53 protein-coding genes (2 of these 53 cut by a window edge) are annotated in these 55,886 nt (G+C 69.2%); 25 read left to right on the top strand and 28 right to left on the bottom strand.

Features of this window, described 5'->3' with window-relative positions:
- A protein-coding gene (locus ACWCOV_RS05890; protein WP_449828084.1) for a TetR/AcrR family transcriptional regulator crosses the window boundary here: on the top strand, positions 1-620 show its 3' portion. 22 nt of this gene lie to the left of the window's left edge; 620 of the gene's 642 nt are visible here — the last part of the coding sequence; its start codon lies off the left edge, out of view; its stop codon occupies positions 618-620.
- Here ACWCOV_RS05890 and ACWCOV_RS05885 read toward each other — a convergent pair.
- A complete protein-coding gene (locus tag ACWCOV_RS05885; protein WP_449828083.1) occupies positions 605-1,393 on the bottom strand; it encodes a putative protein N(5)-glutamine methyltransferase in 789 nt (262 codons plus the stop codon). The genes ACWCOV_RS05890 and ACWCOV_RS05885 overlap by 16 nt on opposite strands.
- A 134-nt stretch (positions 1,394-1,527) precedes the next feature.
- A complete protein-coding gene (locus ACWCOV_RS05880; RefSeq protein ID WP_449828082.1) occupies positions 1,528-2,418 on the bottom strand; it encodes a LysR family transcriptional regulator in 891 nt (296 codons plus the stop codon).
- Positions 2,419-2,533: 115 nt separating this feature from the next.
- On the opposite strand from ACWCOV_RS05880, the gene ACWCOV_RS05875 reads away from it, so the two are divergent.
- The 8 genes from ACWCOV_RS05875 to ACWCOV_RS05840 all read left to right on the top strand — a co-directional run bounded on the left by ACWCOV_RS05875 (position 2,534) and on the right by ACWCOV_RS05840 (position 9,540).
- On the top strand, positions 2,534-3,559 hold the full coding sequence (locus ACWCOV_RS05875) for a hydroxyacid dehydrogenase (protein WP_449828081.1): 1,026 nt from the start codon (positions 2,534-2,536) through the stop codon (positions 3,557-3,559).
- 13 nt (positions 3,560-3,572) lie between these two features.
- Complete coding sequence (locus ACWCOV_RS05870) at positions 3,573-4,715, top strand: mandelate racemase/muconate lactonizing enzyme family protein (protein ID WP_449828080.1); 1,143 nt, start codon at positions 3,573-3,575, stop codon at positions 4,713-4,715.
- Between the two features lie 9 nt (positions 4,716-4,724).
- Positions 4,725-6,035: an ABC transporter substrate-binding protein gene (locus ACWCOV_RS05865; RefSeq protein WP_449828079.1), complete on the top strand. Its 1,311-nt coding sequence runs from the start codon at positions 4,725-4,727 to the stop codon at positions 6,033-6,035.
- Between the two features lie 6 nt (positions 6,036-6,041).
- The gene (locus ACWCOV_RS05860; protein WP_449828078.1) at positions 6,042-6,986 is read left to right on the top strand and encodes a carbohydrate ABC transporter permease; all 945 of its coding nucleotides are present in this window, start codon (positions 6,042-6,044) and stop codon (positions 6,984-6,986) included.
- Positions 6,976-7,800, top strand: a complete 825-nt coding sequence (locus tag ACWCOV_RS05855) for a carbohydrate ABC transporter permease (protein ID WP_449828077.1) — start codon at positions 6,976-6,978, stop codon at positions 7,798-7,800. The genes ACWCOV_RS05860 and ACWCOV_RS05855 overlap by 11 nt, the downstream gene beginning before the upstream one ends.
- 2 nt (positions 7,801-7,802) lie before the next feature.
- Positions 7,803-8,621, top strand: coding sequence for a sugar phosphate isomerase/epimerase family protein (locus ACWCOV_RS05850; protein ID WP_449828076.1), 819 nt, complete (start codon positions 7,803-7,805; stop codon positions 8,619-8,621).
- 33 nt (positions 8,622-8,654) lie between these two features.
- On the top strand, positions 8,655-9,110 hold the full coding sequence (locus ACWCOV_RS05845; protein ID WP_449828075.1) for a carboxymuconolactone decarboxylase family protein: 456 nt from the start codon (positions 8,655-8,657) through the stop codon (positions 9,108-9,110).
- A 79-nt stretch (positions 9,111-9,189) separates the two neighbouring features.
- A complete protein-coding gene (locus tag ACWCOV_RS05840) occupies positions 9,190-9,540 on the top strand; it encodes a YciI family protein (protein WP_449828074.1) in 351 nt (116 codons plus the stop codon).
- A gap of 879 nt (positions 9,541-10,419) precedes the next feature.
- Here ACWCOV_RS05840 and ACWCOV_RS05835 read toward each other — a convergent pair.
- Both ACWCOV_RS05835 and ACWCOV_RS05830 read right to left on the bottom strand, forming a co-directional pair.
- Positions 10,420-11,469: a LacI family DNA-binding transcriptional regulator gene (locus ACWCOV_RS05835; RefSeq protein WP_449828073.1), complete on the bottom strand. Its 1,050-nt coding sequence runs from the start codon at positions 11,467-11,469 to the stop codon at positions 10,420-10,422.
- Positions 11,470-11,505: 36 nt separating this feature from the next.
- Entirely contained in the window at positions 11,506-12,216 is a 711-nt protein-coding gene (locus tag ACWCOV_RS05830) for an SDR family NAD(P)-dependent oxidoreductase (protein ID WP_449828072.1), read from the bottom strand.
- Between the two features lie 54 nt (positions 12,217-12,270).
- On the opposite strand from ACWCOV_RS05830, the gene ACWCOV_RS05825 reads away from it, so the two are divergent.
- Positions 12,271-12,825: a MarR family winged helix-turn-helix transcriptional regulator gene (locus ACWCOV_RS05825; protein ID WP_449828071.1), complete on the top strand. Its 555-nt coding sequence runs from the start codon at positions 12,271-12,273 to the stop codon at positions 12,823-12,825.
- A 71-nt stretch (positions 12,826-12,896) separates the two neighbouring features.
- Positions 12,897-15,191, top strand: coding sequence for an ATP-binding cassette domain-containing protein (locus tag ACWCOV_RS05820; RefSeq protein WP_449828070.1), 2,295 nt, complete (start codon positions 12,897-12,899; stop codon positions 15,189-15,191).
- Here the strand turns inward: ACWCOV_RS05820 and ACWCOV_RS05815 are convergent.
- From ACWCOV_RS05815 to ACWCOV_RS05765, 11 genes are all read right to left on the bottom strand, one after another.
- On the bottom strand, positions 15,165-15,998 hold the full coding sequence (locus ACWCOV_RS05815; RefSeq protein WP_449828069.1) for an SRPBCC family protein: 834 nt from the start codon (positions 15,996-15,998) through the stop codon (positions 15,165-15,167). The genes ACWCOV_RS05820 and ACWCOV_RS05815 overlap by 27 nt on opposite strands.
- A 32-nt stretch (positions 15,999-16,030) precedes the next feature.
- Entirely contained in the window at positions 16,031-17,047 is a 1,017-nt protein-coding gene (locus ACWCOV_RS05810; protein WP_449828068.1) for a winged helix DNA-binding domain-containing protein, read from the bottom strand.
- Between the two features lie 92 nt (positions 17,048-17,139).
- Positions 17,140-17,928, bottom strand: coding sequence for an SGNH/GDSL hydrolase family protein (locus ACWCOV_RS05805; protein ID WP_449828067.1), 789 nt, complete (start codon positions 17,926-17,928; stop codon positions 17,140-17,142).
- A 134-nt stretch (positions 17,929-18,062) separates the two neighbouring features.
- A complete protein-coding gene (locus tag ACWCOV_RS05800; protein ID WP_449828066.1) occupies positions 18,063-19,106 on the bottom strand; it encodes a mandelate racemase/muconate lactonizing enzyme family protein in 1,044 nt (347 codons plus the stop codon).
- Between the two features lie 2 nt (positions 19,107-19,108).
- On the bottom strand, positions 19,109-20,392 hold the full coding sequence (locus ACWCOV_RS05795; protein ID WP_449828065.1) for an ABC transporter substrate-binding protein: 1,284 nt from the start codon (positions 20,390-20,392) through the stop codon (positions 19,109-19,111).
- 55 nt (positions 20,393-20,447) lie between these two features.
- Entirely contained in the window at positions 20,448-21,530 is a 1,083-nt protein-coding gene (locus ACWCOV_RS05790; protein ID WP_449828064.1) for a mandelate racemase/muconate lactonizing enzyme family protein, read from the bottom strand.
- A gap of 2 nt (positions 21,531-21,532) precedes the next feature.
- The gene (locus tag ACWCOV_RS05785; protein WP_449828063.1) at positions 21,533-22,384 is read right to left on the bottom strand and encodes a carbohydrate ABC transporter permease; all 852 of its coding nucleotides are present in this window, start codon (positions 22,382-22,384) and stop codon (positions 21,533-21,535) included.
- Positions 22,374-23,327 (bottom strand): carbohydrate ABC transporter permease, encoded by a 954-nt coding sequence (locus ACWCOV_RS05780; protein ID WP_449828062.1) that lies wholly within the window; start codon positions 23,325-23,327, stop codon positions 22,374-22,376. The genes ACWCOV_RS05785 and ACWCOV_RS05780 overlap by 11 nt, the downstream gene beginning before the upstream one ends.
- A gap of 4 nt (positions 23,328-23,331) precedes the next feature.
- Positions 23,332-24,759: an NAD-dependent succinate-semialdehyde dehydrogenase gene (locus tag ACWCOV_RS05775; protein ID WP_449828061.1), complete on the bottom strand. Its 1,428-nt coding sequence runs from the start codon at positions 24,757-24,759 to the stop codon at positions 23,332-23,334.
- A 22-nt stretch (positions 24,760-24,781) separates the two neighbouring features.
- Positions 24,782-26,011 carry an iron-containing alcohol dehydrogenase gene (locus tag ACWCOV_RS05770; protein ID WP_449828060.1) on the bottom strand — a complete coding sequence of 410 codons (1,230 nt, stop codon included), beginning with the start codon at positions 26,009-26,011 and terminating at the stop codon, positions 24,782-24,784.
- 31 nt (positions 26,012-26,042) lie between these two features.
- A complete protein-coding gene (locus tag ACWCOV_RS05765) occupies positions 26,043-27,056 on the bottom strand; it encodes an Ldh family oxidoreductase (RefSeq protein ID WP_449828059.1) in 1,014 nt (337 codons plus the stop codon).
- A gap of 137 nt (positions 27,057-27,193) precedes the next feature.
- On the opposite strand from ACWCOV_RS05765, the gene ACWCOV_RS05760 reads away from it, so the two are divergent.
- The gene (locus ACWCOV_RS05760; RefSeq protein ID WP_449828058.1) at positions 27,194-27,877 is read left to right on the top strand and encodes a GntR family transcriptional regulator; all 684 of its coding nucleotides are present in this window, start codon (positions 27,194-27,196) and stop codon (positions 27,875-27,877) included.
- Here the strand turns inward: ACWCOV_RS05760 and ACWCOV_RS05755 are convergent, their stop codons facing one another.
- From ACWCOV_RS05755 to ACWCOV_RS05740, 4 genes are read right to left on the bottom strand one after another with little or no spacing between them, the layout of a single operon-like run.
- Entirely contained in the window at positions 27,878-28,648 is a 771-nt protein-coding gene (locus ACWCOV_RS05755; RefSeq protein ID WP_449828057.1) for an energy-coupling factor ABC transporter ATP-binding protein, read from the bottom strand. It abuts the gene before it with no gap.
- Positions 28,645-29,376, bottom strand: coding sequence for a cobalt ECF transporter T component CbiQ (cbiQ, locus tag ACWCOV_RS05750; protein WP_449828056.1), 732 nt, complete (start codon positions 29,374-29,376; stop codon positions 28,645-28,647). Before cbiQ ends, ACWCOV_RS05755 begins: the two co-directional genes overlap by 4 nt.
- A gap of 23 nt (positions 29,377-29,399) precedes the next feature.
- On the bottom strand, positions 29,400-30,419 hold the full coding sequence (locus tag ACWCOV_RS05745; RefSeq protein WP_449828055.1) for an energy-coupling factor ABC transporter permease: 1,020 nt from the start codon (positions 30,417-30,419) through the stop codon (positions 29,400-29,402).
- A gap of 43 nt (positions 30,420-30,462) precedes the next feature.
- The gene (locus tag ACWCOV_RS05740; protein ID WP_449828054.1) at positions 30,463-31,821 is read right to left on the bottom strand and encodes a dihydrolipoyl dehydrogenase family protein; all 1,359 of its coding nucleotides are present in this window, start codon (positions 31,819-31,821) and stop codon (positions 30,463-30,465) included.
- A 111-nt stretch (positions 31,822-31,932) separates the two neighbouring features.
- Between ACWCOV_RS05740 and ACWCOV_RS05735 the strand changes: the two genes are divergently transcribed.
- Genes ACWCOV_RS05735 through ACWCOV_RS05720 form a run of 4 tightly spaced genes read left to right on the top strand, consistent with a single transcriptional unit; the run spans position 31,933 to position 36,067 of the window.
- Complete coding sequence (locus tag ACWCOV_RS05735; RefSeq protein ID WP_449828053.1) at positions 31,933-33,435, top strand: PstS family phosphate ABC transporter substrate-binding protein; 1,503 nt, start codon at positions 31,933-31,935, stop codon at positions 33,433-33,435.
- Between the two features lie 9 nt (positions 33,436-33,444).
- Positions 33,445-34,200 (top strand): metallophosphoesterase, encoded by a 756-nt coding sequence (locus ACWCOV_RS05730; protein ID WP_449828052.1) that lies wholly within the window; start codon positions 33,445-33,447, stop codon positions 34,198-34,200.
- On the top strand, positions 34,200-34,604 hold the full coding sequence (gene tsaA, locus ACWCOV_RS05725) for a tRNA (N6-threonylcarbamoyladenosine(37)-N6)-methyltransferase TrmO (RefSeq protein ID WP_449828051.1): 405 nt from the start codon (positions 34,200-34,202) through the stop codon (positions 34,602-34,604). Before ACWCOV_RS05730 ends, tsaA begins: the two co-directional genes overlap by 1 nt.
- Before the next feature lie 38 nt (positions 34,605-34,642).
- Positions 34,643-36,067 carry an MFS transporter gene (locus ACWCOV_RS05720; RefSeq protein ID WP_449828050.1) on the top strand — a complete coding sequence of 475 codons (1,425 nt, stop codon included), beginning with the start codon at positions 34,643-34,645 and terminating at the stop codon, positions 36,065-36,067.
- Here the strand turns inward: ACWCOV_RS05720 and ACWCOV_RS05715 are convergent.
- Both ACWCOV_RS05715 and ACWCOV_RS05710 read right to left on the bottom strand, forming a co-directional pair.
- Positions 36,023-36,760, bottom strand: coding sequence for a class I SAM-dependent methyltransferase (locus ACWCOV_RS05715; protein ID WP_449828049.1), 738 nt, complete (start codon positions 36,758-36,760; stop codon positions 36,023-36,025). The two genes, ACWCOV_RS05720 and ACWCOV_RS05715, sit on opposite strands and share 45 nt — an antisense overlap.
- Before the next feature lie 45 nt (positions 36,761-36,805).
- A complete protein-coding gene (locus ACWCOV_RS05710; protein ID WP_449828048.1) occupies positions 36,806-38,932 on the bottom strand; it encodes a peptidoglycan DD-metalloendopeptidase family protein in 2,127 nt (708 codons plus the stop codon).
- A 157-nt stretch (positions 38,933-39,089) separates the two neighbouring features.
- Here ACWCOV_RS05710 and lpdA point away from each other — a divergent pair, with 157 nt between their 5' ends.
- Entirely contained in the window at positions 39,090-40,487 is a 1,398-nt protein-coding gene (lpdA, locus tag ACWCOV_RS05705; RefSeq protein ID WP_449828047.1) for a dihydrolipoyl dehydrogenase, read from the top strand.
- 102 nt (positions 40,488-40,589) lie between these two features.
- The gene (locus tag ACWCOV_RS05700) at positions 40,590-41,054 is read left to right on the top strand and encodes a PGPGW domain-containing protein (protein WP_449828046.1); all 465 of its coding nucleotides are present in this window, start codon (positions 40,590-40,592) and stop codon (positions 41,052-41,054) included.
- Here the strand turns inward: ACWCOV_RS05700 and ACWCOV_RS05695 are convergent.
- Complete coding sequence (locus tag ACWCOV_RS05695; protein ID WP_449828045.1) at positions 40,967-42,208, bottom strand: FAD-dependent monooxygenase; 1,242 nt, start codon at positions 42,206-42,208, stop codon at positions 40,967-40,969. The genes ACWCOV_RS05700 and ACWCOV_RS05695 overlap by 88 nt on opposite strands.
- Positions 42,209-42,294: 86 nt before the next feature.
- On the opposite strand from ACWCOV_RS05695, the gene ACWCOV_RS05690 reads away from it, so the two are divergent.
- Positions 42,295-42,981, top strand: coding sequence for a TetR/AcrR family transcriptional regulator (locus ACWCOV_RS05690; RefSeq protein ID WP_449828044.1), 687 nt, complete (start codon positions 42,295-42,297; stop codon positions 42,979-42,981).
- Here ACWCOV_RS05690 and ACWCOV_RS05685 read toward each other — a convergent pair.
- A complete protein-coding gene (locus ACWCOV_RS05685; protein ID WP_449828043.1) occupies positions 42,962-43,858 on the bottom strand; it encodes a helix-turn-helix domain-containing protein in 897 nt (298 codons plus the stop codon). The genes ACWCOV_RS05690 and ACWCOV_RS05685 overlap by 20 nt on opposite strands.
- A gap of 182 nt (positions 43,859-44,040) precedes the next feature.
- Between ACWCOV_RS05685 and ACWCOV_RS05680 the strand changes: the two genes are divergently transcribed.
- The 4 genes from ACWCOV_RS05680 to ACWCOV_RS05665 all read left to right on the top strand — a co-directional run bounded on the left by ACWCOV_RS05680 (position 44,041) and on the right by ACWCOV_RS05665 (position 50,118).
- Positions 44,041-46,827: a family 78 glycoside hydrolase catalytic domain gene (locus ACWCOV_RS05680; RefSeq protein ID WP_449828042.1), complete on the top strand. Its 2,787-nt coding sequence runs from the start codon at positions 44,041-44,043 to the stop codon at positions 46,825-46,827.
- Between the two features lie 62 nt (positions 46,828-46,889).
- Positions 46,890-48,218: an ABC transporter substrate-binding protein gene (locus tag ACWCOV_RS05675; RefSeq protein WP_449828041.1), complete on the top strand. Its 1,329-nt coding sequence runs from the start codon at positions 46,890-46,892 to the stop codon at positions 48,216-48,218.
- 125 nt (positions 48,219-48,343) lie between these two features.
- A complete protein-coding gene (locus tag ACWCOV_RS05670) occupies positions 48,344-49,270 on the top strand; it encodes a carbohydrate ABC transporter permease (protein WP_449828040.1) in 927 nt (308 codons plus the stop codon).
- The gene (locus tag ACWCOV_RS05665) at positions 49,267-50,118 is read left to right on the top strand and encodes a carbohydrate ABC transporter permease (RefSeq protein ID WP_449828039.1); all 852 of its coding nucleotides are present in this window, start codon (positions 49,267-49,269) and stop codon (positions 50,116-50,118) included. The genes ACWCOV_RS05670 and ACWCOV_RS05665 overlap by 4 nt, the downstream gene beginning before the upstream one ends.
- Before the next feature lie 181 nt (positions 50,119-50,299).
- Here the strand turns inward: ACWCOV_RS05665 and ACWCOV_RS05660 are convergent, their stop codons facing one another.
- Positions 50,300-51,430, bottom strand: coding sequence for an aminotransferase class V-fold PLP-dependent enzyme (locus ACWCOV_RS05660; RefSeq protein ID WP_449828038.1), 1,131 nt, complete (start codon positions 51,428-51,430; stop codon positions 50,300-50,302).
- Positions 51,431-51,456: 26 nt separating this feature from the next.
- On the opposite strand from ACWCOV_RS05660, the gene ACWCOV_RS05655 reads away from it, so the two are divergent.
- Entirely contained in the window at positions 51,457-52,209 is a 753-nt protein-coding gene (locus ACWCOV_RS05655) for a glycerophosphodiester phosphodiesterase (RefSeq protein ID WP_449828037.1), read from the top strand.
- Between the two features lie 65 nt (positions 52,210-52,274).
- The gene (locus tag ACWCOV_RS05650; RefSeq protein WP_449828036.1) at positions 52,275-53,648 is read left to right on the top strand and encodes an MFS transporter; all 1,374 of its coding nucleotides are present in this window, start codon (positions 52,275-52,277) and stop codon (positions 53,646-53,648) included.
- Here the strand turns inward: ACWCOV_RS05650 and ACWCOV_RS05645 are convergent.
- The 4 genes in view from ACWCOV_RS05645 to ACWCOV_RS05630 are tightly spaced (at most 20 nt apart) and all read right to left on the bottom strand, a layout consistent with a single transcriptional unit that may run on beyond the window.
- Positions 53,641-54,030, bottom strand: a complete 390-nt coding sequence (locus tag ACWCOV_RS05645; RefSeq protein ID WP_449828035.1) for a VOC family protein — start codon at positions 54,028-54,030, stop codon at positions 53,641-53,643. The two genes, ACWCOV_RS05650 and ACWCOV_RS05645, sit on opposite strands and share 8 nt — an antisense overlap.
- Before the next feature lie 20 nt (positions 54,031-54,050).
- Entirely contained in the window at positions 54,051-54,587 is a 537-nt protein-coding gene (locus tag ACWCOV_RS05640; protein WP_449828034.1) for a hypothetical protein, read from the bottom strand.
- Positions 54,588-54,600: 13 nt separating this feature from the next.
- Positions 54,601-55,830: an ABC transporter permease gene (locus tag ACWCOV_RS05635; protein WP_449828033.1), complete on the bottom strand. Its 1,230-nt coding sequence runs from the start codon at positions 55,828-55,830 to the stop codon at positions 54,601-54,603.
- Positions 55,830-55,886: the end of an ABC transporter ATP-binding protein gene (locus ACWCOV_RS05630; RefSeq protein WP_449828032.1), read on the bottom strand. Its footprint extends 636 nt past the window's final position; the window shows 57 of its 693 coding nt (coding positions 637-693); the start codon falls outside the window, past its right edge — the gene reads right to left on this strand; it ends in the stop codon at positions 55,830-55,832. The genes ACWCOV_RS05635 and ACWCOV_RS05630 overlap by 1 nt, the downstream gene beginning before the upstream one ends.

Here is a 55,886-nt window from a genome sequence, read left to right as displayed (position 1 = left end):
CCGGTCTGCGGGAGATCAAGAAGCAGGAGACGCGGCAGCTGATCTCCGACCAGGCGACCCGGCTGTTCATCGCCAACGGGTTCGAGCAGACCACGATCGCCGAGATCGCCGACGCCGCCCGGGTCGCGAAGAAGACCGTGACCAACTACTTCGCCCGCAAGGAGGACCTGGCCCTCGACCACCAGGACGCGTTCGTCGGGTCGCTGGCCGACGCCGTCGCGTCCCGCCGTGCCGGAGAGTCCGCCCTGGCCGCGCTCCGGCGCGACTTCGAGGCGGCCGTCGCGAGCCAGGATCCGGTGGCCGGGTTCGCCGGCCCGGAGTTCGCCCGGATGATCGCCGACAGCCCGACGTTGACGGTGTGCCTGCGCGGTCTGCACGACCAGCGTGAGCAGGCGCTCGCCGCGGTGCTCGCCGAGACCACCGGCGAGCACCCCGACGACATCACCGTCTCAACGGCCGCGGCGCTGCTCGGCGCGGTCCATCGGACCCTCTTCCAGCGAATCCAGACCCTGACACTCGCCGGTCAGTCCAACGACGCCATCGCCGCGACCATCGCCGCGGAAGCCGCCGCGGCGTTCGACCTGCTGACGCCGGCCCTCGGTGACTACGCGACCGCTTGAGTGCCTACGACAACATTTGCGCCGAGCTCGTCGTCAGTGCTTATGCGAGCGGTGAGCCCGGCCTGCTCGAGCACGGACCTCGCCAGCGGCGCCTGATGTTCGCTCATCTCGACGAAGAGGTGGCCGCCGGCGGCGAGCCACTTCGGTGCACCAGCGGCGACCCGGCGCAAGGTGGCGAGGCCATCCGGTCCGCCGTCCAAGGTGACGTGCGGTTCGTAGAGCCGGGCCTCCGGCGGCAGCAGCCGGATCTCGTTCGTCGGAACATAAGGGACATTGGCGAGCAGTACGTCGACCCGGCCCTTCAGCTCCCCAGGAAGCGCCGCGAAGAGGTCGCCCTGGTACACCGCCCCTCCCCACGGCACCAGGTTGCGCCGCGCACACGCGACCGCGGCCAGCTCGATGTCGGCGGCGTACAACTCGACCTTTCGCTCGGCCGCGACCGCAGCACCGAGTGCGCCCGAACCACACCCCAGATCGACGACGACAGCACCCGGCGCCGTCACCCGCAACGCCTCCTCGACCAAGAACTCGGTACGGCGACGCGGGATGAACACCCCCGGATCGACAGCGATCCGCACGCCGCGGAACGACGCCCAGCCGAGCACGTACTCCAGCGGAAGCCCAGCGATCCGGCGATCGACCATCACCGACGCCTCCGCCTGGTCGCGGGCGGTCGAGGCGATCAGCGCGGCCTCGTCCTCGGCGAACACGCAGCCGGCCGCCCGCAGCCGCGCGACAGCGTCGGAGATCTCAAAAGAAGAAGAAACAGACACGGAAACCCTTCGACTACGAGGCTCCCGCAGTCAGCGCACGGCGCCGACCACTCGAGGCGGGAGCAACCAACCTGCCTTACCGGTAATCGGTCCCACCCCCTCAGTCCGTAGTTGCGACAACCTTACCCCGAAGCTCAGCCGTCCAGGTGCGGGTTTTCGCGGAGGGACTCGGCGACGCGCTGGAGGGCCGGATTGGGGCTGTCGGGATTCCAGCACGCGTGGAGGGTGACGGAGTGGGCGTCGGCGGCGTCGAGCTCGCGGTAACGGACGCCTTCGACCTGCATGGCCATGATCGATCGCGGGATGAGGGCGCAGCCCAGGCCGGCCCGGACCAGGGCCAGCATCGTGGGGACCTGCGACGCCAGCTGGCTGACGGCGTAGCGGTCCATGCCGATCATCGCGGCGCAGATGTCGTGCAGGTACTGCGATCCTTCTGGGCTGTAGCCGATGTAGTCGTCGGTCACGTCGGCCAGCGCCACCGGCGACTCCCCCACCGCCAGCGCATGCTCAGCCGGAACGGCGAGGACCAGGTCCTCCGAGTGCACCAGCAGCGACTCGAAGCCGGCCGGGATCGGCGGCCGGACCAGGCCGATGTCGATCTCCATGTTCGCCAGCGCCTCGAACTGCTCCGGGCTCACCAGCTCGATCAGCTCCGCGGTCACCGCCGGCGTCCGCTTCCCGACCATCGTGAGGAAGTCCGCCAGGACGGCGTACGCCCCGATCGCGGTGAACGCGATCCGCAGCGTCCCGGTCTGACCATCGGCCGCCCGCCGCGTCGCCTCGGGCGCCACCTCGAGCAGTGCGAGCACTCGCCGCGCATGCTCCAGGAAAACATCCCCGGCCGCGGTCAGCCGCACTCCGCGGCCGGTGCGGTCGAACAGCCGCACGCCGAGCGACCGCTCCACACCCTGGATCTGGCGGGTCAGCGGCGGCTGGGTGATGTTCAGCCGCTGCGCGGCCCGGCCGTAGTGCAGCTCCTCGGCGACGGCGACGAAACCCCGGAGCTGCTGCAGGGAGAGATCCATAGCGGGCACCGTACCCATACCCGTACGGTATCGGTCAATACGAAATCGGGCTTGGACCTGCATAACGGAAAGCGCCTACCGTCGAGGCAACAGCCACCCAGAAGGAGCCTCCACGGTGCCCAAGCTCGCTGCCCTGTTCACCCCCGAACGCGCCGCCGACGTGGTCGACCCGCAGACCCGCCGGCTGCTCGAGGACCGGTTCGAGGTCGTCTGGGCCGGGGCCGAGCACGCCGCCGGACCGGGGTCGCCCGGCCGCCCGCCGGCCCTCGACCCGGCCGCCGTCGCCGGCCTCGCCACCGGCGCCGACGTCCTGCTGACCAGCTGGGGCACACCGCGCCTCGGCAAGGAACTGTGGGCCGACGGCAACGGTCCCAAGGTGGTCGCGCACGCGGCCGGCTCGGTCAAGAACCTGGTCGACCCGGTCATCCTCGACCAGGGCGTCGCCGTCTTCTCCGCCGGACCGCGGATCGCCTGGTCGGTCGGCGAGTACTGCCTGGCCGCGATGCTCACGCTGGCCCGCCGGCTCCCCCGCTTCGACCACGCGGTCCGGCAAGGCGGCTGGAAGCAGACCGACTTCCGCGGTCACGAACTGGCCGGCGCGAAGGTCGGCATCATCGGCGCGAGCAGCACTGCGCGAGCGCTCATCACGCTGCTGAAGCCGTTCGGCTGCGACCTCGTCGTCTACGACCCCTACCTGAGCGCCGAACGCGCCGCGCAGCTCGGCGTCCGCACCGCGACGCTGGACGAAGCCGCGCAGAGCCCGTTCCTCACCATCCACGTCCCGAACGTGCCCGAGACGAAGGGCATGATCACGCGCGAACTGATCGAGCGGCTCCCCGACGGGGCCGTCGTGGTCAACTCGTCCCGCGGCCCGGCGATCGACCAGCCGGCCCTGCTCGACCACGTGCTCGACGGACGCCTGTACGCCGCGCTCGACGTCTACGACCCAGAGCCTCCGACCTTCGACAGCACGGTCCTCGAAGCACCCAACCTGCTGCTCAGCCCGCACATCGCGGGCGACGCGGAAGAGGGTCACCTCGCCCTCGCCGGCTACGTGCTGGCCGACGTGCTCCGCTACCTCGAGGACGGCAGCCGCGGGCCGAGCTTCGTCGACCCGGCCGTGTGGTCGATCGCGGCCTGAGAGGACGACGCCCATGTCCCGGATCACGAAGGTCGAGGTCTTCCCGGTCGCGGTCCCGTTCGCGCGCCGGTTCGTCCTCGGCAGCGGAGCGGTCGGCTCGCCCGGCGAACGGCCGGACCAGGCCACCGCGGTCGTCTTCGTCAAGCTGACCACCGAGGACGGCGTGGTCGGCTGGGGTGAGCAGCGCGCGTTGCCGAGCTGGAGCTACGAGACCGCCGAGACGATGGCCGTGGTGATCAAGCGGCACCTCGCGCCGATCCTGCTCGAGCTCACGCCGTTCGACGTCGAACTGTTCCACCAACGCGCCGCCAAGCGCCTCAGTCCGGCGGTGTCGAACGGCTTCCCGTTCGCCCGCGCCGCCGTGGACGTCGCGATGCACGACGCGGCCGGCAAGCTGGCCGGCCTCCCCGTGCACGCGCTGCTCGGCGGCAAGGTGTACGACGAGATCCCACTCTGCTCCGCGATCGGCGTCGGCGACTCCGACGCGGTCCGCGAGCATGCGATCCAGTCGTCGGACTACTCGGCGTACAAGGTCAAGATCGGTGGCGACCTGGACGCGGACACCGCGGCGATCGAGACCGTCGCCGAAGTGGCCGGCGGCAAGCCGCTGTGGCTCGACGCGAACCAGTCCTACCGTCCCAGCCTGCTGAAGCAACTCCGCGACCGTACGGCGGGGATCCGCACGATCCACTGCGTCGAGCAGCCGGTGCCGAGCACCGACACACTGGCGATGCAGCGGGTGCGCGGACTGATCGACCTGCCGATCGCGATCGACGAGGGCAGCTTCTCCGCCCAGGACCTGGCCCGGGCGATCCGGCTGGAGGCCGCCGACCTGGTCGTCGTCAAGGTCTGCAAGTCCGGCGGCCTGCGCAACGCCCTGAAAACCGCCCAGACCGCCCAGGCCGGCGGTCTCGAGATCCTGGCCAGCGGCCTCACCGACTGCGGCGTCGCCTTCGCGGCCGCGCTGCACGTGTTCAGCCAGCTCGACCTCGCCCTGCCCGCCGAGCTGAACGGGCCGGAACTGCTGTCCGGCCTGTACGTCGAGGGGCTGACCATCACCAAGGCCGTCGCCACGGTCCCCACCGCCCCCGGGTTGGGCGTCCAGGTCGACGAGGACCGCATCCGCGCCGAGTCGATCGACCTCGAATACAGCTGAGGAGAAGCCATGCAGAAGAGGCTGTCCCGCCGCAGCTTCCTCGAACTCACCGGCCTGGCCGGAGTGGGCGCGGTGCTGGCCGGCTGCTCGTCCGGGCCGCCGGCCGGCGCCGCGACCTGGGCGATGTGGTCGAGCAGCGCCGCGGAGAAGAAGGTCTGGGAGGACTTCAGCAAGTACGTCGAGCAGCAGCTGAAGGTGAAGTCCGTCCCGACCCTGACCCCGTCCAACGGGTACCCGACCAAACTCGACCTGCAGCTTGTCAGTGGCACGGCCGGCCTGGTGACCGCGATCAACGGCACGCTGATCCCGACGTACGCCGCCCGCGGCGCGCACCGGCCGCTCGACGACCTGATCGACGCCGATCCGGACTTCGACCTGGACGACTTCTACCAGCCGAGCCGCCGGATCTCGAGCTTCAACGGCAAGACCTACGCGATCGGCTTCGACGTCGCGCCGACGGTGATGTACTACAACAAGACCCTGCTGCGGAAGGCCGGCGTCGACCTGCCGTCGCGCACCGAGCCGATGTCGTGGGCAACGTTCCGCGAGCTCGCGATCGAGCTGACCAAGCCGCCGGACCAGTACGGGTTCACCTGCGCGCCGGCCATCGACGACCTGGTGTCGTGGATCTACTGCGCCGGCGGCAACGTGATGAACGACCAGGCGACCCGCAGCACGCTCGGCGACCCGGAGGCGATGGAGGCGCTGCAGTTCGTCATCGATCTGTTCGTCAAGGACAAGGTCACGCCGCCGATCAAGAACCTGGTCACCGAGAGCTCGTTGTCCAACTTCATGGAGGGCAACGTCGCGTTCATGCAGAACGGGCCGTGGCAGGTGGTCAACGTGCGCAAGGCCAAGTTCGACTGGGACATCGTCCCGTTCCCGGCCGGCGCGGTCGGCAGCACGCCGCGGGTGTCCGGGTCCAGCTTCGCGATTCCATCGGGGGTGCGCGAAGGTGCCGACCTGGACCTGGCCTGGAAGTTGCTGAAGACACTGACCAGCACCGGCGCGCTGGACATCTACGCCAAGGCCGGCCGGAACAACCCGGCCCGGCTCAGCGCCGGCAGCGCGTTCCAGCCGCCGCCGGACAACCTCGGCATCGTCCAGCAGATCCTGGCCGGCAAGGTCGCCGGCGGCCACGCGTTCGACGTCACGACGAACTGGAACCAGGTCAAGCAACTGCTCGGCCAGGACCTGCCCAGGACGTTCCTCGGCCAAGTCACGGTCGCGGACGCGATCAATGGATTGACGCCGCGTCTCGACGTACTGATGCGGCAGCACCAGGACAACATCCGCCAAGCCACAGCCAGGAAGGGGTGATCACGAATGGCTGTCGATACTGTGCCTGCCCCGGCAGCGACCGCACCGCCGCGTCCGACCTCGAAACCGACACTGCGCTGGCGAAACCGGGAGTCGCTGACCGCCTGGCTGTTCATCCTGCCCAGCCTGATCGGCTTCCTCGTCTTCACGGCCGGGCCGGTCGTCGCGGCCGGGGTCATCTCGCTGCTCGATTGGAACCTGTTCAGCGCGCCGAGCTGGGCCGGGTTGAGCAACTTCGCCCGGCTCGGCCCCGACCCGACGTTCTGGTCCGCGCTCGGCAACACGGTGTACTTCACCTTCCTGAGCGTGCCGCTGACGATCCTGGTCAGCCTCCTGCTCGCGCTGCTGCTCAACCAGGGGCTGCGCCGGGTCGCGGTCTTCCGGTCGCTCCTGCTGTTGCCGTACGCAACCATCACGGTGGCGGTGGCGTTCGTCTGGATCTGGCTCTACATCCCGCACGACGGCCTGGTGAACGCCGTGCTCGGGTGGGTCGGGATCAACGGACCGGCCTGGCTGATCTCGGACACCTGGGCGATGCCGGCGCTGGTCGCGATGAGCGTGTGGAAGAGCTTCGGCTTCGGCATGGTCGTGTTCCTGGCCGGACTGCAGGCCATCCCGCAGCAGCTCTACGAGGCGGCCCGGGTGGACGGGAGCTCGACCTGGCAGGGCTTCCGCAACGTGACGCTGCCGATGCTGTCCCCGGCGCTGTTCTTCGTGATCGTGACCTCGGTGATCGGGTCGTTCCAGGTCTTCGACCAGGCCCTCATCATGACCAACGGCGGTCCGGGCACCCGGACGACGACGCTCGTCATGTACATCTACCGCACCGGCTTCGAGAACTACGACCAGGGGTACGCCGCCGCGCAGTCGCTGGTCCTGTTCGCGTTCATCGTCCTGATCACCGCCACCCAGTTCGTCTTCCAGCGGAGGCTGGTGCACTATGACAACTGACATCCGCCGCCGGTTGGTGGTGTTCACCTGCTTCCTGGTCACCGCGATCACGCTGATCCCGGTCGTGATGATGGTGCTGGTCGGGTTCCAGTCCGACGGCGAGTCGATGGCCGCGAAGCCGTCGTTCTGGCCGAGCAGCTGGCATCCGGAGAACCTCACCCGGGCCTTCGACCTGGTGCCGCTCGGCAAGTACCTGCTCAACACCGTCTACTTCGCCGCGGGCACGACTCTGCTCGAGACGGTCACCGCGGCGCTGGCGGCGTACGCGTTCGCCCGGCTGAACTTCCCGGGCCGGAGCTGGCTTTTCGGCATCTACCTGGCCACCTTGATGATCCCGTCGCAGGTCACGTTGATCCCACAGTTCGTGCTGGTCGCGAAGCTGCACGGGATCGACACCTGGCCGGGGATGATCCTGCCGCACGCATTCACCGCGATCGGCGTGTTCCTGCTCCGGCAGTTCTTCCTGGGCATCCCGCGCGACTACGAGGAGGCCGCCCGGCTGGACGGCGCGAACCGTTGGCAGGCGTTCGTCCGGATCATCGTGCCGCTGGCCGTGCCGGCGATCGCGACGCTGGCAGTGTTCAAGTTCATCGGCCAGTGGAACAACCTGCTCTGGCCGCTGATCATCTCCAACAGCGACGCGACTCGTACGGCGTCGGTCGGGCTGCAGGTGTTCCAGGACACCAACGGCACCCAGTGGAACCTGTTGCTGATGGCAGCCACCGTCACCACCGTCCCGTTGATCATCATCTTCTTCCTGACCCAACGCTGGTTCGTCCGAGGCATCACCATGAGCGGGCTGGGAGGCCGCTGACCATGTCCAATACCTTCCCCGCCCCACCGCCCCGGTCGCCCTACACCTGGTCCGTCTTCACCAAGCCGTGGTCCGGTCTGCCCGGTGACGAGCTCGGCCGGCTGGTCGCCGGGCTCGGCTTCACCGGCGCCGAGATCCCGGTCCGCGACACCGCCTACGTCACCCCGGCCACGGCCGAGGCCGAGCTGCCGAAGTTCACCGAACAGTTACGGGCCGAAGGCATCGAACCGATCAGCGTGGCGAGCGAGCTGACCGAACGCGTCTTCGCCGCGTGCGCGCAGGCCGGCGTACCGATGATCCGGATCATGGCCGAGCTCGGCCCCGACGGCTACGCGGCCTCGGTACGCCGGACCCGCGGACTCCTCGGGGACGCCGCCGTACTGGCCGCGCAGTACGACGTCCAGGTCGGGGTCCAGCCGCATCACGGGCGGTTCGTGCCGTCGACGCTCGGCGTGCTGCAACTGCTCGACGGACTGCCCGAGCAGTTCAAGCTGGTGTGGGACGCGGCCCACGACGCGCTCGCCGGCGACGACCCCGCGGTGACTCTCGAGCTCGGGCTCGACCGGCTCGGCATCGTGAACCTGAAGAACGCCAAGTACGTCCGGACCGAGGACGGCTGGAAGACGTACTTCGTGCAGGCCGACGAAGGGATGTCCGACTGGTCGGTCGTCTTCGCCACGCTGCAGCGACTCGGCTGGTCCGGGCCGGTCTGCCTGACCGGGCAGTACTCCGATCCCGCCGTACGCGTGGAGGAACGGCTCGAGAAAGATCTGCTGACCGCTCGTGTCACATCTTCCGGCCGGGCTCCGTCAGGAGGGTGAAGGCAACAAAACCTCACTGATGGAGACCCTCCCATGACTGCACGGATGACGAACCCTGCCATGCTGCTGCCGGACGCGACCAAGGGCGTCCAGAACATCTTCAAGGCCGTCCACAAGGGCGGTGTCCCCGCCGCGACGCTCGAGCTCGTGCACCTGCGGGCCAGCCAGATCAACGGCTGTGGGCCGTGCGTGTTCGGCGGTGTGAAGTCGGCGGTGAAGAACGGCGAAACCGACGAACGGCTGCACCAGGTCGTCGCGTGGCGTGAGTGCGACCTGTTCACCGACGCCGAGCGGGCCGCGCTCGCCCTGGCCGAGGCGGCGACCCGGATCGCGGACCGGCCGGACGCGGTCACCGACGAGATCTGGGCCGAGGCGGCCAAGCACTTCGACGAGACCCAGCTGGCCGCCATCATCCTGATGATCGCGCTCACCAACATGTTCAACCGGATCAACACCACCACCCGGGAGCCTGCCGGCGCGACCTGGTGACTGAGTAGGTTGGAAGCGCCCGTGTCGAGGGCGGCACGGGCGCTCCGACGTACCCAGGGAACCAGAACCGGAGGTACTGATGAAGTACATGCTCTTGATCTACGGCAACACCGAGACCTGGGACGCGCTGCACGGGCTGGGCATCGACGGGGTGCTCGACCAGCACCGCAAGCTCACCGAGGAGCTCAAGGCGAACGGCGAGTTCATCGACGGACTCGGACTGACCACCGCGAACGCCCGGGTGGTGCGGGTCAGCGACGGGGTGCCGGCCGTCACCGACGGGCCCTTCACCGAGGCCAAGGAAGTACTGGCCGGCTACTACCTGGTCGACTGCAGTCCGGAGCGGGCGGTGGAGATCGCGGCCCGGCTGCCGGAGGCGCCGTACTCGCCGATCGAGATCCGCTCGTTCACCGACCCGATGGAGCAGTAGGGCTGCTCCAGGGACTTGCCGGCCTCAGCTGGGCGTTGACACCTGAGACCGGCGAGTCACTGACTCAGCCCTTCACGGGGCCCCTTGTCTTCAGCGGGGATCGCCCGACGCGAGGATGACCCCACCTGAGGCGGGCTGATCACCCATGCCCCGGCCACCCCGCACGAACACGGTGGCGCCCTGCTCCGGAGCCGGGGCGCCTTGACCGAGTCGCAGCGTGGTGGTCATTCCGTTGCTCAACCTGAGCACCGCCACGCGTCGCGGTTCCACCGACGGGATCGACGAGCTCACCTCGTGGATGCCGGTGCACACCGCCGGTTGGATCGAAGCCCGTCCGAGCCCCGCGTTGCCGTGACTCCTCACATCACGGCACTGCTCGGCGAGCCTTGTCATCGCTGACACACTTCCCCCTTCTTCTCATCGTTCTCCCCGAGTGACGGTTGGCGCGACTGCCGTGACACGACGCCGGCACCACGCTGAAAACAACGCAGGTACGGCGCAGCAGTCGCACACTCCCCCGTCCTTCCCGCACCCGGAAACGACGCGGAAGTGATCAGGGAAGCCTTGCTGAGAGTGACGACGTTTTCAAGGGATCGTGACAGGAATCCCGCGTACCGGGACCCGTGTCCAGCTTTGATCGTTCACCGAAACTTTCGGCAGCAAGCGCCCACTTAAAGCAGTGGTCCCATTGACTCCGGCGCCGGAAGAAAAGGAAGACGACGACCACCGCTAATGCGGGCTCAGGTCCGGGAGCGTGGCCATTCTGGACACGCTCCCGGGATTTTCACCATGCTTGTGACCTTGTTTGATCGCGCGCCGACTGATTCCCCGGCCGACGGTGGAATCCGGGCCCTCGGCAACAATCTGCGTAATGGCCGGTCAACGGGCGGTGCTGGTGCGTTCGATGATCCGGTGCGGGATGATCACTCGCCGTGGCGCCGCGTCCTTGTCCGCCATCCGCTCGGCGAGCAGGTCCAGCGCCGACCGGACGAACTCCCGCCGGTCGAAGTCCACCGTCGTCAGCGGCGGAATCATGAACTGGCTCTCCAGGATGTTGTCGAACCCGGCGACCAGCGTCTGCCTGGGCACGTCGATCCCGGCGGTCCACAGCGCCGACAGCGTGCCGGACGCGACCGTGTCGGTGAAGCAGAAGAACGCGTCCGGCAGCTCGTGCTCGGTCAGGTACTTCCCGACCACCGTCGCAGCACCCTCCGGACGCCACCGGTCCAGGTTGATCTCGAGCGCCGGATCGTTCGGTACGCCGGCCTCCTCGAGCGCCTGGCGGTATCCCGCCGTACGCAACCGGGAAGCCGCCGTGCCGGGTGCGTCCGCCGTGCCCCCGAGCACGCCCACGCCACTCGATCCCCGCGGGACCTCCGGCACGCCGACCGCGGCGATCCGGCGGCAGCCCTGCGCCAGCAGGTGGTTCGTCATGTCGCGCGCCGCGGTCACGTTGTCGATCGCGACCTGGCTGACCACGTCCTGGTCGACGTCCCCGATCAGGACGACGGGCGGCAGCGGACCGGCGGTCATCACGGCGCTGTCGTCGACGTTGACCGGGTTCAGGATCAGGCCGTCGACCAGGTGCGCGCGGCCCTTGGACAGCAGCTCGAACTCACGCTTCGGCTCGGCAGCGGTCTGCTCGATCTGCACACCCCAGCCGCGCTCGTGGGCGAGCTCGACGACCAGGTGCGTGATCTCCGCGGAGTACGGCCGCAACAGGTCGGGCAGGGCGAGCGCGATCATCCCGGAGCGGCCGTTGCGCAGGCCGCGAGCGCTCATGTTCGGAACGTAGTCGAGCTCGGTCAGCGCCTGCTCGACCCGGGCCCGGGTCTCCGGACGGACGAACACCACGCCGTTGATGACGTTCGACACCGTCTTCGGGGACACCCCGGCCAGCTTGGCGACATCTTTGACGGTGGCACGCATGCGGCCATTGTCACACTTGGCTACGTTGTCACGAACTCAGCGCGTCGGCAGGGCGCCGCCGTTGACGTGGAGCACCTGGCCGGTCAGGTGCCGGGCGGCCGGTGAGGCGAGGAAGCGGATCGTCCCGGCAATGTCGGCCACCGTCCCCTCCCGCTTCGTCATCGTTGCCTCCAGCAACCGGGTACGGCGCTCATCGGTCAGCGTCCCCTGGAAGAACTCGGTGTCCGCGGTGAACCCGGGCGCGACCACGTTCGACGTGACGCCGCGCGGACCGAGCTCGGCGGCGACGTCGAGGCTGTACATCGCCAGCGCGGCCTTGGAAGCGCCGTACGACCCCGGCCCGCGGGCGCCGGCGATCGAGCCGAGGTGCACGACCGCGGTGGTGAGTCGCGGCGCGAGCGCCGTGGTCGTGAGCACCGCACTCAGCAGGTTCGCCTCCAGGTTGGCGAGCCAGTTCGTCTTCAGCTGGGCCAGTCCGCCGTCCGGCCGGCTGAGGTCCGTGTTCCCACCCGCGTTGTTCACCAGTACGTCGACCTGCTCGGGCAACTCGCCGAGCAGTCGCTCGACCTGCTCCGGGTCGGTCGCGTCGCACACCACTCCCCTGGCTCCGAGGTCGGCGGCCGTCCTGGCCAGCACATCCTCCCGCCGGCCGGTGATCACCACGTCGTCGCCGTCGCGGCGGAACAGCTCGGCCGTCGCCCGGCCGATTCCGGTCGCTCCTCCGGTCACCACGATCGTGCGGGTCATTGCACTCCTCACGTTTAGGGCTAAATGTTTAGGTCTAAACGTAGCATGGTGACCATGACCTCCGGACGTGACGGCTATCCCTTCGACGGGCCGAACCTCTACCCCGCCGCCGAGATCGCGCAGGCCTGGCAGCGGGAGCGGCCCGGGACGCCGACGGACTCGATCGAGATCGTCACTCCCCTGTGGCGGCTCGCGAAGCTGTTCGCCGACGACCGCAGGCGGGTGCTGTCCGACCTGGGCGTCGATCCGGCCACCCTCGACCTGCTGAGCGTGCTGCGCCGGGCCGGCAAGCCCTACGAGCTGACGACCCGGGAGCTGAGCCGCCGTACGCTCGTCACCGCCGGGGCGATCTCGCAGCGGGTCGCGCGGGCCGAGGAGTCCGGGCTGGTCACCCGCCGTGCGGCGTCCGACGGCAGCCGCGCGGTCCTGGTCACGCTCACCGCGGACGGCCACGACCTGGTCGAGCGGACCGTCGACCAGGTGCTGACCCGCGAGGCCGAACTGGTCGCCTCGCTGACTCCCGCGAACCGCGCGGCCCTGGCCGGCCAACTGCAGGAACTGCTCGGCGAGGTCCAGCGGCTGGCCCGCAAACCTTCGTCCGGCGTGTAAGGTTTTCGCAGCCGCCTAGCAGGAGTCTCAGGTCCAAGTTGCTACGACCGGTTCAATGTCACAATTGAAGGATGCCTGCTACCGAATCGACCGGGTCCGCCGGTCCCACGGCCGCCGACAGTCATGACGCCATCCAGGTGCGGGGAGCCCGCGAGAACAACCTCAGCGGGGTCTCGCTGGACATCCCCAAGCGCCGGCTCACCGTCTTCACCGGAGTCTCCGGCTCCGGCAAGTCGTCACTCGTCTTCGACACCATCGCCGCCGAGTCCCAGCGGCTGATCAACGAGACCTACACCGCCTTCGTCCAGAACTTCATGCCCAGCCGCAGCCGGCCGGACGTCGACTCGCTGCGCAACCTGTCCGCCGCGATCATCGTCGACCAGGAGCGGATCGGCGCCAACTCCCGCTCCACCGTCGGTACGGCGACCGACGCCCACACGATGCTGCGGATCCTGTTCAGCCGGGCCGGGACGCCGTACGTCGGAGGTCCGTCGGCGTTCAGCTTCAACCTGGCCGACGGGATGTGCCCGGAGTGCGAAGGGCTCGGCCGGACCACCGAGTTCGTGCTGGACGAGCTCGTCGACCGGGACAAGACCCTCAACCAGGGCGCGATCAAGGCGCCCGGGTACGCCGTGGACAGCTGGCACTGGCAGCTGATGGCGACCACCGGGCTGTTCGACCCGGACCTGCCGCTGAAGGACTACCCGGCCGACAGCTGGCAGCAGTTCCTGCACTCCGAGCCCACCAAGGTCAAGGTCGGCAAGAGCAACCTGACCTTCGAAGGTCTGGTGTCGAAGCTCAAGCGCAGCTTCCTCAGCAAGGACCGCGACTCGATGCAGAGCCACCTGCGGGCGTTCGCCGACCGGGCGATCCGCCAGGCGACCTGCCCAGCATGTGGCGGGGCACGGCTGAACGAGGCGGCCCGGTCGGCCACTGTCGACGGCCGCACCATCGCCGAGTGCTCGGCGATGCAGATCAGCGACCTCGCCGAGTTCGTTGCCGGGATCAACCATCCGAACGTCGGGCCGATGGTCGAGGGACTCCGGGAGACCCTGGACTCGATGGTCACGATCGGGCTCGGCTACCTCAGCCTGGACCGCGAGTCGTCGACGTTGTCGGGCGGTGAGGCGCAGCGGGTGAAGCTGGTCCGGCACCTCGGGTCGAGCCTGGCCGATGTCACCTACGTGTTCGACGAGCCGACCGTCGGCCTGCATCCGCACGACATCCAGCGGATGAACGACCTGCTGCTGCAACTGCGGGACAAGGGCAACACCGTCCTGGTGGTCGAGCACAAGCCGGAGACGATCCGGATCGCCGACCACATCGTCGACCTCGGCCCGGGCGCCGGCCTGGCCGGTGGCCGGCTCTGCTACGCCGGCGACCTCGACGGCCTGAAGAAGTCGCGCACGCTGACCGGTCGCTACCTCGACCACCGGGTCAGCGTCCGGGACGACGTACGGCGTCCGACCGGACGGCTGTCCATCGAGGGTGCGAACCTGCACAACCTGAAGAACGTCAGCGTCGACGTCCCGCTCGGCGTGCTGACTGTCGTCACCGGGGTCGCCGGGTCCGGCAAGAGCTCGCTGATCCACGGGTCGCTGGCCGGGCGGGACGGCGTGATCGTCGCCGGGCAGGAGCCGATCCGGGGATCGAAGCGGAGCAACCCGGCCACCTACACCGGGCTGCTGGACCCGATCCGGGCCGAGTTCGCCAAGGCGAACAAGGTGAAGCCCGGACTGTTCAGCGCGAACTCGGTGGGCGCCTGCAAGACCTGCAAGGGCATCGGTCTCGTCTACACCGACCTGGCGATGATGGCCGAGGTCGCCTCGGTCTGCGAGGACTGCAACGGCGCTCGGTTCACCCCGGAGGTGCTCGCCTACCGGTTGCGGGGCAAGAACATCAGCGAGGTACTGCGGATGACCGTCACGGAAGCCCGTGAGTTCTTCACCCGTGGTCCGGCCCGGAGCATCCTCGACCGGCTGTCGACGGTCGGACTCGGGTACATCGGCCTCGGACAACCGCTGACCACCCTGTCCGGTGGCGAACGGCAGCGGCTGAAGCTGGCCATCAACATGGGCAAGACCGGGTCGGTCTACATCCTCGACGAGCCGACCACCGGTCTGCACCTGGCGGACGTGGACAAGCTGCTGGCGATGCTCGACACCCTCGTCGACGAAGGCAACACCGTCATCGTCATCGAGCACCACCAGGCCGTGATGGCGCATGCCGACTGGCTGATCGACGTCGGCCCGGGCGCCGGCCACGACGGCGGGCAGGTGGTCTTCACCGGCACACCTGCCGACCTGGTCGAGAGCAGCCCGAGCCTGACGGCCGAGCACCTACGGCTGTACGTTGCGGGTCACTAGCTCGGCGGCCAGAGCCTCGATCAGGTCGCGCCAGGCATCGAGGTAGGCAGCGGCGGGGCCGGTCTGGGTCAGGACCAGCCGGGCCCCGCCGTTGCCGTCCCGGAGGGTCCAGCCGACCTCGCCCTGCGACCAGGTGTAGGTCAGCCGCTCCGGCTCGGCCGCCTCGGTGACCGTCCCGGGATCAAGGCCCTTGGCGACGAACCCGGCCGGCGGTGTGCTCCCCGCCGTCGCGGTGGCCGCGCCGGCCAGCAGCTGCCAGACGAGCTCCTTCGGCCGCACGAGCTGCCGCTCGAACCGGATCCCACCGTCGTCGTCCACGGCTCCTTGATCCAGGCCGTACACCTTGACGAAGTGCTCGTGCAGCTCGGCGTACTCCTTCTCCGGCACCGCCGACCCACCGAGCACGTGGTCCAGCGCGTCGAAGCACAAGGTCCAGCCGCTGGTGAAGCTCGCCGAGCCCGGACGGTCGTCGAACGTCGCGGTCAGGTGCAGCGTGCACCCGTCGGCCGACGGGACGAGCTCCCAGCGCAGCACCTCTTCGCCCCAGGTGTACTCGATCAGCCGCGGCGGCTCGTACGCGCGGATCACCCCGGAGCCGTGCTCGTCCACGGGGGCGTCCGGGTCGTCCTCGAAGGTGAAGGTGACCGCTCCGTCCAGCCGCAGGTCCAGCTCGACCGCGGCCGGGAACCACCCGGACAGCTGCCCCGGCTCGGTGATCGCCCGCCAGACCTTCTCCACCGGATGCCGTAGCTCGCGCTGCATCCGCAGGACCGTCCGGCCGTTCTCCGTGCTCAAGGTCTCGGTCATGACCCCATATATACCCGATCAGGCATATACGATCAACCGGCGAACCGGGCCAGGTCCTCGAGCTCGCCCGCCAGCGCCGGCGACGATCCTTCGAACAGTTCGCAGGACAGGTCCGCGTGCTTCCAGGACCCGATCACCCGGCCGGCTTCGACCACCGCCGGACGCAACATGCCGCCCCCGGGATGGATGTGTTTGCGGTACTCGTCGGCCAGCGCGTGCCGCCTGTCGGCATACCCGAGCAGGTACGGGTCGAACTCCCCCAGCAGCCGCAGGTCCGGAGCCCCTGGCAGATCATCGACCGCCGACAGCTCGACTCCATCGACGTCGAAAGCCTTCGTCGCAACCGCCTGCAGTCCGTGACGGGCTTGCGGCACCGGGAGGCCCGACCACGTTGCGAAGTCCTTCGCGGTTGCTGGGCCGTAGGCCGTCAGGTACCGCCGAGCCAACTCCTCGAGGTCTCCGTCCAGAACCAGCGGCTTCCCCAGCCAGTCCCGGACGGCGACCCAAGTCTCGCCTGGCCCGTAGCACAGCCGCCCGAGCAGCCCGGCGTGCCGGATCAGCGCATACACCTGCTGCCCCTTCGGCGAGGCGATCAGCCCGGCCTTCAGCAGTACGTCGGCCAGCGCCGAGCGATCCGTGGGACCTCGAGCCAGGAGATGCTCCTCGATCACGTCGGCCGCCTCGGCGCGGATCGATGCGGTCAGCCCGAGTTCGCCGTACCGGCGCTCGGTGTCCTTGATGAGCTTCTGGCCGAGCAGCCCGAGCAAGGGTCCGGCGTGCTCGGTCGCGACGAGTTGGAGGGTGCCGCGCATGAACCAGCCGCGAACGACCGAGCGGTCGGTCTCCTGGGCTTGGGACACGTCGGAGAGAGTGGTCGCGGTCGAGCGGGCCCGGACGGCGTACGCGGCGCCACGCCAGGTCTGGGCCTGCAGTCCCCCCGTCCGGCGCACGACGTCGGCCACCCCTCCGGGGCCGGCCTCGTCCACCGGACGCGCCAGGCAGTTGGCCTGGAACCGGGCCGCGAGGAGCCAGTCCACAGACCTACGCACCACCCCAGCATGACACCACAAACTCCTCTTGCGCGCAGCAATAACCGGTCTGCCGGATTGTCCGGCAGACCGGTTGTCCGACTGAAGGATCGTCAGCTGAGATGGTCGTCCACCAAATTGGCGTAGGCGGCCTGGCCGGTCACGTTGGGGTGGTAGGACTCGCTGACCGGGTTGGACAAGCCGTTGATCCACTCCGGGCTGCCGCAGACCGCGTGCCCGATGAACACGCTGGTCGGGTTGACGAAGGCGAACCCGGCCGCGCTCGCCGAGGCGGCGATCTTGGAGTTGAGCAGGTCGGCGGTCTGGTTCAGCCGGGTCATCTCGGTCGGGCTGAAGAACGTGCCCGCGTTGCAGTCGGTGCCGTTGAACAGCCGCGGGTAGCCGACCACCACGACCCGGGCCGAGGCCGCGCGGCTCCGGATCGAGCCGTACAGGCTGTTCAGCCGGCCGGGCAGCGTGTTGTTGATGATCGCCTGCGCGTTGTTGATCGCGCCGGTGCAGTCGCCCAGCCAGGACGGCTTGGCGCACTCGGTGATCACCGACGAGAACCCGGCATCGTTGCCACCCACCTGGACCGACACCAGGTTGGTCGAGCTCACCACCGAGCTCAGCTGGTTGGCGGTGACGTCGGCGACCCGGGCGCCGGAGCAGGCGACGAAGGTGAGGTTGGCGCCGATCCGGCCGGCGTCGATGTACGGGTAGGCCTTGGTCGAGCGCTGGCAGGACCCGCTGCTGGTGATGTAGCTGCGGGTCCCCACACCCGAGGCGTACGAGTCCCCGAGTGCCACGTAGTTGGGTGCGGCCGCGTGGGCCACCCCGGGACTGACGAGGATCGCGGCGCCGAGGGCCGCGGCGGAGAGCAGGCTGGCGATGGACTTCATGGGCGGACCGCCTTTGTGCGAAGGGTGGCGACAGAAGCACTAAGAGTCACGATGACCCAACCCGCCGGTAACACACAAGGGCCTGGTAAGAAATTCACCGCCAGTTGCCGGTCCTGGTAGCCGGTGTTTCCGGGCTACCCCCAGGACGACAGGCCTGGGCCCTGCGGCAGCGGGTAGCAGCCGTCGACGAGCTCGACCCGGCCGTCGGCCGGGAGCAGTCCGCTCTCCACGTAGATGGTGTTCGGCAGCGCGGCCAGCACGTGGATGTGCGCGCCGCCGCCGTGCGACGCGTACGGAACGCCGAACCCGGCCGCCAGCAGCCCGATCTCCAGACAGTCGGTGAGCCCACCGGCCCGCCGGAGATCCGGTTGTACGACACCCACCCCGCCACGCGCGATCAGGTCCCGGAACGCGGCCTGCCCGTAGCGGTTCTCGCCGGTGGCGATCGGGATGTCCAGCTTGCCGGCCAGCCGGACGTGGCCGTCGGTGTCCGCGGCCGGCAACGGTTCCTCGAACCACCGGCAGTCGAGCTCCTCGTAGACGCGGCCCCGGCGTAGTGCTTCGTCGTACCCGAAGGCCTGGTTGGCGTCGACCATCAGCGGCGCGTCCGGGCCGATCACGGCCCGGACTGCCTTGATCCGCCGTACGTCCTCGCTCAGCGGGCCGCCGCCGACCTTCATCTTCACACCGCGGAAGCCCTGCTCCATCGCCTTGGCCGACACCGCCTCCAGGCCGGCGACGTCCAGCTCGAGCCAGCCCACCATCGCGTACGTCGGGATGGTCGTGCGCTGGGCGCCGAGCAGCTTCCACACGGGCACGTCCAGCGACTTGCCGAGCAGGTCCCACAGCGCCAGGTCGATCGCCGAGATTCCGTACGACGACAGCCCGGCCGTGCCCTGGTAGTCGGTCAGCACCTGCAGCTTGTGCCGGATCCCGCGGATCAGCGTCGGGTCGTCCCCCACGATCTCGGGAGCCAGCTGCTCGGTGACGATCTTGGCCAGCACCGCGGGCGAGCTCGCCACCCGGCCGAAGTAGGTGTCACTGACGCCGCTGATGCCTTCGTCGGTGTCGATCCGGACCCGGGTGCGGCCGTTGCGATCGAGCAGCTGGATCGCGTCCCGGACCGCGTGCGCCTTCGGTTCCGACACCACCTCGACGCTGATCTCGGTGATCTTCATCCTCACCCCTTGCCTGCGAGTACGTTCTCGACCTTCTGCTTCACGCTGCCGAGCGCGTCGGCCGCGGACCGCTTCCCGCTCCACACATCGTCCAGCACCGGGCGGTACACGGTCCGGGCGCGTTCGATGTAGCGGCTGAAGTTCTCGTTCACGGCGTTGTCCAGGGCCTGGGTGACCAGAGCCAGGTTGGCCGGGCCCTTGTCGTCGGGCACGAACAGCGACGAGGAGCTCTTGCTCACCGGCATGAACCCGCGCGACTGGGCGAGCAGCTTCGACGCGTCCGGGCCGGCGCAGTACTTGAGGAAGTCCCAGGCCGCGTCGGGGTCCTTGGACGCCTTCGGGACGGCCAGCACGGTCATCGTGTTCACGGTCTTGCGGGCCACCTTCATCGGCGGCGGGAAGATGTCCCACTTCACCTTCGCGTTGGTACGCAGGTAAGGGATGCCGCTGGTCAGCGCGAGCAGCATCGCGACCTTGCCGGTGCCCAGCTGGGCCAGCGCCCAGTTCGGTGTCTGACGGCCCGCGGTCACGGTGGCGAAGTCCGGGTGCACCTTGTGCACGAGGGCAAGGTCGGCGATCCACTGGACCGCCTCCGCGGCCGGCGGCTCGGCCAGGGTGAAGCGGGTGGCGTCCTTGGAGTAGATGCCGTCGCTGCCGTTGTTGACCGGCCAGACGGTCTCCAGCGAGGTGTCGGGGAAGATCAGCGCGCCCCACCGTTCGCCGTTCGGCTTGGTCAGCTTCTTCGCGGCGTCCAGGAAGTCGTCCCAGGTCCAGCCGCTCGCGGCCCAGTCCTTCGGCGGCAGCTCGACACCGGCCTCCTCGAACGCGTCGACGTTGCAGTAGATGACGCCGGGGTTCGTCATGATCGGCCAGGCCGCGTGCGCGCCGTCGGACTGCTTCGGGAAGTTGAACGCGACCGGGAAGTAGTCCTCCGGCTTGATCCCGTCCTTCTCCAGGTACGGACGGAGGTCGAGCAGGGACCCTTCGGCGTAGTACCCGGCCACGTAGTCGTCGTTGATCCGGATCGCCGTCGGCGCCGAGCCGGACGAGAGCACTGTGCGCAGCTTGGTGTCGTAGTCGTCACCCGGAACGGACTGGATGTCGAGCGTCTTGCCGGCGCCCTTGGCCCAGTTCTCGGCGACCGTGTAGAGCGGGCTGCCGCTGGTGGTGTCCCAGGTCAGGAAGGAGGCGTTGCCGCCGCCTCCCGCACTGCCGTTGCCGCCGCACGCGGACAGCGGCACGCCGGCCGCGAACGCGCCGCCGGCGAGGCCAACGGCTTTGAGCACCGACCTTCGGGAAAGCTGTGATGCCGTCATGGTTGTTCCTGTTCTGTCAGGGGAATCAGTTGGTGCGCAGCTTGGCGACCGCGTCCTCGTCGAGCTCGACGCCCAGCCCGGGCAGGTCCCAGGGCGTGATCTCGCCGTTCACCGGGACGAGCGGGTTCTGCCAGATCGGCACGTCGTCGAGGATCGGGTTGTGCTCGATGTTGTACTCCTGCGGGTACACGCAGGACGGTGTGCTGACCCAGAGGTGGGCGTGCGCGGAGGTGCCGATCGTCTGCTGGGTGTTGTGCACCGTGATCGGCTTGGTGAAGGTGTCGGCGAGCACCGCGATCTTCTTGAACTCGGTGATCCCGCCGCACTTGATGACGTCGGGCTGCAGGATGTCGACGCGACCCTGCAGGATCAGGTCGCGGAACTGCCAGATGCTGTACTCCTGCTCGCCGGCTGCGATCGGGATGTCGACCGCGTCGGCGAGCCGTCCGTAGGCCGCGTAGTCATGTGCGGCCAGCGGCTCCTCGAAGTGCCACACGCCGAGGTCCTCCAGCGCGTGCGCGAGTTTGATGGCGGTGTGCTCGTAGTAGGCGTTGTTGACGTCGACCAGGATCGGGAAGTCGTCCCCGACCAGCCCCCGGACCGCAGTCACCGTCGCGATGGTCTGGTCGAAGCCGTCGTCGTGCATCCACGGCGTCGAGGAGTGGATCTTGTAGCCGTGGAAGCCCTTCTCCTGGAAGGACTGCGCCCGCTCGGCCTCCTCCTGCGGCGACATGCTGCGCGACATCGAGCTGGCGTAGACCTTGGCGCTCTGCCGGTACTTGCCGCCGAGCAGCTTGTAGACCGGCAGGCCGGCGGCCTTGCCGAGCAGGTCCCACAGCGCGATGTCGATGCCGGCGATCGCGTTCAGCTGCGCGCCGGCCGGGCCGAGCTTGTACGGCTTGGTGTAGAGCCGGCGCCACAGCCGCTCCAGGTCGGTCGCCTCCTCGCCGACCAGCAGCGGGGCGAGCGCCTGCTCGACCACGCTGTGGGTGACGTGAGCGTTCATCGGGCTGACCTCGCCGACGCCCACCAGGCCTTCGTCGGTGTGCACCTTCAGGATGTGCAGCTTGTCGAGCAGGATGATCGATTCGATCCGGGTGATCCGCATGCTTACCCCTTCAGGCCGGACATGGTGATGCCTTGGACGAAGTACTTCTGCGCGAGCAGGAACAGCAGCAGCGGCGGCAGGATCGTCAGCGTCGCGGCCGCCATCATCAGGTTGGTCTGGGTGAAGTACTCGCCCTTGAACAGCGCGAGCGCGATCGGCATCGTCTGCAACCGCGTCGAGTTCAGGAAGATCAGCGGCCCGAACAGGTCGTTCCACGAGCCCATGAAGGTCAGCGCGCCGACCGCGGCCAGGGCCGGTTTCACCTGCGGCAGCATGATCCGCCAGAAGGTGCCGAAGACGGACGCGCCGTCGAGCTTGGCCGCCTCCTCCAGCTCCACCGGAACCCCGCGAAACGCCTGCCGGAGCAGGAACGTGCCGAACACCGGGGTCAGCACGTTCGGGATCCACAGCGGGTAGTGGGTGTCGATCCAGCCCAGCTCCCGGAACAGCATGTACTGCGGGACCAGGTAGACCATGCTCGGGATCATTGCCGTGGACAACAACAGGGCGAAGGCCAGGTTCTTGAAGACGAAGTTCAGCCGGGCGAAGCCGTAGCCGGCCAGCGACGCGAACAGCAGCAGGAACCCGACGTTCAGCGCGGCGAGCTTGACGCTGTTCAGGAAGAACGGCAGCAGCCCGTCCCCGGCCTGGGAGTAGTTGGCCCACTGGAACGTCGACGGGACGAACGTCGGCGGCGACTGCAGGACCTCGTTCTCCGGCTTGAGCGACGCGCTCACCATCCACAGCAGCGGCATCGCGAACACCACCGCGAAGAACAGCAGGACGGCGAAGACCACGACCCGCCGCGGCAGGTGGCGGGGAGCCTTGTTCGGCCGCAGGACGTCAGTTGTCATAGTGCACCCACCGTTTCTCCAGCTTCCACTGGATCGCGGTGACGAGGCCGACGATGACGAACAGCACCCAGCCCATCGCGGAGGCATAGCCCAGCCGGCCGTGCCCGAAGGCCGCCTCGTAGATGTGGAAGATGAACACCGAGGTGGCGTTGTTCGGCCCGCCGGACGTCATCACGTAGATGATCCCGAACACCTGGAACGAGGTGATGAACTGCGTGATGGTGAGGAAGAACAGGCTCGGCGTCAGCAGCGGCACGACCACGGCCCAGAACCGCCGCCAGGCCGACGCGCCGTCCATCGTGGCCGCCTCGAGCAGCGAGCTGTCGATGCTCTGCAGCCCGGCCAGCAGGATCACCATCGGGTAGCCGACGCCCTGCCAGATCGCGACCACGATCACCGCGATCAGCGCGGTCTTGGTGTCGGACAGCCAGGCCGGCCCGTCGATCCCGATCGTCTTCAGCGTCGCGTTGAACAACCCGTTGTCCGGGTCGTAGAGCCAGAACCAGACGAACCCGATCGCGACCACGTTGGTGACCGCGGGCGAGTAGTACAGCGTCCGGAAGATGCCGATGCCTTTCACCTTCTGGTTGCACAACACCGCCAGGCCGAGCCCGATCAGGATGGTCAGGGCGACCACGACCAGGGTGAAGATCACGGTGTTGCGCAGCGACGGGTAGAAGGTGTCGTCGGCGGTGAACAGCTCGCGGTAGTTGCCAAGGCCAAGGAACTGCGGCTTGTTCAGCCCGGACCAGTTGGTCAGCGACACCACCAGGGAGGCGGCGACCGGCGCGAGCTGGAAGAACAGCACGCCGGCGATCACCGGGCCGACGAACAGCCAGCCGGCCAGGTTCTGCCGCTTCGGCTTGACCTTCGGGCGCCTGCGGGCCGGTGGCTCTCCGCCGACGTCCGGCGGTTTCAGGGTCGGGAGTACGGCGTTGGCCATCGCCTCACACCTCGATCCCGACGTACTTCTCCTCGAGGAACTCGAGGATGCCCTCGGAGCTGCCCTCCCGGCCCAGTCCCGACTGCTTCGTGCCCCCGAACGGCGCGGCCGGATCGCTCAGCACGCCCCGGTTGACCGCGACCATGCCGGCGTCGATCCGCTGCGCGACCCCGAGTGCCTGCGCCGGGTCTCCGTACACGTAGGCGATCAGGCCGTAGATGGTGTCGTTGGCCTTCGTCACCGCGTCCTCGACATCGGTGTAGGAGACGATCGCCACGACCGGGCCGAAGATCTCCGTCCGGTTGATCTCGCTGCCGTGCCGGACGTCGGTCAGCACCGTCGGCGGGTAGAAGGCGCCGGCCGGCGGAGTCCCGCCGCCCAGCGTCAGGGTCGCGCCGTCGGCGACTGCCCGATCGACGAGACCGGCCACCTTGTCGCGTTCCTCCGGCGACACCAGGGCGCCGAGCTCGTTGGAGCGGTCCGTCCCCGGGCCCATCGTGACGGCCTTCATCGCCGCGGTGATCCGGGTGCTGAACTCGTCGACGAGTGACTCGTGCACGTAGAACCGGTTGGCCGCCGTACAGGCCGACCCGCCGTTGCGCATCTTCGCGACCATCGCGCCCTCGACCGCAGCGTCCAGGTCCGCACCGGGCAGGACCACGAACGGCGCGTTGCCGCCGAGCTCCATGGACGAGCTGAGCACCTGGTCGGCGGCTTCCCGCAGCAGCAGGCGGCCCACCTCGGTCGACCCGGTGAACGACAACTTCCGTACGGCGGGATGGTGCAGCATCGCGCTCACCGCCGGCCCGGCGGGCGTCGGCGTCACCAGGTTGACCACGCCGGCCGGGACACCGGCCCGGTGCAGGACGTCGACGACGTAGGCAGCGGTGAGTGGGGTCTGGGTCGCCGGCTTCAGCACCACCGAGCAGCCCGCCGCCAGGGCCGGTGCGATCTTGCGGGTCGCCATCGCGGCCGGAAAGTTCCAGGGCGTGATCAGCACCGACACCCCGACCGGATCGCGCCGGACCACGATCGTCTTGTCACCCGACGGCGAGAGCCGGAAGTCGCCGCCGATCCGGACCGCCTCCTCGGCGAACCAGCGGAAGAACTCGGCGGCGTAGGCGGCCTCTCCGAGCGCGTCGGCGTACGCCTTGCCGTTCTCGGCGACGATCAGGCCGGCGAGCGGGTCGCGCTCGGCGGTCAGCATTTCGAAACAGGTGCGGAGGATCTCGGAACGCTGCCGCGGCGGGGTCGCGGACCAAGCGGCGAGCGCGTCGGCAGCGGCCTCGACGGCGGCCAGGCAGTCGGCCTCGGTGGCCGCGGCGAACCGGGCCAGCTCGGACCCGTCGGCCGGGTCGTTGACGGCGAACCGCCGGCCGTCGGCGGCCGGCCGCCACTGACCGCCGATGAACAGATCGTGCGGAGTGATCATCTGGTGTGCTCCCAACACCTGGTCAGAACGGGTTGCTTCGGTCGCCGGCGTACGCGGCACGGGTGATCTCGTACAGCGCGCCGGCGTCCAGCGGACGGGGATTGTTGGCGACCAGCCGGGCCGACTTCAGGCCCATCTCGGCGACGTAGGACAGTTGGTCCTCGGCCAGTCCGAGCTCCTTGAGCGTGGACGGGATGCCGATCCGGTCCAGAAGCCGGTCGACTGCCTCGATGCCGGCGAGTGCCTGGGCTTCGGCGTCTCCGGTTGCCGGTACGCCGAAGATGGTCGCGATCTCGCCGAACTCCGGCACGCGCGCGGGTGCGTTGTAGCGCATCACGTACGGCAGCAGTACGCCGACGCCGAGACCGTGCGCGGTGTGGGTCAGAGCGCCCAGCGGGTACTGAAGGGCATGCGCCGCGGCGGTCCCGGCCACCCCGAGGGCGTAGCCTCCCGCGTTCGCGGCCAGCATCACGTCGGCGCGTGCATGCTCGTCGTCCGGATGCTCGAACGCCTCCGGAAGCGCACGGGCCAGCAGCCCGAGTCCCCAGCGCGCGTAGGAGTCGCTGATCACGTTCTTGCCGATGAAGACCCGGCCCTCGCTGACCGCCGCGGGCGGCCGCTGGATCGCGGTGAACGACTCGACCAGGTGGGACAGCGCGTCGGCGCCGGCGCTCGCAGTCAGTCCGGGCGGGCAGCTGTAGGTCAACTCCGGATCGCAGATCGCGACCGACGGAATCAGGTGCGGCGACGAGATCCCGGCCTTCAACTCCCGCCGGCTGTCGCTGAGCACGCACACCGGCGTCACTTCGGACCCCGTTCCGCCGGTCGTCGGTACGGCGACGATCGGCAGTACCGGCCCGGGTACGGCGTTCTCCCCGTAGTACCGGTCGATCGGACCGCCGTGGCTGAGCAGCAACGCCACCGCCTTGGCCAGGTCGAGGCAACTGCCGCCGCCGATCCCGATCACGACGTCGATCCCGGCGTACTCCATCGCGTCGAAGCAGGCGTCGATGTCGGACATCGGCAACTCGGGCGCGGTGTCCCGCCACACCTTCACGGTGATCCCGTGGTCCTCGAGATCGGTGACCATCTCGGCGAACTCGGCCGAGCCGGCGAGCCGGCCGTCGGTGCAGACGAGCGCCGTACTCCCGTACTCGGCGGCGTGCCGGCCGAGGAGTGCGCGCTGCCCGGCGCCGAAGACAACCGTGCGCGGTGCTCGCTGGACGCCGAAACCGGCGGCGGTGATCGTCATCTGGTGGGTCCTTGTCCGGTCGAGGGGCGGATCATTCGGCCAGCGCTGCTTCCCGGCGTACGGCGTCGAGCGCGGCCAGCTCACGCCACAGGTCGTCGGCGATGTCGATGCCGTTGGCAACCGACTCCTCCCGGCGGGCCCGGGCCCGGTCGCCCGGTACCGCGACCGGGTGGGCCGGATCGGCCGGCCGGCTGCCGCGGACCTGGTCGAGGTAGCCGGACACGGAGTGCCCGCCGCCGCTGAGCAGGATGAACACGTCGCCCTTGTTGCTCAGCCGGTCGTCGTCCAGCGTTCCGCCGACCGCCGTTCCGTAGGCGGCGCCGGTCAGGAACGTGACCATCGCGCCCAGCCCGAGCCCGAGGCCGTAGCCCTTCGGACCGCCGAACGGCGCGATGGATCCCGACTTCGCCGCGACCGGATCAACGGTCGGGTGGCCGGTCGCGTCCAGTGCCCAGCCCGGTTCGAGCGGCACGCCGCGCAGCGCGTGATCGTGGACCTTGCCCATCGAGATCTGCGACGTCGCCATGTCCAGCACCAGCGGGTGCGGCTGCGCCGGGACGCCGAGTGCCAGTGGATTCGTGCCGAGCATCGCCTCGGTGCCGCCCCACGGGTGCACCAGCGCCTCGCTGGTCGTCACACCGAGGCAGACCAGGCCGCGTTCGGCCATCCGGCCGGCGTAGTAGCCGAGCATGCCGAGATGGTTGTTGTTCGTGATCGAGCAAACGGCGACGCCGTGCCGCTCGGCGGCCGGGACGATCGCTTCGAGGGCGCGGAGCGCGACGACCGGGCCGAGGCCCTGCTCACCGTCGACGGACAGGTAGCACGGGCTGAGCCAGTCGTGCTTGCCCGTGTTCGTCGGGCTCGCGGTGCCGTTGGCGAGCCGGCGCAGGATCCGCGGCAGCCGGAGCAGGCCGTGCGACGGCACGCCCTTCGCCTCGGCGACGAGGAGCAGCTCGGCCTGCCGGACGGCCGCCGGGCCGGGCACGCCCGCGGTGATCAGGAGTCGTTCGGCCAGTGACTGTGCGGTTGCGAGGTCTGTGTGCACGTCGGCCATCCCAGGGGTGGAGACGATGAATTCGTATACATCGGGGCGGTTGCTGGGAGGCTAGATCAGATCGGATATGATTTGCAATGGTTGGTGTATACGAATTCACAGATTCGATCCGCGATCCGAGGAAACCCATGAGCGAGCGTGCCGTCGAGCGTGTGTCCGACCGTCCCGGCCGGGCCCGGATGAGCGATGTCGTCTACGAGCAGCTGCAGACTCTCCTGCTGGACGGCGCGATCCAGCCCGGTGAGCGGATCCGGGTGGACGTCATCAGCCGCCAGCTCGGCGTCTCCCAGACCCCGGTCCGCGAGTCGCTGAACCGGCTCGAGGCGGAGGACCTGGTCACCAAGACACATCTGATCGGATATTCCGCCAGCCCCAAGCTGACGCCGGAGCGGTTCGAGGACCTCTTCGAGGCCCGGTTCCTGATCGAGCCGTACTGCTCGGGCCTGGCCGCCGGCCGGCACCAGCGGGTCGAGATCGAGCGGATCGCCGATATCGCCGCCGAGATGCGGGCCCGCTACCAGGCCGGGGCGATGTCGTACGGCGCCTTCGCCCGCAAGGACGCCGAGTTCCACGAGGCCATCATCGGCGCCACCGGGAACAGCTACTTCGCGGAGATCTTCGCCAAGCTGCACTGCCACCTGCAGCTGTTCCGGTTGCTGCGCGACTCCCAGGTGACCGAGAAGGCGCTCGACGAGCACGACCTGCTCGTGACGGCGATCCGCCGCCGCGACACCGAGGCGGCCGATGCCGCCATGCACGCCCACCTGACCGCGTCCCGCGGCCGGTTGCGCTCCGCCTTCGAAGCGGCCTGATCAGCGCTCCGGACCGGGAACGGACAGGGGGTCGAAGCCGTAGGGAAGCTCGAGCCGGTGCGCACGCATCAGCTCGGAGTTGCCGAGCAGGTCGCGGGTCTTGCCGTCAGCCACGATCCGGCCGCCGTCCATCAGCAGGCTGCGCTCGCACAGCTGCAACGCGTACGGCAGGTCGTGCGTGATCATCAACAGGGTCACGTCGAGACCGGACAGGATGTCGGACAGCTCCCGCCGAGCGGCCGGGTCCAGGTTGCTCGACGGCTCGTCCAGCACGAGCACCTCGGGGCGCATCGCGAGTACCGTCGCCACCGCGACCCGGCGGCGCTGACCGAAGGACAGGTGGTGCGGCGCGAGGTCCGCATGGTCCTGCATGCCGACCTGGACGAGCGCCTCATGCACCCGGCCGTCCAGCTCGGACCCGCGCAGGCCCAGGTTCGCCGGCCCGAACGCGACGTCGTCCCGGACAGTCGGCATGAACAACTGGTCGTCGGGATCCTGGAACACCAGCCCGACCTTCCGCCGTACCTCGGGAAGGTGCTCGCGGTGCAGGCTGGTGCCGCCGATCTGGATCCGGCCGCTGCCGGTCCCGCCGGCCACCGAGCCGAGGATCCCGTTGAGATGCAGCACCAGCGTGGTCTTCCCGGCGCCGTTGGGACCGAGCAGCGCGACCCGCTCTCCCCGCTCGACGGTGAAGTCGACGCCGTACAGCGCCTGCCTGCCGTCGGGGTAGGCGAAGACGAGACGCTCGACCTGAATCGCTGGACCGCTCACAAGCCACTCACCCTAACCGCCACAGCAATGAGTACGGCGGCCAGGGAGATCGTCAGCCCCTCGAGCCACTGCGCCGACGTCGCGCCTTGATCGCTCAGCATCGGCATCCGGCCGGTGTAGCCGCGCGAGCGCATCGCCAGGTGCACTCGCTCGCCGCGCTCGAAGCTGCGGACGAACAGTGCGCCCACTCCCCCGGCGACCGCCTTCAGGTGCCCGGCCCGGCCGCCGGTGTACCCGCGTGACTCCCGGGCGATCCGCATCCGTTGCACGTCGTCGGACACGACGCTCAGGTACCGGATCATGAACGACAGGATCGCCACCAGCGTCGACGGCAGCCGCAGTCGTTCGAGCCCGGCCAGCAGGTCGCGTGGCGCGGTCGTCGCCGACAACAGGATCGCCGCGACCACCCCGAGTGTGCCCTTCGCCAGCACGTTCCAGGCCCCGAGTACGCCGGACTGCGACAACTCCAGCCCGAGTACGTCGATCCGCGGCCCGGTCGCCACGAACGGCAGGACCAGCGCGAACACGATGAATGGCGTCTCCACGGCCAGCCGGCGGGAAACCACGAGCCCGGGCAGTCGCGCGACGACGACAGCGGCCACGAGCATCCCGGCGTACAGACCGAAGGCCCAGAAGGCGTGCGCCGGCGTGGAGACGACGGCGAGGACGAAGACGAACAGCGCGACGATCTTCACCTGGGCCGGGATGCGGTGCACCCGGCTGTCCACCGCTACGAGAAGACCGTCACCGTTCACGAAGCTCTACTCGACCGCAGGGACGCGAGCTTGGCGATCGCCAGGCCGACGAGGATGGTGACCAGGACGCCGATGATGCCCGCGAGCGCGCCGGAGACCTCCGCGTTGCCGATCCCGCTGACGCCGTAGTCGGCCAGCGGACTGCTCGCGACCGCGGAGTCCTTGGCCGCGCTGTCGAAGCCGAGCTTGGCGCCGACGAACTCCAGACCGTCCGGGTGCGCGCTGGCGAACAAGCTGAGGCCACCAGCCACGAGCAGCGTCACCGCGACGCCGACCCCGAGCGTCCGCCCGGCCGGCTTGGCCGCGACCGGCTTGTCCGGCGACACGGTCGACGTGTTGCCGTCGGCCTCGACCAGGACGAGGTCCCGCTGCAGGTGGCGAGCGGCGTACACCAGGTCGGGGCGGGTCGCGACGACCGCGCTCAGGACCGCGGCGGTGATGACCGCTTCACCGATCCCGACCAGGATGTGCCAGCCGACCATCGCGGTCGCGAGCTTCCCGAGTGGGATGTCCACGGCTCCGCCGATCGCGTACAGCCCGGTGAAGGCGAGGGCAGCCACCGGGACCGACACGAGCGCGCCGACGGTCGCCGCCGGCACGACGCTGCCGACCTTCCGCGGCAGCACCCGCAGCACCGCGCGGGTCAGGACGTAGCCGACCAGCACGGTGATGATCCCCATCAGCGTGATGTTGGTGCCGAGCGCGGTCAGACCGCCGTCGGCGAACAGCAGCCCTTGCACCAGCAGCACCGTCGACATCACCAGTACGGCGCTCCACGGCCCGACCAGCGCGGCGGCCAGGGCGCCACCGAGCAGGTGCCCGCTGGTCCCGGCGCCGACCGGGAAGTTCACCATCTGCACCGCGAACACGAACGCCGCGGTCAGTCCGGCCAGCGCCGGACCGGCCTCGCGGATCTCCCGGTTCGCCCGTTGCAGGCTGAATCCGACCGCGCCGGCGGCGATCAGACCGGTCGCGACGGAGGTCGGTGCGTCGAAGAAGCCATCAGGTACGTGCACGCCGATATTGTTGATCCAGTTGCGACCGAATCGCAACAACGTCTCACAAAGTCTTCAGCGCGTCCCCGATCGCGCGGTGGAATGTCGGGTATGCGTAGATCATCTGTCGCAGAGTGTGAACGGGAACGGCCGCATGGACGGCGACCGCGAGCGCGCCGAGCACCTCGCCGCCGGTCGGTCCGGCGCTGGTCGCCCCGACCAGCACTCCGCGCCCGTTGTCGACGACCAGCTTGATGAAGCCGTCGTTGCCCGCCTTGTGGATGAACCCGCGCGACGACGACGGAAGCTGGGCCGAGCCGATCTTCACGTCGAGGCCGGCGTCGCGCGCCTGCTTCTCGGTCATCCCGACCGCGCCGATCTCCGGGTCGGTGAAGGTGACCCGCGGCATCGCGTGGTAGCTCGCGACCGGCGCGCCCTCGCTGCCGAGGATGTCGTGTACGGCGATGTCGGCCTGGTACATCGCGTTGTGGGTGAACGCCCCGACGCCGGTCACGTCGCCGACCGCCCAGACGCCGTCGCCGGCCCGGACGTGCTCGTCCACCTCCACCCGCCGTACGCCGGGATCGATCCCGACCTGGTCGAGGCCGAGCCCCTTCACGTCCACCCGGCGGCCCGTTGCCACGAGCAACTTCTCCCCCGTGACCGCGGTGCCGTCGTCCAGGGTGACGGTGAAGCCGTTGCCGTCGTGGGAGACCTGCTTGGCGGGCGTGCCGGTGTGGAAGCTGACACCGTCCCGTTCGAGCGCTTCCCGGGCCAGGTCGCTGGACTCGGGCTCCTCCATCGCGAGGATCCGGTCGGCCGCCTCGACGACCTTCACGTCGACGCCGAACCGGGCGAACACCTGGGTCAGCTCGAGCCCGATCGCGCCGCCGCCGAGCACCACGATCGAGGCCGGCAGCGTGTCCGCCTCGATGGCCTCGTGGTTCGTCCAGAACGGCGTGCCGGCCAGGCCGTCGATCGGCGGCACCACCGGGACGGTGCCGGTGGCGATGATGATGCCGCGGGACGCCTGGAACTCCCGGTCGCCCGCCTTCACCGTGCGCGGTCCGGTGATGGCGCCGCGCTCACGCAGGAACGTGACGCCCTTCTTCACCAGCCGGTCGACCGCGACCTGGTCGTTCCAGGTGTCGGTGGCCTCCTCGCGGATCCGCTTGGCCACCGGAGCCCAGTCCGGCTGCACGGTCGCCGTACCGGCCATGCCGTCGACCCGGCGGGTCTCGGCGAGCAGGTTCGCGGCCCGGATCATCATCTTGCTCGGGATGCAGCCCCAGTACGGGCACTCACCGCCGACCAGCCGCGGGTCGAGACCGACCACGTTCAGCCCCGCTTCCGCCAGCCGGCCGGACGCCTCCTCGCCGCCGACACCGAGCCCGATCACGACCACATCCACCTGTTCAGCCATGCCGCCCAATCTCGCAGACAGTCCGGTCCCGGCCAAGGCCCGCCCCGGCGCGTCATCGCACGGTAAGCATCCGTTCACTGCGGCTGGATAGCGTTTCGGCGGGAGGGAACGTTGGATTTCTCGGGTCTCGGCGACATCAACCTCGAAACGATCATCGCCGCCGTCGCGCTGATCGGCACGGCGGTCGCCTGGCTGGTCGACCGGTACGTGCTGCGGCGCAAGCGGCTCGTCTACCGGGTGCAGGTGGACGCGCCGATCGGCGTCTACCCGAGCGCCGACAAGGCCCACCGGATGGTCGACGTCGAGGTCCGTCACCAGGGTGCGGTGGTGCAGAACCCGAGCATCGTGCTGCTGCGGCTGGACAACGCCGGCGGGATGGACATCGACCCGCACGACATGCACGAGAAGGTGTCGTTCGCGTTCCCGGACCGCAAGATCGTCGGGCTGAAGGTCACCGAGTCCAAGCCGAAGTCGCTCGGCGAGATGCTGCAGCGCCGGATGGTCCCGGCGAACTACGTCGACACCAGCAAGCTGGTCGTCCCGCGGATCGCGATCAACCGCGGCGACCACTTCAAGTTCCTGCTGGTGCTGTCCGGCACCGGGAAGGGTGTGACCCACTCGGGGTACCTGGCCGGCGGCTCGACCGGTGGCGGCGTGTACCACGAACCACGGCCGCGTGGACCGGGTCGCCGTACCTTGATGTTCGGCGCGATGTCGCTGCTGCTCGTCGGCGCGCTGGTCGCGCTGTTCGTGGTCGACGTCCTGCAGCCACCGGACAACTGCGCTTCCGGTCAGGTGCGGATCATCGGGTCGACCGCTGTCGAGTCCACCATGCGCGAGGTCCGTACGGCGTACGCGGCCGACTGCACCGACGCCGACATCACCATCGCGGCCAACGGCAGCCGTAGCGGTATCCGCAGCCTCGAGGAGACCGGAGCGCAGGACGCGGGCGCGGCCGGGAAGCTGATCGCGATGTCCGACGGTACGGCGGAGGACGCGCCGGACCTGTGGGGCGAGCCGGTCGCGGTCGTGGTGTTCGCGGTCGCGGTGAACCGGTCGGCGGACGTGACCGGGCTGACCACCGCGCAACTGCGGGACGTCTACAGCGGACGGGTGACGAACTGGAAGCAGCTCGGCGGCCGCGACCTGCCGATCCGGATGGTCAGCCGCGTCGGGCCGGACTCCGGTTCACGGCGGGTGTTCCGGGACAAGGTGCTGAACGGCGGCCAGGAGCTCGGCATCTCCTCCGACGACTGCCGCCGCGACGATCCGGCGGCCAAGTTCCACCGCTGCGAGGTCGGCACGACGGAGGAGCTGCTGACCCGGGTGAACGAGATCGACGGCGCGATCGGGTACGCCGAGCTCGGCGGCACCCGGAAGTACCCGGAGATCACGGTCGCCTCGATCGATGGCGTCGTACCGGACGCGGCGAAGGTGGCGGACGGGTCGTACAAGTTCTGGGAAGTCGAGCACGCCTACACCTACAAGACGCCGCCGGCCGACTCGCTCACCGCGGCGTTCCTCGAGTACCTGCGGTCACCGCAGGTGCGGCCGGTGCTGGCGCGCGGCGGGCTCGTCCCGTGCAACGACCTTCCGGGTGGCTTCTGCGGCTAGTGTTTCAGCATGTACGTGATCGCACACTTGAGTGATCCGCATCTCGACGGCTCCGAGGAGGCGCGCTCGCGGCTGCGCCGGATCACGTCGTACCTGGGCGAGTTCAGCCGGCCGGTGGACGTCGTGCTGGTCACCGGAGATCTCGCCGACCACGGCCAGGAGTCCGAGTACGCCGAACTCGCGGCGGAACTGCCACCGGACATCCCGACGCTGGTGCTGCCCGGCAACCACGACGCGAGCGCACCGCTGCGGACCGGGCTGCAGGCGTACGTCGATGCGGTGGGCGACGGGCACCCGGTCCACCAGGTGCGCGAGGTCGGCATGGCCCGGTTCGTGCTGGTCGACAGCACGGTGCCGGACGCCGACCACGGCCTGTTGTCGGAGGAGTCGCTGGCTTGGTTGGACGGCGTACTGCGCAAGCCCTCCGACGGACCGGTGTTCGTGGCGTTTCATCATCCGCCGCTGGAGCTGCACCACCCGGTGATGGACCAGTGGATGCTGCAGTCCCGGGAGGCCTTCGAGGCCGTGCTGGCCGGCAAGGCGATCACCGCACTGCTCACCGGGCACGTGCACAACGCGATCGTCACCACCTTCGCCGGCCACCCAGTCCTCGGTGCTCCGGGCATCCGCTCGACCGTGCCACTCCCCTTCGAGCCGCAGTCTCCCGACGGCCGCGTCGTCGACACCCGAGCCCACCCCGGCCTGGCTCTGCACATGTATGTCCCGGGCGAGCCGCTGCAGACGGTGTACAGGTTCCCGACGTGATGTTCGTCCTCAGACCAGTGGGCCGAGTCGAGTCGGTGCTCAAGACTCGCGACGAAGCCCCGCGCCAACCCGACGAGGGCGCTCCCAGTGCCTGGATCGTGTTCGACGAATCGGTCCGGGACGCGCTGCGCGACCTGGCCGTCGGCGACGAGATCATCGTCATCACCTGGTTCGACCGGGCCGATCGGGACGTGCTCGCGGTGCATCCGCGCAGCGACCGGACCCGCCCGGAGACCGGCGTCTTCAGCACCCGCTCCCCCGACCGCCCGAACCCGCTCGGCCTGCACCAGGTCACCATCGTCGCGACCGACGGTCCGCGCCTCCAGGTCGACCGGCTCGAAGCCCTCGACGGCACACCGGTCATCGACGTGAAACCGGTGCTGCGCGAGGTCTCCGACCGATAGTTGACCTCAAGCTTGGTTGAGGTTCGAGACTGTCGGGCGTGACATCAACCAGGGATGAGATTTCCCGGGCCGGCCGGCGCGAATGGGTCGGATTGGCGGTGCTGGCACTGCCCGCGTTGCTGGCCTCGCTCGAGCTGACCGTGACCCATCTGGCGCTGCCGTCGATCGCGGCTGACCTGCGGCCGAGTAGCTCCGAACTGTTGTGGATCGTGGACATCTACGCGTTCCTGCTGGCCGGCTCGCTGGTCACGATGGGCGCGCTGGGCGACCGGATCGGGCGCCGCCGGCTGCTGCTCGGCGGTGCAGCCGTGTACGGCGTTGCTTCGGTGCTGGCGGCGTACTCGCTCAATCCGGCGATGCTGATCGGCACGCGCGCAATGATGGGGATCGCCGGGTCGACGCTGATGCCGTCGGTCGTCTCGCTGGTCGCATCGATGTTCAAGGACGCCCGGCAGCGCGGGGTCGCGATCGGGATCGTGGTCGCCAGCGTGTCCGGCGGTACGGCGATCGGTCCGCTGGTCGGCGGGTGGTTGCTGGACAACTTCTGGTGGGGCTCGGTGTTCCTGGTCGGCGTACCGGTGATGGCGGCGTTGCTGGTGGTCGGGCCGCGGTTGCTGCCCGAGTACAAGGCGCCGGGTGGCAAGCGGCTCGATCTTTTGAGCGCGGCGCTGTCGATGGCGGCCGTGCTGCCGGTGGTGTACGGGCTGAAGCACATCGCGGCGGACGGGTTCGCCTGGCGGTCGGTCGCGGTGATTGCGGCCGGGCTCGTGCTCGGCGGGGTGTTCATCCGGCGGCAGCGCCGGCTGGACGACCCGATGCTCGACCTCGGCCTCTTCGCGAGTCGCGCGTTCAGCGCGTCGGCGATCGCGCTGGCGCTGGCGATCTTCGTGCTCTGGGGCGTCAACTACGCGATCGCGCAGCTCCTCCAGCTCGCGCACGGACTCGACCCGCTCGAGGCGGGCCTGTGGACGGCGCCTTCCGCAGCTGGGACCATCGCCGGCTCGCTGCTCGCGCCACGCCTGGCCAACCGCTTCGGCCCCGGCCGGGTGATCGCCGCGGGTCTCGTGCTCGCCGTGGCCGGCTTCGTCGTCCTCACCCAGGTCGGACCGCTCGGCGTGCTCGTCACCGGCTCGATCATCATCTCGGCCGGTCTCGCCCCGACCATGGCGCTGGCCACGAACCTGATGATCGGCGCCTCCCCCGAGGAGCGGGCCGGCGGCGCCGCCGCGATCTCGTCCACCGCACCCCAACTCGGCGGCGCCCTCGGCATCGCCCTGCTCGGCAGCCTGATCACGGCCGTCTACCGCAACCAACTGGGCCACGAAGCCGAACTCACCCGCGAAGCCCTGGCCACGCCCGCCGCCCGCGAAGCCTTCACCACCGGATTCCACCTCTCGGCGACTGTCAGCGCTGCACTCCTACTCCTCACCGCCCTCGGCGCCGCGAGATTCCTCCGGCGCTGACAGTCGGCCGCGGATGTACAGGAGTTGGGCGACCTCGCGCCAGATCGGGGTGTCCTGGGGTGGCTCGCGGAACTGGTCGATCGCGAAGCCGGCCGAGGTGAGCGTGTTGACGTAGGTGCTGAGGGTCCGGTGGTAGGCGCCGACCGGGAGGGCGTTGCGGTGCGCGCCGGGGCCGTCCCAGTAGCCCTCCACGTAGTACTTGCCGATCGTTCGGCGCACACTCTGATCGACGTGGTCGACGAGCTCGCCTGCCGCCGGCGTCTTGAAGCACGGGTGGGTGATCGACACGACGAACCAGCCGCCTGGGCGGAGGACGCGCGCCATCGACTGCAGAGCGCGATCCAGGTCCGGGATGTCCATCAGCGCCATGTAGCAGACGACGCCGTCGAAGGAGCCGGTCGCGAGCCCTTCCAGCGTTTGCGCGTCGCCCTGCCGGTACGAGACGCCGAGCGGCGCGGCCTCCTCGTGCTGGCGGGCCTTCTCGAGCAGCTTCTCGGACAAGTCGACTCCAGTGACGGCTGCCCCCTGGGCGGCCAGGTAGCGGGCCTCCCGTCCTTGGCCGCAAGCGACGACACACACGGTCTGACCGGCCACGTCGCCGACCAACTCGGCGAAGGTCGGATCGTCGAGGGCGGCCCCCGCTCCGACCCACTCGTCGTAGTCGGCGGCCACCTCGTCGTACCTGGGTTTCATGCAGGTCCCACGAACGACCACCACCCGGCGGTTCCCGTTCTGCTGCTAGGAGACGGCCGGCTTCCCGAACTCCCAGTGCCACGGCTCTTCCCGCGAGCCGCCCTGGTCGGCCCAGGACGGGTGCACCCAGCCGAACTGGGAGGCGTGGCTCTTCATCCACCGGTACTGCGCGGTGCCGAAGCGATCCACGCCGCCGCACAGGTCGACGGCCACGCCCCACCCGTGGTTGGACGTGCCGGGCAGGGCAGCCAAGGACGGCTTACGGGCGTAGAGGCTGACCTGGGAGGAGTACGAGCGGTAGGAGTCGGTGATGCACAGCGTCTTGCCGAACTGGGCACGGTAGGCCCGGGCCAGTTGCAGGTACGCCGCTGCGGCGTCGCAGCGCAGCATGTGGCCGGAGCCCAGTGCACACAGCTTGCTCGCCGGGATCATGCCGTTGCTGTAGCCGCCCCAGCCGACCGTCGCGCTACCAGTCGCCAGGAACGGCATCGGGTTCACCGGGTCGCCACCGAGGCGGACCTCGAAGTGCAGATGTGGGCCGGTCGAGTTCCCCTCCGAGCCCACAGCGCCGATCCGCTGCCCCGCAGTCACCTGCGAGCCGTCGGCCACGTCGACCGAGCTCAGGTGGGCGTACAGCGTCTCCAGCCCGTTCCCGTGGTCGATCCGCACCAGGTTGCCGGCCCAGGCCGGGTGCTCGACCCGGACGGTCCCGGACGTCACCGCGCGCACCGGCGTCCCGACCGCGGCCGGGAAGTCCTGGCCGGTGTGGTAGCCGGTCGTCCACAGCGCCCCGGCCTGACCGAACGACGTACCGATCTCGTAGGTGCCCTCGGCCAGCGGCCACGTCCAGGCGCCGGAGCCGACGTTGTACGACGTCGCCGTGTTGCCGCACCGGAACGCGTAGGCCTCCGAGGTCGCGACCGGCGCGACCTGCGGCTTGACCGGCGGGCCGAGGGTCGGGCGCAGGGCGGCGTACAGGTTGTCCGGGACCCGGGTGACGACGACCGCGCCCTTGGCCTCGTCGGCGGCGATCATCTCGCCGTTGTCGAGGGCGACGCCGATGTGGACCAGGCCGAGCGACTTGCTGCCCATGACGAGCAGGTCGCCGGGCTGGACCTGGGACGCGGCCACCGCCTGGTAGTTCGGGTAGACCTTGCCGACTAGGTTCGGCAGCGTGGTGTACGGCTGCCAGGCGACCCGGGCCGCTCCGAGGCAGCCGTATTTGTCCGGGCCGGTCGCGGCGACGCCGTACGGCTTCCCGAGCAGGCTGAAGGCCTGGTTGACCGCCCGGATCGTCTCGGCCGACAACACCTTGATCGTCCGTGTGCCCTGGACCACAGCGGCCGCGCCGGCGACCGGAGCGCCGGCGGCTGTCAACGGCTGCAGGCCGGCCGGCAGCTTGGCCGGGTTCTTCAGTACGGCGGCCGCCGGCGGCTTGATCTTGGACGTCGTCAGCTCGGCCAGGTACGCCTGCCAGCGGGCCAGCGCCTGCTGGTTCCGGGCGAGCTGCAACTGCTTCGACAACTCGGAGGCGCCGTCCAGATCGGCGTACTGGCTCTCGGCCATCAGGGCGGAGTCGGCCGCCTTCTGCTGCACCTCCTGCGCGAGCTGCTTGGCCTTGGCGGCGGCCTCGTTGGCGGCGGCCCGCTTGCTCGTCGCCTCGGCCTTCGCCTTGCCCGCCTCGTTCTCGGCGGTCATCGCGGTCTGGTACTGCGTGACCTGCGTGCTGCCGAGCTGCTGGATCGCGGTCTGCCGGTCGGCGATCTCCTGCAGGTTCTCCGCGACCGGGGCGAGCGACCAGAGCATCGACTCGGCGCCGAGCACGGTCGGGATGCCGGTCTGGTAGGCCTGCGCGGTCAGCAGCCCGAGCCGGCGGCGCTCCTCGTCCGCCTTGCCCTTCGACGCGGTCGCCGACGTCTCCGCCTTCTTCGCCGCGGCCTCGGCGGTCTGCGCGGCCTTCAGCGCGTTGGTGTAGGCGATCGTCGCCTTCGCGAAGTCGGCCTGGACGGCGGCAGCCTCGGCCTGGAGCTGCTCCAGCGACTTGTTCACGTCCGTGACCGACGCCGGCGGTGGTGGCGTGGGGCTGTTGTCGGCGTACGCGGGCACCGCGAACACCGCGAGCAGTGTGCCGAGCGCCGCAAACCGCAGCCCCCGACGGCTCCCCACAACCATCAGGCCCCCATCCTCGTATGCCTCACGCGCGCAGAGGGTAGCGGCCACCGCGCCTGCCCAGCCTAGGCGGCGATCGGCCCACGCGAAAGCCCAGTCACGGACTGTGACCGCCATCCACTGGTCGGGACGGCTGGCGCGACCTACTAAAGTTCACTTCATGGCCTCGCACTTTGACGTTGTTGTCCTCGGCGCAGGCCCGGGTGGGTACGTCGCGGCGATCCGCGCCGCCCAGCTCGGGCTCAAGACCGCCATCATCGAGAAGAAGTACTGGGGCGGTGTCTGCCTGAACGTGGGCTGCATCCCGTCCAAGGCGCTGCTGCGCAACGCCGAGCTCGCCCACATCTTCCGCGCGGACGCGAAGACGTTCGGCATCAGCGGCGAGGTCAGCTTCGACTTCCCGACCGCGGTGCAGCGCAGCCGGAAGGTCGCCGACGGCCGGGTCAAGGGCGTCCACTTCCTGATGAAGAAGAACAACATCACCGAGTTCGACGGCTGGGGCAGCTTCGTCGACGCGAACACCCTCGACGTCAGCCTCAACGACGGCAAGTCCGAGACCGTCACCTTCGACAACTGCATCATCGCCACCGGCGCGACCACCAAGCTGCTGCCGGGCACCCAGCTGAGCGAGCGGGTGGTGACGTACGAGGAGCAGATCCTCACCGAGGAGCTGCCGGGCAGCATCATCATCGCCGGCGCCGGCGCGATCGGTGTCGAGTTCGCCTACGTGCTGGCCAACTACGGCGTGAAGGTCACCATCGTCGAGTTCCTGGACCGGATGGTGCCGCTGGAGGACGCCGAGGTGTCCAAGGAGCTGGCCAGGGCCTACAAGAAGCTCGGCGTCGACGTGCTCACCTCCACCCGGGTCGACGCGATCGACGACTCCGGCGACACGGTGAAGGTCACCGTCACCGGCAAGGACGGCAACCAGCAGACGCTGGAGGCCGACAAGGTGCTGCAGGCGATCGGCTTCCAGCCCCGCGTCGACGGCTACGGCCTGGACAAGATCGGCGTCAAGCTGACCGAGCGCGGCGCGATCGAGGCCGACGGCTTTCTGCGCACCAACGTGCCGAACATCTTCGCCATCGGCGACGTGAACGCGAAGCTGATGCTCGCGCACGCGGCCGAGGCCCAGGGCGTGATCGCGGCCGAGACCATCGCCGGCGTCGAGACGATGGAGCTCGACCACGTGATGATCCCGCGCGCCACCTTCTGCCAGCCCCAGGTGGCCAGCTTCGGCTACACCGAGGAGCAGGCCCGGGAGCAGGGGTACGACGTCAAGGTCGCCAAGTTCCCGTTCACCGCGAACGGCAAGGCGCACGGCCTCGGCGACCCGACCGGTTTCGTCAAGGTGATCAGCGACGCCAAGTACGGCGAGCTGCTCGGCGCGCACCTGATCGGCCCCGAGGTCACCGAGCTGCTGCCCGAGCTGACCCTGGCCCAGAAGTGGGACCTGACCACCAAGGAACTCGCCCGCAACGTGCACGCCCACCCGACCCTGAGCGAGGCGCTGCAGGAGGCCTTCCACGGTCTCGAAGGGCACATGATCAACTTCTGACCCACCAGCCCCAGCCGACGGCAGATCCCGCCCGGGGTCTGCCGTCGTTTCGTTACCGCGTCAGACGTGGGATTGACTGACCCCTCACGTACGCTTGGGCACGTGGCCGAGAAGAGGGGTCCCGACCGCACTGATCACAACATCACGCTGGACGCTCAGGACGACCGGTGGGAGTGGCGGCGGCGGATACGGGCGGATCCGAAGAAGCACCTGATCTACCGGATCGGTGTGGGCGTGGTGGGCGGGGTGCTGATCATTGCCGCGCCATTGACGGGGTGGCTGCCAGGGCCTGGCGGCATCCCGCTGTTCATCGCGGGCCTGGCGATCCTGGCCAGCGAGTTCGAGTGGGCGCAACGCCTGCTCTACAAGGTGAAGGACTGGGTCAAGGAGCTCACCGCCTGGACCGGCAAGCAGCCGGCCTGGCTGAAGACGCTCGGCACCCTCGCGCTGTTCTGCTGCGTGCTGGTCGTGATCTGGCTCTACCTGGCCGTGCTCGGTGTCCCTGGGTGGTTCCCCGACTCCTGGGAGTCGTTCCTCCACAAGTTGCCGCTGCTCTCTCCCGAGTAGTTGCGCAGTTCAACCAGGTTGCTGACCTTCTCCCCCAGCTTGAGCATCTGGTTCAGCAGGAACGGCTGGGACAGCAGCCGATTGCGGGCGGCGATGCCGAACCGGGTGCCTGGGGCAAGGAACTTGCCGGTCCGGTTGCCGCCGCTCTGCGTCTTCGACACGGGCTTGCGCAACTGCGCCTCGTAACGCCGGAACGCCGCCCGGTAGTCACCGCCCGACGTGGCCAGCTCCCCCGCCAGCACGTACGCCGCGACCACCGCCGTACTCGTCCCCATGCCGCCGACGGTGGCGCCGTACCCGGCGTCGCCGAGCAGCACGACCCGCCCGGTCGACCAGCGGTCCACGTCGACCCGGCTGATCGAGTCGAAGTACAGGTCCGTTGCCGCGGGCAACCCCTCGAGCAGCTCCGGGACGTACCAGCCCAGGTCGGCGAAGGCGGTCGCGAGAATCTCCTTCTGCTGCGCCTCGTCGCGGCGGTCGTAGGTCAGCGCCGGTGACTTGAACAGCGCCATCGTCCCCGCCATGGCAGGATCCCGCCGGTCCGCCGCGACGCTCACCAGCCGGCCCGGCACGTTGTACATCAACGCGTCGCCGGAGATTCCGAGCGTGTTCGGCAGGTCCCAGCACGCGATGTAGTAGCCGAGGTGCCGCACGAAGTCCCGCTCCGGCCCGAACGCCAGCCGCCGCACGACCGAGTGCAGCCCGTCGGCCCCGATCACCAGGTCGTACGTCTCCTCGATCCCGCTCTCGAACACCACGTCGACCCCGCCGGCCCGCTCGGTCAGCTGGGCGATCGAGTCCCCGAACCGGTACGTCGCCTGGTCGCGCGAGTGCTCGTACAACACGCGGGACAAATCCGACCGCAACACCTCGAGCTCTCCCCCGGCGAACTCACCGGGCAGCCGCATCAGCTGCCGGCCCGCCACATCGACGAACCGCATCGGACTGCCACCGGTCTGCCGCGCCCGCAGCTCGTCGAGCACCCCCATCCGGGACAGCACCTCCCGGTTCACCGGCCCGCGGAAGTCGACCGCGTAGCCGCCCTCCCGCAGTCCCGGCGCGATCTCGACCACCGTCACGTCGTAGCCGTACCGCCCGAGCCAGTGCGCCACCGACGGTCCAGCCACGCTCGCACCCGACACCAGAACCTTCATCGATCTCCTCCGTCATCGTAATTGTGTCCGCTGGACACAGTAATGTGTATGGTAGACACAGTTCAAGCGATCGGGAAAGGACGGCGATGACGGAACTGCTCTGGGGCGACCGGCCGCAGCGCAGCCGCGGACCCAAGCCGGCGATCACGCTGGCCGGCATCGCCGAGGCCGGGATCCGGATCGCCGACAGCGAGGGCCTGGAGGCGGTCTCCATGCAGCGGGTGGCCGACGACCTGCCGGTCACCAAGATGGCGCTCTACCGCCACGTCCCCGGCAAGACCGAACTGGTCGCCGTGATGAGCGATCTGGCTTTCGGCCCACCCCCGGACCACGACGCAATGCCGTGGCGGGACGCGCTGAAGACCTGGGCGCTCGACCTGTACGCCGCCTTCGGCAAACACCCGTGGCTACTGCAGTCCACCGTCGGGCGCCGCCTGCTCGGCCCGAACGAGCTGGCCTGGATGGATCGAGGCGTCGAGAAGCTGGCCGGTTCCGGACTCGGCGGCGGCGAGCAGCTGGACTCGATCCTGGTGCTCAGCAGCCACGTCCGGAACCTCGCCCAGCAGACCCTGACGACGGGTCTGACCGAGGAGTACATCAACCAGGCGCTGGCCGGCATCCTCACGACCGAGGCTGCCCGGTTCCCGCACCTGGCCGCGGCGATGCAGACCGCCGCCGGCGGCGAGAACCAGGGCCTGGAGTTCGGCCTCGACCGCATCCTCGACGGTCTGGAGATGCTGATCAGCGCCCGGATCAGCGCACCGAAGGACTGAGCTTCCGGGTATTGAAACGTTGCCGATAAGCGGACGCGCTCAGCCCGTAGTGCGACTTGAACCGCCGGGCGAAGTAGTTCTGGTCCGGCCAGCCGACCGACTCCCCGATCCGGCTGATCGGCAGGTCGGTGTGCAGCAACCGGTCGGCCGCGAGCTCGACCCGATGCCGGGACAGGTACGCCATCGGCGGCAGTCCGGTCGCCGACTTGAACAGCCGAACCAGGTAGCCCGGCGCCAGGTGCAGTGCTTGCGCAAGGTCGGTCAGCGTCCACTGCCGCGCCGGATCCGCCTCCATCATCCGCATCGCATCCAGTACGGCGGGATGCGTCTGCTCACCGAGATCGTCGTGCTCGGCGACCGTCCGGGCCAGGCAACTCAGGTAGAGCGAGAGCCAGCCGACGAGGTCGCCGCGATGCCGGCTGAGTGATTGCCGGCGAAGCTTGCGCAGCTCCTCGAGATGCTCGAGACCCTCCTTGAAGGTGGCCGAATCCAGGCGCGTGGTCAGCATGCCGCGGCGTTGCGCAGAGAACGGTCCAGTCCACAACAGGTAGCCCAGCAAGGGATCCTCGCGCGTCCAGGCCAGCTCGCGCTGCACCAGGTCGGCCGAGAAGCAGCAGTTGTAGACCTGCAGCGCACGGCACTCGTCGTACTGGTGCCAGACGCCCGGGCGGAGCAGGATCACGTCGCCGACCTCGAGTTGCTGGCGGCCGGCCAGGCTGTGGTGGACGCCCTGGCCACCGGTCACCAACGCGATCTCGAAGAAGCTGTGCGTGTGCAGCGGATGGACGTTCTGGTGCAGGTGTGGACCCGCATGCACCACCGTCCCTTCGACGAAGTGCAGCAGCGTCCCGGAATGTGTCACCGGCTCGTCGGCCATGCCTCACGATAGGGGCCGAGGTGCATTTTGTGCTACCACGAGTGCACATCGGGCTAGTCCCTGGCGATTACCGCCTTCAGGATCGGGGGACAGGCGAAACGTCCTCGCCATCAATCCGAAACAGACCGGGGCCGTTCGCCACAGCAGTCACTGAATCGTTTCACTCGTCGGTTTGGAGTCACATGTCGAACCTCGCCGCACCCACCGCTCTCCGCTTCGAACATCGCACCGACGCCGGGCCCGTGCTGGGCATCGGCACCGCGACGCCCCGGCTGTCGTGGCAGATCCCGACCGCTGACGCCGGGTACACGCAGACGGCGTACGAGGTCGAGATCTCCACGGGAACGGCTCAGGTGTTCACGGTCCAGTCCCCCGACCAGATCCTCGTGCCGTGGCCGGGCGAGCCGCTGAAGTCACGCGAGTCGGCCGAGGTCCGGGTGCGCGTCGGCAGCAACGAGGACTGGAGCGACTGGAGCGAGCCCGCCGTCGTCGAGGCCGGCCTGCTCAACGCCTCCGACTGGTCCGCCCAGTTCGTCGGCCCGCGGGGCCACCGCTACGGCTCCCCCGCTCCCCTGGTGGCCGGCGTGGCCCAACTGCCCGCCGACATCGTGAAGGCCCGCCTCTACTCCACTGCGCACGGCATCTACCTGCCGGAGCTCAACGGCGAACGGGTCGGCGACGACGAGCTGGCGCCCGGCTGGACGGCGTACCAGGCTCGCCTCCGCTACCAGACGTACGACGTGACCAGCCTGGTCCGCTCCGGCGAGAACCGGCTCGAGTTCCTGCTCGGCAACGGCTGGTACCGCGGTCGCCTCGGCTTCCACGGCAAGAACTCCCTGTACGGCGACCACGTCGCGGTCCTCGCCCAGCTCGAGGTCACCACCGCCGACGGCCAGGTGCACAAGTTCGCCAGCGACGACACCTGGACCTCCCGCGAGAGCGCGGTCACCGCCGACGACATCTACGACGGCCAGAGCACCGACCTGCGGCGCACCCCTGGTGAGGCGACGCCGGTCGAGGTCGTCGACGCCGACCTCAGCCTGCTGGTCGCGCCCGACGGACCGCCGGTCCGCATCACCGAGGTCGTGCCCGCGGTCGAGATCAGCACGTCGCCGTCCGGCAAGACGCTGGTCGACTTCGGCCAGAACGTCGTCGGCCGGGTCCGGCTGAAGGTCCGCGGTGGCGCCGAAGGCGACGAGGTCGTCGTACGGCACGCCGAGGTGCTGGAGAACGGCGAGCTCGGCGTCCGCCCGCTGCGAACCGCGAAGGCGACCGACACCTACGTGCTGGCCGGCCCGGACGAGGTCACGCTCGACTCGGCGCTGACCTTCCACGGCTTCCGCTACGCCGAGGTGACCGGGGTCGACAACCTGCAGGCCGGGGACCTCGAGGCCGTCGTGGTCGGCAGCGACCTGCGCCGGACCGGCTGGTTCGAGTCGTCGCACGAGCTGCTCAACCGGTTCCACGAGAACGTCGTGTGGGGTATGCGCGGCAACTTCGTCGACGTGCCGACCGACTGCCCGCAGCGCGACGAGCGGCTCGGCTGGACCGGTGACATCCAGGTCTTCTCCCCCACCGCGAGCTTCCTGTTCGACACCGCCGGGTTCCTCACCAACTGGCTGGCCGACCTGGCGGCCGAGCAGCAGAAGGACGGCTCGGTGCCGTTCGTCGTACCGGACATCCTCAAGCACACCGGGCCGGCCACGGCCGCATGGGGTGACGCGGCAACGATCGTGCCGTGGGTGATCTACGAGCGCACCGGCGACGCCGCGCTGCTCGCGCGGCAGCTGCCGAGCATGCGTGCGTGGGTGGACCGGATGACCGAGCTGGCCGGCGAGAACCTGCTGTGGTCCGGCGGGTTCCAGTTCGGCGACTGGCTCGACCCGACCGCGCCGCCGGACAACCCGTTCCGCGCGAAGGCCGACCCGGACGTGCTCGCCACCGCGCACCTCGCGCGGTCGGCCGAGGTGGTCGCCCAGGCCGCCGAGGTCGTCGGCGACGCCGAGCTGGCCCGCGAGTACGCCGACCTGGCCGACCGGGTCCGCAAGGCGTTCGCGGCCGAGTACACCACCGAGGGTGGCCGCGTATTGAGTGACGCGGCAACGAACTACGCGCTGGCGCTGCAGTGGGCGCTGCTGCCGACCGAGAACCAGCGCAAGCGCGCCGCCGAGCGGCTCGCCGACCTGGTCCGTACGGCGGGCTTCCGGATCAGCACCGGATTCGTCGGCACACCGCTGATGGCGGACGCGCTGGCCGATTCCGGACATCCGGCCCTCGCGTACCGGCTCCTGCTAGAGACAGGCTGCCCCTCGTGGCTGTACGCAGTGACCATGGGCGCGACGACGGTCTGGGAACGCTGGGACAGCATGCTGCCCGACGGCAGCATCAACCCCGGCCAGATGACGTCGTTCAACCACTACGCGCTCGGCGCGGTCGCCGACTGGATGCACCGCCGCGTCGCCGGCCTTGCGGCAGGCGATCCCGGCTATCGCACGATCGTCGTACGTCCGCTCTACACCTCGCACCTCACTCATGCCTCGGCCAAGCACCTCACGCCGTACGGCGAGGCCGCGGTGTCGTGGACGCGGTCCGACGGCCAGGTGCGGCTGAGCGTCACCGTGCCGGTCGGTTCGCGGGCGCAGGTCGACGTACCGGGTGAGAGCGCGCCGGTCGAGGTCGGCCACGGCACCCACGAGTGGACCGGTGACGACCCGGCTGCCGAGACGCCGGCGTTGGCTGCGGATCCCAGCATCCGGGAGCTGATGGACCACGAGCCCAGCTGGGCCACGATCGTTGCCGCGGCCAAGGAAACCGAGGTCGCCACCGACGACGCCGAGCTCGCGGCCCGGCTGGAGCGCTACCTCGACCAGCCGGCCCACCAGCTCGTCGAGGCGATCAGCCCCCGCGGTTTCACCCCCAGCGCCGAAGCCCTGCAGGCCAAGCTCGACGCCGTACTGGACAACAACTGACCGACTCACCCCCGACCCCCGCCCCGACGCCAACGCCCTGAAGAAACACCTTGGAGGTCATGATGACGTTCCGCCCAGGTACGAGAGGACTGGCCGTGCTCGCGGTCTGCTCGCTCGCCTTGACCGCGTGCAGCGCGGGCAGTCTCGGTTCGAGTGATGACTCGGGCGGCGGCTCGGTCGAGATCACCTACTTGATCGGCAACGAGGAGCAGGACCTGAAGGAGGCCCAGCAGCTCAGCAAGGACTTCACCGCCAAGAACCCCGGCATCACCGTCAAGGTGGAGACCCGGCCCACCGGCGGTGAGGGCGACAACATCATCAAGACCCGGTTGTCCACCGGCGACATGACCGACGTGTTCGCCTACAACACCGGGTCCCTGTTCCAGGCGATCGCGCCGGAGAAGAACCTCACCCCGATCAGCGACCAGCCCTACGTCGGCGATCTGGACGAGAACTTCACCAAGACCGTCACGGCCGGGGACAAGGTCTACGGAGTGCCCTCCGGCGGGTTCATGGGCGGCGCGGTGCTGTACAACATTCCGCTCTACACCAAGCTCGGGCTCGAGGTGCCGAAGACGTGGGCCGAGTTCATGGCCAACAACGCCAAGATCAAGGCGGCCGGGGGCGGGGTCGCGCCGGTGATCCAGACCTACGGCACGACCTGGACGTCGCAGCTGTTCGTCCTCGGCGACTTCCACAACGTCGCGGCGGCCGAGCCGGACTTCGCCGACAAGTACACCAAGAACCAGGCGAAGTACGCGACGTCACCGGCCGCGCTGAAGGGCTTCGAGCACACCCAGCAGGTGCACGACCTGGGCTACGAGAACAAGGACTTCGGCTCGGCGAAGATGCCGGACGGCCTCAAGATGCTTGCCACCGGCAAGGGTGCGCACTACCCGATCCTGTCCGGGGTGGTCAACGACATGGTCGCCACCAACCCGAACGCCGCCAAGGATGTCGGTCTGTTCGCGCTGCCTGGTGACGACGCGAGCAAGAACGGCCTCACCGTGTGGACACCGGGCGGCATCTACATCCCGACCACCACGACCGGAGACAAGCTCGAGGCAGCCAAGAAGTTCCTCGCGTTCGTCGCCAGCCCCGACGGCTGCAAGTCCCTGGCCACCGCCGGCGTCCCGACCGGCCCGTACGCCGTGAAGGGGTGTGAGCTGCCGTCCGACGTACCGCAGGCCATCAAGGACATGCAGCCGTACCTCGACAAGGAAGGTGGGTCCAGCCTGGCGCTGGAGTTCGTCTCGCCGGTCAAGGGTCCGGCGCTGGAGCAGATCACCGTCGAGGTCGGATCCGGGATCCGCAAGGCCAAGGACGGCGCGGCGCGGTACGACGAGGATGTGAAGAAGCAGGCCCAGCAACTCGGACTGGCGGGCTGGTGAGGCCCGGTGACTGCATCGATGCCACGCCTCCGGCGCAGCGGGTCATGGGGCTCTGACTCCCGGCCTTCCCTCGTCGCTCCGGTCGCTGCGCTCCCTGCGCTCCTCAGTCCAGGCCGGGAGGCCCCATGACCATCACCTCGGCCCGTCCGAAGTCACGCGCTGACACGAGCCCGGCCGCCTCGGCGGCCGGGGGGAAGGTCTACTCGCCGTACTCGTTTTGGTTCTACGCGCCCACCGCGCTGATCTACAGCGTGCTGTTCCTGATCCCGACCTTCGCCTCGTTCTACTACAGCCTGACCCGCTGGAGCCTGTTCGAGTCGAAGTTCATCGGGCTGGACAACTTCGTCCTGTTCTTCCAGGAGCCGGCCCTGGTCAAGGGCTTCACCAACACGCTGATCTTCGCGGTGGTGACGTCCGGGTCGAAGGTGGTGCTCGGGCTGCTGCTCGCCGTACTGCTGACGTCGCGGATCGTCGGCCGCGGGTACCTCCGCTCGGTCGTCTTCTTCCCGGTGCTGGTCAGCACCATCGGCGTCGGCCTGCTGTTCCAGGTGCTGATGAACCCCGAGCGCGGCCTGATCAACGGCGCGCTCGGCGTGATCGGCATCGACGGGCCCGGCTGGCTGACCGACCCGAGCTGGGCGCTGATGTCGATCGCACTCGTCGACGTGTGGAAGGGCGTCGGGCTGGCGACCCTGATCTACATCGCCGGCATCGTGTCGATCCCGCGGGAGTACATGGAGGCTGCGCGCGTCGACGGGGCCGGGTCGTGGGAGACGTTCCGGCGGATCGTCCTGCCGCTGTGCAAGCCGGCCACCGTCACCGTGATCATCCTGTCGCTGATCGGCGGCCTGCGGTCGTTCGAGCTGATCTGGGCGATGACGCGGGGTGGACCCGGGTTCACCTCGGACGTGATCTCGTCGGTGATCTACAAGCAGTACCAGGCCGGGTTCTACGGCCTGTCGACCGCCGGCAACGTGATCCTGTTCCTGGTGGTCACCGCGATCGTGCTGCCGCTGTCGTGGTTCCTGAACCGGAAGGAGGTGGACCTGTGAGCACCGCCGAGCTCGTCAACCACCGGCCGGGCCGCAGCTACCTGCTCAGCGCGGTCGCGATCGTGTCCTCGATCGTGGTGTTCGTCATCCCGTTCGCCTTCATCGTGCTGACCGCGATGAAGGACCGGCAGCAGGCCGCCGACCTCGACTTCGCCTGGCCCCACCAGTTCCAGTTCGTGCAGAACTTCCTGGAGGTGGTCAAGGCCCGCGACTACATGCTGGTGATCGCCTTCATCAACAGCACGATCCTGACCGTGGCCAGTGTGGCCGGCATGGTGGTGCTGGCGGCGATGGCCGGGTTCGTGCTGCAACGCCGCAAGAGCCGCTGGAACGGGTTCATCAACTTCCTGGTGCTGTCCGGGCTGATCATCCCGCCGGCCGTCGTACCCACGATCTGGGTGCTGCAGAAGCTCGGGCTGTTCCGGACCATGCCGGGGCTGATCCTGATCGAGATCGCGTTCGGGCTGTCGTTCTGCATCCTGCTGTTCCGGGCGTTCGTCGCGACCATTCCCCGCGAGCTCGACGAGGCCGCGATCATCGACGGGGCCGGGCCGCTGCGGTTGTTCTTCCGGGTGATCTTCCCGCTGCTCAGATCGGTCATCGTCACCGTCGTGGTGGTGCAGTCGGTCAACGTGTTCAACGACTTCGTGAACCCGCTGTACTTCCTGCCCGGCGACAAGAACGCGACCGTCCAGCTGACCCTCTACAACTTCTCCGGCCAGTTCAGCACCCAGTACAACCTGTTGTTCATGGACATCCTGCTGATCACCATCCCGCCCCTGGTCATGTACATGTTCTTCAACCGCCAGATCGTCGCCGGCATGACGTCGGGCGCGGTCAAGGGCTGACCGCAGGACAAGCCAAGGCAGTTGTGGTTTCACATGCTCAGAAGCGGGTGGTTGTCGGGGCCTGGGGCGGGAAGCCGGGGGCGTGGACAGGACATTTACTGTCCACGCCCACCAGAGGGTGTTCAAGGCCCCGGGATCTGGCCGGGTTGGCGGTGCGCGGCGAGCGGTCGTTCAGGGAGGCTCAGAGGATCGGAGGGAGCCGGCCGGCCAGGTGTTCGTAGTCGCGCAGGGCGTTGTAGGCGTGGGCGGAGAGGCGGATGAAGCCGCGGTTGTCGAAGCCGGTGAGGGTGATCTCGGCCTTCAGTTCCTTCGACACCCGCGCCTTCAGCGCCTCTCCGGCCGTCAGGTCGACCGATGCGGGCAGCTCCACCAGCCGCATCGTGGCCGCCGGGTGCGCGACCTCGGCGACCCCGGTCGCCAGAGCCTTCGCGATCACGCGGGCGCCTTCCTCGACCAGGTCGCCCAGCTGCGAGCGCCGTACCAGCCAGTCGAGCTCGTCCAGGACGCGCAGCGACTCGGGGGCCGCGATCCAGGGCACGTAGTCGTACGTCCCCTGCATGTCGAAGCGCTCCGGGAGGCGCTCGTCGTACTCGGACCACGAGACGATCAGCGGCAGGGCCGCCGTACGCCACTTCTCGGCCACCACCAGGCCGGCGGTAGCTCGCGGCGCGGCCGGCCACTTGTGGAAGTTGCCGGTCCAGAAGTCGGCGCCGTCCTCGGCCGGGGCGTCGATCAGGGCGGGCGCGTGCGCGCCGTCCACCACGATCGGGACGCCGCGCTCCCGGCAGGCCGCGACCAGGTCGCCGATCGGGAACACCATCGCGGTCGCGGAGCTGATCTGGTCCACGACCAGTACGGCGGCATCGTCGAGGGCAGCCGCGATCAGCGCCACGACGGTCTCGTCGTCGGCCTCCAGCGGTACGTCGACCACGGCCACCTCGGCCTGGTTGGCCCGGGCGAACCGCTCGGCGGCGTACCGCACGGCGCCGTACGTGTGGTTCGTCAGGACGATCCGGCTGCCGGCCGGGATCGGCAGCGTCGCGAGGGCGACCGTCACCCCGGCGCTGGCGTTCGGGACCAGGGCGAAGCCTTCGGGATCGGTCTGCAGGTACGACGCCAGCTCGAGGCGGCTCGCGGTCAGCCGGTCGGCGACCGAGCGGAACCACAGCATCGGGTTGGCCTCGGCTTCGGCGCGCAGTGCGGCCATCAACTCCTGGGTCCGGCGCGGCACACCGCCGTACGAACCATGGTTGAGGTGCAGGACGTCGGGGTCGAGGGTCCACAGGTCGGGGCGGGGGCTGAGTACCGTCACCACCCAAACGGTACATACTTTCCGACGTGTACCCCTACCTCGACCACGGCGGGCCGATCGCGATGGCCCACCGTGGCGGCGCGCTGCACCCGGACAACCTCGGCTACGAGAACTCGCTGCGCGCCTTCGAGCACGCGGTGAAACTCGGCTATCGCTACCTGGAGACCGACCTGCACGCGACCAGCGACGGGGTCGTGATCGCGTTCCACGACAGCCGCCTGGACCGGGTCACCGACCGCACCGGGGTGGTCGCGGAGCTGCCCTGGTCCGAGGTGAGCAAGGCCAAGATCAACGGGCACGAGCCGATCCCCCGGCTGGACGAGCTGCTGGAGGCGTTCCCGCAGACGAAGTTCAACCTCGACATCAAGGCCGAGAACGGGCTCACGCCGGCGGCCGGCGTGCTGCGGGCCGCCAACGCCATCGACCGGGTCTGCGTCTCGTCGTTCTCCCAGTCCCGGGTCCGGCGGATCCGCCGCGAGCTCGGCCCCCGGTTGTGCACCGGGTACGGCGACTGGGAGACCGCGCTGATCCGGTTCCTGCCGTTCGCGCTCAAGTCAGGTGGTGCCTGCCTGCAGATCCCTGACCGGTACGGCCCACTGCGGGTGCTGACCCCGGGCCTGATCCGGCGGGCGCATGCCGCGGGCAAGCAAGTCCACGTCTGGACAATCGACGACCCGGCCCTGATGCGGCGGATGCTGGACGCGGGAGTGGACGGGCTGATCACCGACCGGACCGACATCCTGCGGGACGTCCTGATCGAGCGGGGCCAGTGGCAGTAATCGGGCACTGAAGTGTTATCCGCAGGTACGCCGCTTCGTACCTCCGGAATGACACACTCCTGCGCATGGGACTTCTCTCTGCCCCGGCGGCGGTCGACAAACGGGAGTACTGGGGGTTCAGCCTCTACGACTGGGCCAACTCCGGTTACGTCACGACCGTCGGCACGGTGCTGTTCGCGCCGTACCTGACCTCGGTCGCCGAGACCGCCGCCTGCGGGTACGCCGGTACGGCGGACAAGCCGTGCGACACCAACCTGGACGTGCTCGGGCTGGGCATCTCCCCCGGCTCGCTCGCCTTCTACGTGGTCACCGTGGCGACGCTGGTGTCGGCGCTGTTCCTGCCTGTGGTGGGCGCGATCGCGGACCGGCTGGAGCGCAAGAAGCTGCTGATGTGCGGCTTCGCCTGGACCGGCGCGCTGGCCGCGTCCTGCATGGTGTTCGTCGGCGGCGGTCGCTGGGAGCTCGGCGCGCTGCTGTTGTTCATCGGCAACCTGTGTCTGGGGTCGTCGCTGGTCGTCTACGACTCGATCCTGATCGACATCGCCGGGCCGGACGACCGGGACGACGTCTCGTCCCGCGCCTGGGCCTTCGGCTACCTGGGCGGCTTCATCCTGCTCACGATCAACCTGGCCGTGGTCACCGCGCACGACGCGCTCGGCATCAGCCAAGGTACGGCGGTCCGCCTCAGCCTGCTGTCCGCCGGGATCTGGTGGGGCGCGTTCACGTTCGTCCCGTTCGTGAAGCTGCGGAACCGGCCACCGACGCACGTCGTCCAGGTGCGCAGCGGGAGCCTGGTCCGGCAGAGCTTCGGCCAGCTGGCGGCGACGCTGAAGCACATGCGGACGTACCCGATGATGCTGCTGTTCCTGGTCGCGTACCTGTTCTTCAACGACGGCATCCAGACCGTCATCTCGGTGTCGTCGACGTACGGCGAGAAGCAGCTCGGGTTCGAGACGCAGATCCTGATCGCGACCATCCTGCTGGTCCAGTTCGTCGCGTTCTTCGGGGCGCTGGCGTTCGGGCGGTTCGCGCGCCGGTTCGGCACCAAGCGGACGATCATGGGCGGGCTGGTGTTCTGGATCCTGATCGTGATCGCCGGCTTCATGCTGCCGGCGAAGCAGATCGTGCCGTTCCTCGCGATGGGCGTGGCGATCGGCGTCGTACTCGGCGGCACCCAGGCGCTGTCCCGGTCCGCGTTCAGCCAGCTCATCCCGGAGGGTCGCGAGGCGGAGTACTTCTCGCTCTACCAGGCCGGCGAACGCGGCACCTCCTGGCTGGGCACGCTCGTCTTCGGCCTGGTCCACCAGATCACCGGCTCCTACCGGCCGGCGATCGTTGCTCTCGGCCTGTTCTTCGTCGTCGGCCTGGTGCTGCTGGCCCGCGTCGACATGCGCCGGGGCATTCGCGAGGCCGGCAACACCCAGCCGACGCTCATCTGAAGCGGCCGGCGAGGACGCAGAACTCGTTCCCCTCGGGGTCGGCCAGGGTCACCCAGCTCTCGTCGCCGGTCTGGCCCACATCGGCGTGCCGCGCGCCCAGGTCGAGCAGGCGACGAACCTCGTCGTCCTGGTCCCGGTCGGTCGCGTTCACGTCGATGTGCAGCCGGTTCTTCACGGTCTTGCCCTCGGGCACCCGCGCGAAGGTCAGCGTCGGCGGCACCGGGCCGGGGCGCTTCTTGCCTTCCGGCACCAGCGGGGAGCCGATGGTGACCACTCCGGCTTCCTCGCTCTGCACCTCGTAGTCGAGGACCGAGCACCAGAACCGCGCGAGACCGCGGGGGTCGGCACAGTCGATCGCAAGCTCGGTGAACTTACTGGCCATGCCGGCCACCCTACAAACGATCACCGTGACGGCGTGGCACCTGGGCTGCGGAAGCCGCCCGGGAAGGCCGATCCTTGGCGGACGGTGGTCGCGGTGATCGTGCCGTCGGTGTTCTGGCCGCTGACGACGACCTGCTCACCGGTCTTCAGGTCGGCGGCGGTGCCCTGCTTGGTGATGTCGTACGTCGTCTCGCCGGTGAGCTTGACCGTGACGTCGCCGTTCTGGGTCTTCACCACCAGCTGCGAGCCGCTCGCCGACACCACGGTGCCGATCGTCGCGTTGCCCTGGCCGCCTGGTCCTTGACCGTTCTGCCCGCGGAATCCGCCGTACCCGCCGCCGTTGAGGCCACGGCCCGCCTGCTGCTGCGGCGTCGTACTGTCCGGCGCGAAGGCCGCGTGCAGTCCGGCGCCACCCGCCAGCCCGACGGCCAGTACGACGACGCCGGTCAGGATCGCGGTCGCCAGCGGCAGGTTGAGGCTCTTCCTCGGCTGCAGCGCCGCGTCGACCTCCTCGTCGGACCCGATCTGCGCGAACTCGTCGGGCGTCTGGTTGCTCATCAGAAGGTGCCTCTCACTCGTGACGTAGTGCGTCGATAGGACGAAGACCGGCAGCCCGGTGCGCGGGCATGCTGCCGAAGAACAGGCCGACCGCGGCCGACACCCCGAGGGCGAGCGCGATCGACGACGGGACCAGCACCGGCTCGACGCCGGCCAGCTGGAACTGGGTGATCACCAGCGCGGCGGCGACACCGACAGCGCCGCCGATCAGGCTGAGCAGCGTCGCCTCGATCAGGAACTGGCCGAGGATCGTCCGCCGCCGCGCTCCGAGCGCCTTGCGGATCCCGATCTCGCGGGTCCGCTCGGTGACTGTGACGAGCATGATGTTGGTGACGCCGATCCCACCGACCACCAGGCTGATCGCGGCCACGGTCGCCAGCAGCGCGGTGAAGGTCGCGGCGGTGTCCTGGCTGGTCTGCAGGATCTGCGCCGAGTTGGTGATCCGGAACGGCGACGCCTGGTCGGCCGGCACCTCGTGCCGCGCGGTCAGCAACTGCGTGACCTCGGCCTGCGCGACGTCCACCCGATCCTGGTCCGCGGCCTGGACGACGATCTGGTTCAACGCGCCGTACCCGGCCTGGGTCGCGCGCAGCGTGCTGATCGGCACGATCGCGGTCGCGTTCGGATCCGAGAACCCGGTGCTGTCCTTGCTCGCCAGCACCCCGAGTACGACGAAGTCGACGGCGCCGAGCTTGATGGTCTGGCCGACCGCGGCCCCGGGCCGCCCGAACAGCTCGGTGGCGGCCGTCTGGCCGAGCAGGATGACGCGCTGCGAGGTGTCGACGTCCTGCTGGGTGAAGGAGCGGCCGGTCTCGACCGGCGTGTTGGTGGCCGGCAGGTACTCGGGCGTCGTGCCGATCACCTGGTTGACCGTGTAGCTGGTGTCGCCGTTGGTCGCCGTACCGGAGCTGGTCATGACCGGGGCGACCGAGGCGACGTCGGGTGCGAGGTTCTTGTCGGCGAGTGCCTCGGCGTCGTCGAGCGACAGGCTGTACTGCTGCGCCGACGGGCCGGCCTGGCCGCGCTGGAAGCCGCCGCCACCGCCGGTGGTCGACACGGTGAGCAGGTTGGTGCCCATCGCCTCCAGCCGGTCCTGGACGGCCTTGCCCGAGCCGTTGCCGACTGCAACGAGCACGATGACGGCGCCGACGCCGATGGACACGCCGAGGACGGTCAGCAGCGAGCGCAGCTTGTTCGCGCTCAGGCCGCGCAGGGCGGCCCCGAACAGGTCGCGGGGTGACATCAGCGGGTCACCTCGTCGGCGACGATCCGGCCGTCCGAGACGTGGATGAGCCGGCG

The sequence above is a fragment of the Kribbella sp. NPDC002412 genome (genome assembly GCF_053592935.1).
Note: the sequence above shows the minus strand (reverse complement) of the source record. Positions and strands in the feature narration are given on the sequence as shown.

Excerpts from the sequence above, each read along its gene's own strand:
- ACWCOV_RS05815 (WP_449828069.1), bottom strand. The coding sequence starts at position 15,998 with ATGACCGAGACCTTGAGCACGGAGAACGGCCGGACGGTCCTGCGGATG.
- ACWCOV_RS05770 (WP_449828060.1), bottom strand. The coding sequence starts at position 26,011 with ATGACGATCACCGCCGCCGGTTTCGGCGTCCAGCGAGCACCGCGCACG.
- ACWCOV_RS05675 (WP_449828041.1), top strand. The coding sequence starts at position 46,890 with ATGACGTTCCGCCCAGGTACGAGAGGACTGGCCGTGCTCGCGGTCTGC.
- ACWCOV_RS05695 (WP_449828045.1), bottom strand. The coding sequence starts at position 42,208 with ATGAAGGTTCTGGTGTCGGGTGCGAGCGTGGCTGGACCGTCGGTGGCG.
- ACWCOV_RS05650 (WP_449828036.1), top strand. The coding sequence starts at position 52,275 with ATGGGACTTCTCTCTGCCCCGGCGGCGGTCGACAAACGGGAGTACTGG.
- ACWCOV_RS05835 (WP_449828073.1), bottom strand. The coding sequence starts at position 11,469 with ATGCGTGCCACCGTCAAAGATGTCGCCAAGCTGGCCGGGGTGTCCCCG.
- ACWCOV_RS05805 (WP_449828067.1), bottom strand. The coding sequence starts at position 17,928 with ATGAAGTCCATCGCCAGCCTGCTCTCCGCCGCGGCCCTCGGCGCCGCG.
- ACWCOV_RS05710 (WP_449828048.1), bottom strand. The coding sequence starts at position 38,932 with ATGGTTGTGGGGAGCCGTCGGGGGCTGCGGTTTGCGGCGCTCGGCACA.
- ACWCOV_RS05840 (WP_449828074.1), top strand. The coding sequence starts at position 9,190 with ATGAAGTACATGCTCTTGATCTACGGCAACACCGAGACCTGGGACGCG.
- ACWCOV_RS05740 (WP_449828054.1), bottom strand. The coding sequence starts at position 31,821 with ATGGCTGAACAGGTGGATGTGGTCGTGATCGGGCTCGGTGTCGGCGGC.
- ACWCOV_RS05865 (WP_449828079.1), top strand. The coding sequence starts at position 4,725 with ATGCAGAAGAGGCTGTCCCGCCGCAGCTTCCTCGAACTCACCGGCCTG.
- ACWCOV_RS05870 (WP_449828080.1), top strand. The coding sequence starts at position 3,573 with ATGTCCCGGATCACGAAGGTCGAGGTCTTCCCGGTCGCGGTCCCGTTC.
- ACWCOV_RS05790 (WP_449828064.1), bottom strand. The coding sequence starts at position 21,530 with ATGCGGATCACCCGGATCGAATCGATCATCCTGCTCGACAAGCTGCAC.
- ACWCOV_RS05830 (WP_449828072.1), bottom strand. The coding sequence starts at position 12,216 with ATGACCCGCACGATCGTGGTGACCGGAGGAGCGACCGGAATCGGCCGG.
- ACWCOV_RS05785 (WP_449828063.1), bottom strand. The coding sequence starts at position 22,384 with ATGACAACTGACGTCCTGCGGCCGAACAAGGCTCCCCGCCACCTGCCG.
- ACWCOV_RS05730 (WP_449828052.1), top strand. The coding sequence starts at position 33,445 with ATGTACGTGATCGCACACTTGAGTGATCCGCATCTCGACGGCTCCGAG.
- lpdA (WP_449828047.1), top strand. The coding sequence starts at position 39,090 with ATGGCCTCGCACTTTGACGTTGTTGTCCTCGGCGCAGGCCCGGGTGGG.
- ACWCOV_RS05685 (WP_449828043.1), bottom strand. The coding sequence starts at position 43,858 with ATGGCCGACGAGCCGGTGACACATTCCGGGACGCTGCTGCACTTCGTC.
- ACWCOV_RS05680 (WP_449828042.1), top strand. The coding sequence starts at position 44,041 with ATGTCGAACCTCGCCGCACCCACCGCTCTCCGCTTCGAACATCGCACC.
- ACWCOV_RS05645 (WP_449828035.1), bottom strand. The coding sequence starts at position 54,030 with ATGGCCAGTAAGTTCACCGAGCTTGCGATCGACTGTGCCGACCCCCGC.
- ACWCOV_RS05860 (WP_449828078.1), top strand. The coding sequence starts at position 6,042 with ATGGCTGTCGATACTGTGCCTGCCCCGGCAGCGACCGCACCGCCGCGT.
- ACWCOV_RS05855 (WP_449828077.1), top strand. The coding sequence starts at position 6,976 with ATGACAACTGACATCCGCCGCCGGTTGGTGGTGTTCACCTGCTTCCTG.
- ACWCOV_RS05845 (WP_449828075.1), top strand. The coding sequence starts at position 8,655 with ATGACTGCACGGATGACGAACCCTGCCATGCTGCTGCCGGACGCGACC.
- ACWCOV_RS05850 (WP_449828076.1), top strand. The coding sequence starts at position 7,803 with ATGTCCAATACCTTCCCCGCCCCACCGCCCCGGTCGCCCTACACCTGG.
- ACWCOV_RS05880 (WP_449828082.1), bottom strand. The coding sequence starts at position 2,418 with ATGGATCTCTCCCTGCAGCAGCTCCGGGGTTTCGTCGCCGTCGCCGAG.
- ACWCOV_RS05635 (WP_449828033.1), bottom strand. The coding sequence starts at position 55,830 with ATGTCACCCCGCGACCTGTTCGGGGCCGCCCTGCGCGGCCTGAGCGCG.
- ACWCOV_RS05640 (WP_449828034.1), bottom strand. The coding sequence starts at position 54,587 with ATGAGCAACCAGACGCCCGACGAGTTCGCGCAGATCGGGTCCGACGAG.
- ACWCOV_RS05690 (WP_449828044.1), top strand. The coding sequence starts at position 42,295 with ATGACGGAACTGCTCTGGGGCGACCGGCCGCAGCGCAGCCGCGGACCC.
- ACWCOV_RS05820 (WP_449828070.1), top strand. The coding sequence starts at position 12,897 with ATGCCTGCTACCGAATCGACCGGGTCCGCCGGTCCCACGGCCGCCGAC.
- ACWCOV_RS05715 (WP_449828049.1), bottom strand. The coding sequence starts at position 36,760 with ATGAAACCCAGGTACGACGAGGTGGCCGCCGACTACGACGAGTGGGTC.
- ACWCOV_RS05780 (WP_449828062.1), bottom strand. The coding sequence starts at position 23,327 with ATGGCCAACGCCGTACTCCCGACCCTGAAACCGCCGGACGTCGGCGGA.
- ACWCOV_RS05775 (WP_449828061.1), bottom strand. The coding sequence starts at position 24,759 with ATGATCACTCCGCACGATCTGTTCATCGGCGGTCAGTGGCGGCCGGCC.
- ACWCOV_RS05825 (WP_449828071.1), top strand. The coding sequence starts at position 12,271 with ATGACCTCCGGACGTGACGGCTATCCCTTCGACGGGCCGAACCTCTAC.
- ACWCOV_RS05800 (WP_449828066.1), bottom strand. The coding sequence starts at position 19,106 with ATGAAGATCACCGAGATCAGCGTCGAGGTGGTGTCGGAACCGAAGGCG.
- tsaA (WP_449828051.1), top strand. The coding sequence starts at position 34,200 with ATGTTCGTCCTCAGACCAGTGGGCCGAGTCGAGTCGGTGCTCAAGACT.
- ACWCOV_RS05760 (WP_449828058.1), top strand. The coding sequence starts at position 27,194 with ATGAGCGAGCGTGCCGTCGAGCGTGTGTCCGACCGTCCCGGCCGGGCC.
- ACWCOV_RS05670 (WP_449828040.1), top strand. The coding sequence starts at position 48,344 with ATGACCATCACCTCGGCCCGTCCGAAGTCACGCGCTGACACGAGCCCG.